This window comes from Sphingobium sp. MK2 (genome assembly GCF_040170545.1).
Classification (GTDB): Bacteria; Pseudomonadota; Alphaproteobacteria; order Sphingomonadales; family Sphingomonadaceae; genus Sphingobium.
The window spans coordinates 1-51,013 of sequence record NZ_JAZDXA010000039.1 but is presented as its reverse complement, the minus strand read 5'-3'; the positions used below and the strand labels follow the sequence as shown (position 1 = coordinate 51,013).

At 63.8% G+C, this 51,013-nt stretch carries 55 protein-coding genes and 2 tRNA genes; 33 read left to right on the top strand and 24 right to left on the bottom strand.

Features of this window, described 5'->3' with window-relative positions:
- Window positions 1-531: Arm DNA-binding domain-containing protein (locus V2I08_RS16065; protein WP_349635982.1), on the bottom strand; the 531-nt coding region annotated here is incomplete at its 3' end.
- 190 nt (window positions 532-721) lie between these two features.
- A tRNA-Ser gene (locus V2I08_RS16060) sits at window positions 722-812 on the bottom strand.
- 93 nt (window positions 813-905) lie between these two features.
- Here V2I08_RS16060 and V2I08_RS16055 point away from each other — a divergent pair.
- The 6 genes from V2I08_RS16055 to V2I08_RS16030 all read left to right on the top strand — a co-directional run bounded on the left by V2I08_RS16055 (window position 906) and on the right by V2I08_RS16030 (window position 6,760).
- Entirely contained in the window at window positions 906-1,796 is an 891-nt protein-coding gene (locus tag V2I08_RS16055) for a peptidylprolyl isomerase (protein WP_349635981.1), read from the top strand.
- Between the two features lie 84 nt (window positions 1,797-1,880).
- Entirely contained in the window at window positions 1,881-2,996 is a 1,116-nt protein-coding gene (gene ald / locus V2I08_RS16050; RefSeq protein WP_349635980.1) for an alanine dehydrogenase, read from the top strand.
- 228 nt (window positions 2,997-3,224) lie between these two features.
- Window positions 3,225-4,055: a sulfite exporter TauE/SafE family protein gene (locus tag V2I08_RS16045; RefSeq protein WP_349635979.1), complete on the top strand. Its 831-nt coding sequence runs from the start codon at window positions 3,225-3,227 to the stop codon at window positions 4,053-4,055.
- A gap of 83 nt (window positions 4,056-4,138) precedes the next feature.
- The gene (locus V2I08_RS16040; protein WP_349635978.1) at window positions 4,139-4,861 is read left to right on the top strand and encodes a response regulator transcription factor; all 723 of its coding nucleotides are present in this window, start codon (window positions 4,139-4,141) and stop codon (window positions 4,859-4,861) included.
- Window positions 4,854-6,200, top strand: coding sequence for a HAMP domain-containing sensor histidine kinase (locus V2I08_RS16035; protein WP_349635977.1), 1,347 nt, complete (start codon window positions 4,854-4,856; stop codon window positions 6,198-6,200). Before V2I08_RS16040 ends, V2I08_RS16035 begins: the two co-directional genes overlap by 8 nt.
- Window positions 6,200-6,760, top strand: a complete 561-nt coding sequence (locus tag V2I08_RS16030) for a hypothetical protein (protein ID WP_349635976.1) — start codon at window positions 6,200-6,202, stop codon at window positions 6,758-6,760. Before V2I08_RS16035 ends, V2I08_RS16030 begins: the two co-directional genes overlap by 1 nt.
- A gap of 6 nt (window positions 6,761-6,766) precedes the next feature.
- On the opposite strand, the gene V2I08_RS16025 is transcribed toward V2I08_RS16030, so the two are convergent.
- Window positions 6,767-7,981 carry a cardiolipin synthase B gene (locus V2I08_RS16025; protein WP_349635988.1) on the bottom strand — a complete coding sequence of 405 codons (1,215 nt, stop codon included), beginning with the start codon at window positions 7,979-7,981 and terminating at the stop codon, window positions 6,767-6,769.
- Between the two features lie 125 nt (window positions 7,982-8,106).
- On the opposite strand from V2I08_RS16025, the gene rpoZ reads away from it, so the two are divergent.
- Together rpoZ and V2I08_RS16015 are read left to right on the top strand one after the other, a co-directional pair.
- A complete protein-coding gene (gene rpoZ / locus V2I08_RS16020) occupies window positions 8,107-8,451 on the top strand; it encodes a DNA-directed RNA polymerase subunit omega (RefSeq protein WP_037476174.1) in 345 nt (114 codons plus the stop codon).
- A gap of 129 nt (window positions 8,452-8,580) precedes the next feature.
- A complete protein-coding gene (locus tag V2I08_RS16015) occupies window positions 8,581-8,880 on the top strand; it encodes a putative quinol monooxygenase (RefSeq protein WP_349635975.1) in 300 nt (99 codons plus the stop codon).
- A gap of 6 nt (window positions 8,881-8,886) precedes the next feature.
- Here V2I08_RS16015 and V2I08_RS16010 read toward each other — a convergent pair whose 3' ends face one another.
- Window positions 8,887-9,066 carry a hypothetical protein gene (locus V2I08_RS16010; RefSeq protein ID WP_310223270.1) on the bottom strand — a complete coding sequence of 60 codons (180 nt, stop codon included), beginning with the start codon at window positions 9,064-9,066 and terminating at the stop codon, window positions 8,887-8,889.
- Window positions 9,063-9,749, bottom strand: a complete 687-nt coding sequence (gene ung / locus V2I08_RS16005) for a uracil-DNA glycosylase (protein ID WP_349635974.1) — start codon at window positions 9,747-9,749, stop codon at window positions 9,063-9,065. Before ung ends, V2I08_RS16010 begins: the two co-directional genes overlap by 4 nt.
- Window positions 9,750-9,843: 94 nt before the next feature.
- Here ung and V2I08_RS16000 point away from each other — a divergent pair, with 94 nt between their 5' ends.
- The 3 genes from V2I08_RS16000 to V2I08_RS15990 are packed head-to-tail and all read left to right on the top strand — an operon-like array spanning window position 9,844 to window position 12,386.
- Complete coding sequence (locus V2I08_RS16000) at window positions 9,844-10,851, top strand: serine hydrolase (RefSeq protein WP_349635973.1); 1,008 nt, start codon at window positions 9,844-9,846, stop codon at window positions 10,849-10,851.
- Window positions 10,852-10,910: 59 nt separating this feature from the next.
- Window positions 10,911-11,276, top strand: a complete 366-nt coding sequence (locus V2I08_RS15995) for a DUF962 domain-containing protein (RefSeq protein ID WP_349635972.1) — start codon at window positions 10,911-10,913, stop codon at window positions 11,274-11,276.
- Window positions 11,277-11,318: 42 nt separating this feature from the next.
- A complete protein-coding gene (locus tag V2I08_RS15990) occupies window positions 11,319-12,386 on the top strand; it encodes a GNAT family N-acetyltransferase (RefSeq protein WP_349635971.1) in 1,068 nt (355 codons plus the stop codon).
- On the opposite strand, the gene V2I08_RS15985 is transcribed toward V2I08_RS15990, so the two are convergent.
- Together V2I08_RS15985 and V2I08_RS15980 are read right to left on the bottom strand one after the other, a co-directional pair.
- Window positions 12,364-13,233, bottom strand: a complete 870-nt coding sequence (locus V2I08_RS15985) for a cupin-like domain-containing protein (protein WP_349635970.1) — start codon at window positions 13,231-13,233, stop codon at window positions 12,364-12,366. The two genes, V2I08_RS15990 and V2I08_RS15985, sit on opposite strands and share 23 nt — an antisense overlap.
- On the bottom strand, window positions 13,230-14,360 hold the full coding sequence (locus V2I08_RS15980; RefSeq protein ID WP_349635969.1) for a GNAT family N-acetyltransferase: 1,131 nt from the start codon (window positions 14,358-14,360) through the stop codon (window positions 13,230-13,232). The genes V2I08_RS15985 and V2I08_RS15980 overlap by 4 nt, the downstream gene beginning before the upstream one ends.
- Window positions 14,361-14,488: 128 nt before the next feature.
- Here V2I08_RS15980 and V2I08_RS15975 point away from each other — a divergent pair, with 128 nt between their 5' ends.
- From V2I08_RS15975 to V2I08_RS15955, 5 genes are all read left to right on the top strand, one after another.
- Entirely contained in the window at window positions 14,489-15,490 is a 1,002-nt protein-coding gene (locus V2I08_RS15975) for an NAD-dependent epimerase/dehydratase family protein (RefSeq protein WP_349635968.1), read from the top strand.
- Window positions 15,487-15,642 carry a hypothetical protein gene (locus tag V2I08_RS15970; protein WP_349635967.1) on the top strand — a complete coding sequence of 52 codons (156 nt, stop codon included), beginning with the start codon at window positions 15,487-15,489 and terminating at the stop codon, window positions 15,640-15,642. The genes V2I08_RS15975 and V2I08_RS15970 overlap by 4 nt, the downstream gene beginning before the upstream one ends.
- A 201-nt stretch (window positions 15,643-15,843) precedes the next feature.
- Window positions 15,844-16,803, top strand: a complete 960-nt coding sequence (locus V2I08_RS15965) for a KpsF/GutQ family sugar-phosphate isomerase (RefSeq protein WP_349635987.1) — start codon at window positions 15,844-15,846, stop codon at window positions 16,801-16,803.
- Window positions 16,800-17,609, top strand: coding sequence for a 3-deoxy-manno-octulosonate cytidylyltransferase (locus V2I08_RS15960; protein ID WP_349635986.1), 810 nt, complete (start codon window positions 16,800-16,802; stop codon window positions 17,607-17,609). The genes V2I08_RS15965 and V2I08_RS15960 overlap by 4 nt, the downstream gene beginning before the upstream one ends.
- On the top strand, window positions 17,609-18,193 hold the full coding sequence (locus V2I08_RS15955; RefSeq protein ID WP_349635966.1) for a histidine phosphatase family protein: 585 nt from the start codon (window positions 17,609-17,611) through the stop codon (window positions 18,191-18,193). Before V2I08_RS15960 ends, V2I08_RS15955 begins: the two co-directional genes overlap by 1 nt.
- Here the strand turns inward: V2I08_RS15955 and V2I08_RS15950 are convergent.
- Together V2I08_RS15950 and V2I08_RS15945 are read right to left on the bottom strand one after the other, a co-directional pair.
- Window positions 18,190-19,227: an LD-carboxypeptidase gene (locus V2I08_RS15950; RefSeq protein ID WP_349635985.1), complete on the bottom strand. Its 1,038-nt coding sequence runs from the start codon at window positions 19,225-19,227 to the stop codon at window positions 18,190-18,192. The two genes, V2I08_RS15955 and V2I08_RS15950, sit on opposite strands and share 4 nt — an antisense overlap.
- Before the next feature lie 2 nt (window positions 19,228-19,229).
- Window positions 19,230-19,673: a cupin domain-containing protein gene (locus V2I08_RS15945; RefSeq protein ID WP_349635965.1), complete on the bottom strand. Its 444-nt coding sequence runs from the start codon at window positions 19,671-19,673 to the stop codon at window positions 19,230-19,232.
- A 53-nt stretch (window positions 19,674-19,726) separates the two neighbouring features.
- Between V2I08_RS15945 and dapE the strand changes: the two genes are divergently transcribed.
- Window positions 19,727-20,869, top strand: coding sequence for a succinyl-diaminopimelate desuccinylase (gene dapE, locus V2I08_RS15940; RefSeq protein ID WP_349635964.1), 1,143 nt, complete (start codon window positions 19,727-19,729; stop codon window positions 20,867-20,869).
- Here the strand turns inward: dapE and V2I08_RS15935 are convergent, their stop codons facing one another.
- The 4 genes from V2I08_RS15935 to V2I08_RS15920 form a co-directional block, all read right to left on the bottom strand.
- Window positions 20,870-22,597 carry an EAL domain-containing protein gene (locus V2I08_RS15935; RefSeq protein ID WP_349635984.1) on the bottom strand — a complete coding sequence of 576 codons (1,728 nt, stop codon included), beginning with the start codon at window positions 22,595-22,597 and terminating at the stop codon, window positions 20,870-20,872. It lies immediately after the preceding gene.
- 102 nt (window positions 22,598-22,699) lie between these two features.
- Window positions 22,700-23,239, bottom strand: a complete 540-nt coding sequence (locus tag V2I08_RS15930) for a Smr/MutS family protein (RefSeq protein ID WP_349635963.1) — start codon at window positions 23,237-23,239, stop codon at window positions 22,700-22,702.
- Window positions 23,240-23,250: 11 nt separating this feature from the next.
- On the bottom strand, window positions 23,251-24,504 hold the full coding sequence (locus V2I08_RS15925) for an MltA domain-containing protein (protein WP_349635962.1): 1,254 nt from the start codon (window positions 24,502-24,504) through the stop codon (window positions 23,251-23,253).
- Window positions 24,505-24,511: 7 nt separating this feature from the next.
- Window positions 24,512-25,165 (bottom strand): Tim44/TimA family putative adaptor protein, encoded by a 654-nt coding sequence (locus tag V2I08_RS15920; RefSeq protein ID WP_349635961.1) that lies wholly within the window; start codon window positions 25,163-25,165, stop codon window positions 24,512-24,514.
- 182 nt (window positions 25,166-25,347) lie between these two features.
- On the opposite strand from V2I08_RS15920, the gene secB reads away from it, so the two are divergent.
- The 4 genes from secB (at window position 25,348) to V2I08_RS15900 (ending at window position 29,312) form a co-directional block, all read left to right on the top strand.
- Window positions 25,348-25,854 (top strand): protein-export chaperone SecB, encoded by a 507-nt coding sequence (secB, locus tag V2I08_RS15915; protein ID WP_349635960.1) that lies wholly within the window; start codon window positions 25,348-25,350, stop codon window positions 25,852-25,854.
- A 34-nt stretch (window positions 25,855-25,888) separates the two neighbouring features.
- Window positions 25,889-27,472 (top strand): murein biosynthesis integral membrane protein MurJ, encoded by a 1,584-nt coding sequence (gene murJ / locus V2I08_RS15910; RefSeq protein WP_349635959.1) that lies wholly within the window; start codon window positions 25,889-25,891, stop codon window positions 27,470-27,472.
- Window positions 27,473-27,485: 13 nt separating this feature from the next.
- Window positions 27,486-28,490, top strand: coding sequence for a tryptophan--tRNA ligase (gene trpS / locus V2I08_RS15905; protein ID WP_349635958.1), 1,005 nt, complete (start codon window positions 27,486-27,488; stop codon window positions 28,488-28,490).
- A gap of 162 nt (window positions 28,491-28,652) precedes the next feature.
- A complete protein-coding gene (locus tag V2I08_RS15900; protein ID WP_349635957.1) occupies window positions 28,653-29,312 on the top strand; it encodes a DUF4136 domain-containing protein in 660 nt (219 codons plus the stop codon).
- An 87-nt stretch (window positions 29,313-29,399) separates the two neighbouring features.
- On the opposite strand, the gene V2I08_RS15895 is transcribed toward V2I08_RS15900, so the two are convergent.
- The 4 genes from V2I08_RS15895 to V2I08_RS15880 are packed head-to-tail and all read right to left on the bottom strand — an operon-like array spanning window position 29,400 to window position 31,914.
- Window positions 29,400-30,086: a pentapeptide repeat-containing protein gene (locus V2I08_RS15895; protein ID WP_349635956.1), complete on the bottom strand. Its 687-nt coding sequence runs from the start codon at window positions 30,084-30,086 to the stop codon at window positions 29,400-29,402.
- A complete protein-coding gene (locus V2I08_RS15890; protein ID WP_349635955.1) occupies window positions 30,083-30,634 on the bottom strand; it encodes an LptA/OstA family protein in 552 nt (183 codons plus the stop codon). Before V2I08_RS15890 ends, V2I08_RS15895 begins: the two co-directional genes overlap by 4 nt.
- Window positions 30,634-31,281: an LPS export ABC transporter periplasmic protein LptC gene (locus tag V2I08_RS15885; protein ID WP_349635954.1), complete on the bottom strand. Its 648-nt coding sequence runs from the start codon at window positions 31,279-31,281 to the stop codon at window positions 30,634-30,636. The genes V2I08_RS15890 and V2I08_RS15885 overlap by 1 nt, the downstream gene beginning before the upstream one ends.
- Window positions 31,282-31,296: 15 nt before the next feature.
- A complete protein-coding gene (locus V2I08_RS15880) occupies window positions 31,297-31,914 on the bottom strand; it encodes a ribonuclease D (RefSeq protein WP_037473566.1) in 618 nt (205 codons plus the stop codon).
- A 259-nt stretch (window positions 31,915-32,173) separates the two neighbouring features.
- Between V2I08_RS15880 and V2I08_RS15875 the strand changes: the two genes are divergently transcribed.
- The gene (locus V2I08_RS15875) at window positions 32,174-33,049 is read left to right on the top strand and encodes a cold-shock protein (RefSeq protein WP_349635953.1); all 876 of its coding nucleotides are present in this window, start codon (window positions 32,174-32,176) and stop codon (window positions 33,047-33,049) included.
- A 123-nt stretch (window positions 33,050-33,172) separates the two neighbouring features.
- Here V2I08_RS15875 and V2I08_RS15870 read toward each other — a convergent pair whose 3' ends face one another.
- Entirely contained in the window at window positions 33,173-33,979 is an 807-nt protein-coding gene (locus V2I08_RS15870) for an SDR family oxidoreductase (RefSeq protein ID WP_349635952.1), read from the bottom strand.
- The gene (locus V2I08_RS15865) at window positions 33,976-34,305 is read right to left on the bottom strand and encodes a nuclear transport factor 2 family protein (protein WP_349635951.1); all 330 of its coding nucleotides are present in this window, start codon (window positions 34,303-34,305) and stop codon (window positions 33,976-33,978) included. Before V2I08_RS15865 ends, V2I08_RS15870 begins: the two co-directional genes overlap by 4 nt.
- 91 nt (window positions 34,306-34,396) lie before the next feature.
- Between V2I08_RS15865 and V2I08_RS15860 the strand changes: the two genes are divergently transcribed.
- Window positions 34,397-35,320, top strand: coding sequence for a LysR family transcriptional regulator (locus V2I08_RS15860; RefSeq protein ID WP_349635950.1), 924 nt, complete (start codon window positions 34,397-34,399; stop codon window positions 35,318-35,320).
- 18 nt (window positions 35,321-35,338) lie between these two features.
- Here the strand turns inward: V2I08_RS15860 and V2I08_RS15855 are convergent, their stop codons facing one another.
- Window positions 35,339-36,748 carry a short-chain fatty acyl-CoA regulator family protein gene (locus V2I08_RS15855; protein ID WP_349635949.1) on the bottom strand — a complete coding sequence of 470 codons (1,410 nt, stop codon included), beginning with the start codon at window positions 36,746-36,748 and terminating at the stop codon, window positions 35,339-35,341.
- 138 nt (window positions 36,749-36,886) lie between these two features.
- Here V2I08_RS15855 and V2I08_RS15850 point away from each other — a divergent pair, with 138 nt between their 5' ends.
- Complete coding sequence (locus V2I08_RS15850) at window positions 36,887-37,060, top strand: hypothetical protein (protein WP_310223223.1); 174 nt, start codon at window positions 36,887-36,889, stop codon at window positions 37,058-37,060.
- Window positions 37,061-37,111: 51 nt separating this feature from the next.
- Here the strand turns inward: V2I08_RS15850 and V2I08_RS15845 are convergent, their stop codons facing one another.
- Window positions 37,112-39,283 (bottom strand): TonB-dependent receptor, encoded by a 2,172-nt coding sequence (locus tag V2I08_RS15845; RefSeq protein WP_349635948.1) that lies wholly within the window; start codon window positions 39,281-39,283, stop codon window positions 37,112-37,114.
- A 122-nt stretch (window positions 39,284-39,405) separates the two neighbouring features.
- The gene (locus V2I08_RS15840; protein ID WP_349635983.1) at window positions 39,406-40,338 is read right to left on the bottom strand and encodes a LysR family transcriptional regulator; all 933 of its coding nucleotides are present in this window, start codon (window positions 40,336-40,338) and stop codon (window positions 39,406-39,408) included.
- Window positions 40,339-40,529: 191 nt separating this feature from the next.
- Between V2I08_RS15840 and V2I08_RS15835 the strand changes: the two genes are divergently transcribed.
- Window positions 40,530-42,248 (top strand): cation:proton antiporter, encoded by a 1,719-nt coding sequence (locus V2I08_RS15835; protein ID WP_349635947.1) that lies wholly within the window; start codon window positions 40,530-40,532, stop codon window positions 42,246-42,248.
- A 48-nt stretch (window positions 42,249-42,296) separates the two neighbouring features.
- Here the strand turns inward: V2I08_RS15835 and V2I08_RS15830 are convergent, their stop codons facing one another.
- Window positions 42,297-42,983, bottom strand: coding sequence for a hypothetical protein (locus V2I08_RS15830; RefSeq protein ID WP_349635946.1), 687 nt, complete (start codon window positions 42,981-42,983; stop codon window positions 42,297-42,299).
- A 212-nt stretch (window positions 42,984-43,195) separates the two neighbouring features.
- On the opposite strand from V2I08_RS15830, the gene V2I08_RS15825 reads away from it, so the two are divergent.
- Together V2I08_RS15825 and V2I08_RS15820 are read left to right on the top strand one after the other, a co-directional pair.
- On the top strand, window positions 43,196-44,095 hold the full coding sequence (locus V2I08_RS15825; protein WP_349635945.1) for a universal stress protein: 900 nt from the start codon (window positions 43,196-43,198) through the stop codon (window positions 44,093-44,095).
- A 221-nt stretch (window positions 44,096-44,316) separates the two neighbouring features.
- Window positions 44,317-44,390, top strand: a tRNA-Gly gene (locus V2I08_RS15820).
- A gap of 17 nt (window positions 44,391-44,407) precedes the next feature.
- Here the strand turns inward: V2I08_RS15820 and V2I08_RS15815 are convergent.
- Window positions 44,408-45,397, bottom strand: coding sequence for a LacI family DNA-binding transcriptional regulator (locus V2I08_RS15815; RefSeq protein WP_349635944.1), 990 nt, complete (start codon window positions 45,395-45,397; stop codon window positions 44,408-44,410).
- 115 nt (window positions 45,398-45,512) lie between these two features.
- Here V2I08_RS15815 and V2I08_RS15810 point away from each other — a divergent pair, with 115 nt between their 5' ends.
- The 6 genes from V2I08_RS15810 to V2I08_RS15785 all read left to right on the top strand — a co-directional run bounded on the left by V2I08_RS15810 (window position 45,513) and on the right by V2I08_RS15785 (window position 50,745).
- Window positions 45,513-45,701 carry a DUF4169 family protein gene (locus tag V2I08_RS15810; RefSeq protein ID WP_349635943.1) on the top strand — a complete coding sequence of 63 codons (189 nt, stop codon included), beginning with the start codon at window positions 45,513-45,515 and terminating at the stop codon, window positions 45,699-45,701.
- Between the two features lie 100 nt (window positions 45,702-45,801).
- Window positions 45,802-47,019 (top strand): argininosuccinate synthase, encoded by a 1,218-nt coding sequence (locus V2I08_RS15805; protein WP_349635942.1) that lies wholly within the window; start codon window positions 45,802-45,804, stop codon window positions 47,017-47,019.
- A 79-nt stretch (window positions 47,020-47,098) separates the two neighbouring features.
- Window positions 47,099-47,767 carry a methyl-accepting chemotaxis protein gene (locus V2I08_RS15800; RefSeq protein ID WP_349635941.1) on the top strand — a complete coding sequence of 223 codons (669 nt, stop codon included), beginning with the start codon at window positions 47,099-47,101 and terminating at the stop codon, window positions 47,765-47,767.
- A 128-nt stretch (window positions 47,768-47,895) separates the two neighbouring features.
- On the top strand, window positions 47,896-48,540 hold the full coding sequence (locus tag V2I08_RS15795) for a calcium-binding protein (RefSeq protein ID WP_349635940.1): 645 nt from the start codon (window positions 47,896-47,898) through the stop codon (window positions 48,538-48,540).
- 145 nt (window positions 48,541-48,685) lie between these two features.
- On the top strand, window positions 48,686-49,405 hold the full coding sequence (locus tag V2I08_RS15790) for a response regulator (RefSeq protein ID WP_006956807.1): 720 nt from the start codon (window positions 48,686-48,688) through the stop codon (window positions 49,403-49,405).
- A complete protein-coding gene (locus V2I08_RS15785; protein WP_349635939.1) occupies window positions 49,402-50,745 on the top strand; it encodes an ATP-binding protein in 1,344 nt (447 codons plus the stop codon). The genes V2I08_RS15790 and V2I08_RS15785 overlap by 4 nt, the downstream gene beginning before the upstream one ends.
- The last annotated feature ends 268 nt before the right edge of the window (window positions 50,746-51,013 follow it).

Here is a 51,013-nt window from a genome sequence, read left to right as displayed (position 1 = left end):
CCCCATCGACTTCGAAACACAAGCTGGTGTAGCTTGAATGAGCCTATCTTGGTGTCCGCCAAACCGGCAGCAGGCCATCAGGACCGATGCAACGTCATCCATGGTGATTTGATCGACTGCCATAGGCAGTAGGGGCTTTGCATAGGTATCGATCGTCGACCGCCACTGCTTGCGGTGCTTTTCATTTTTGAAGCCGCCTTCGATGGTATCGATCAGCTCAGTCGCGACGTCTGCAAACGTCGTGATACGAACCGCCGTCGGTCGTGCCAGTTTGCGGGCCTCGGCTGGATCGCGACCGGACAGCTGGATCGTTCGAAGCTCTTCAGCAGTTTTGCGGGCTGCGGCAAGCGATACGTCTAGCGCAGATCCTAAACCGATTTCGCGCCGTTTGCCTTGTAACATGTAGATGAAGAGCCACGATTTCGTGCCGCTCTTTCGCACGCGCAGATAAAGGCCGCCGCCATCGGAGTAGACATTGGGTACGTCTAAGCTCGCAATCTTTTTGACGTTGAGCTTGTTCCGCAGGTGCATGCCAGCCTCCAGGTTCTACCTTAGGCACAGATACTGCAGGCTACAAGTCATAAAAATGGTCATAAATTCTGCAGCGATTGATCGCGATGAGCGGCGAACATGCACGATCACCAAATTCAGAATTATCTCAGCAAACGCTGGGCTTTTAGCGTTCGCCAAAGGGTGCTGGCGATCGTTGAAATATAGCAAATGGCGGAGCGGCAGGGATTCGAACCCTGGATACGCTTTTGGCGTATACTCACTTTCCAGGCGAGCGCCTTCGACCACTCGGCCACCGCTCCGCATTGCACTGGAAGTCGCGCTCCCTATCGCGGTGCGGGCGGCTAGGCAAGGGGATGCTTTACTTTCCTGCGCGGCCGCGCTCTGATTGTGGCATGATCCGTTTTTTCGCGCCCGCGCTGCTCGCTTCCCTCCTTGCCTCCACCGCCATCGCGGCTGATCCGCCGACGACGCCCGCCGCCGTCGTGGCGGCTGCGCCCGCTGATGCCTGGCGCGCCATTGCGGCCGAAGACCTGCTCGTCATGACGATCGAAGGCGGCAAGCGCGTCGTGATCCAGCTCGCCCCCGCCTTTGCGCCGCGCCATGTCGGCAATATTCGCACGCTGGCGCGGGCGCAGTGGTGGGACGGGACCAGCATCAACCGGGTGCAGGATAATTATGTCACCCAATGGGGCGACGCGACCGAGAAGAAGCCGATGCCGCCCGGCATCGTGCCCACCAGCGCGGCCGATTATGTCCGCTCGCTCGCCAATGTCCGGCTGGCGATCACGCCCTTGCCCCATCCTGATGCCTATGCGCCCGCGACCGGCTATGTCGATGGCTGGCAGATGGCGATGAACGGGGACGCCGCCTGGCTGCCCCATTGCTATGCTTCCGTCGGCGTCGGCCGCAACCTGTCGCCCGATGCAGGCACCGGCGCGGAACTCTACACCGTCATCGGCCACGCCCCGCGCCAGCTCGATCGCAACATCGCCGTCGTCGGCCGGGTGATCGATGGTATGGCGCATCTGTCCAGCCTGCCGCGCGGCAGCGGCGAGCTTGGCTTCTACACCGCGACCGAACATAAAGTCCCGATCCTTTCGGTCCGCCTCGCCAGCGACCTGGCACCCGCGGACCAGCCCCGGTTCGAGGCGATGGACGTCGCTTCGCCCAGCTTCGCCGCTTATCTGCGCCTGCGCGCCAACCGGAAGGATGATTTCTACGATCTGCCCGCGGGCGGCGTCGATATCTGCAACGCGCCGGTGCCGGTCCGCCCGGCACCCTGAAGGGAACATTCGCGGCCGCCGCCGCGCTATGTCATCCTGTAGGCAAGCGGCCCCGTCACGCGCCGCACCATCGGGAGACATAGGATGATCGTCGGCACCGTCAGGGAAATCAAGAATCACGAATATCGCGTCGGACTGACGCCCGAAAGCGTCCACGAACTCACCGCCCATGGCCATGACGTGCTGGTCGAAAGCGGGGCAGGGGAGGGGATCGGCGCGCATGACGCCCTTTATGAAAAGGCAGGCGCGCAAATCGTCGCCACAGCCGCCGATATCTTCGCCCGCGCAGAAATGATCGTGAAGGTCAAGGAGCCGCAGGCCGCCGAGCGTGCGATGCTGCGCCCCGACCAGATCCTCTACACCTATCTTCACCTCGCCCCCGATCCTGATCAGACACGCGACCTGATCGCCAGCGGCGCGATCGGCATCGCCTATGAAACCGTGACCGACGCGCATGGCGGCCTGCCGCTGCTCAAGCCGATGAGCCAGGTTGCGGGTCGCATGGCGATCCAGGCCGGCGCGACCGCGCTCGAAAAGGCGCATGGCGGGCGCGGCGTGCTGCTGGGCGGCGTGCCCGGCGTCCTGCCTGCCAAGGTCGCGGTGATCGGCGGTGGCGTCGTCGGCTTCAATGCGGCGCAGATGGCGGCGGGGCTGGGCGCGGATGTCACCATCCTCGACCGCAGCCCCGAAGTGCTGGAAAAGCTTGGTATGTATTTCGAGGCGCGGGCCAAGACGCGCTTTTCGAACCGCGCCAACCTCGCCGACTGCGTGGCCGACGCGGACCTGGTGATCGGCGCGGTGCTGATCCCCGGCGCGGCCGCGCCCAAGCTGGTCAGCGCCGATATGCTCAAGACGATGAAAAAAGGCGCAGTGCTGGTCGATGTCGCGATCGACCAGGGCGGTTGTTTCGAAACCAGCCACGCCACCACCCATGCCGACCCCACCTATATCGTCGATGGCATCGTCCATTATTGCGTCGCCAACATGCCCGGCGCGGTCGCCCGCACCAGCACCTATGCGCTCAATAACGTGACCTTGCCCCATGCGCTGCGGATTGCGGACCTCGGCTGGAAGGGCGCGCTGCGCGCCGATCCGCATCTGCGCGCCGGCCTCAACGTCGCGCAGGGCAAGCTCACCTATCGCGCCGTCGCCGACGCGCTCGACCTGCCTTATACTCCGGCCGAAGATCTGCTCGACTGACCAAGCCCGCGCCGCCTTTGTGTCCGACTTGTGTCGGACAAGGTGCGGATTTGTCGACCTTGTTCGTCTAGCCAGCCAAGGGACCTGTCCTGTCAGCCCCTTGCTCTGGTTCCGCCGAAGAGAGGCATGGTTTTACGACATGGTCGATCTAGTTTCATTCGCCGCCTTGTTTGTCCGGGGCACCGACAGCCTGGCCACCGGCCCGACGCCAGCCACAGGAGCGCGCTGATGAACGGCGATCTCATGACCTGGTTGGTGCCGCTTCTTTCCATGTTGGCCGCTGGCCTGTTCGCGGGTTTCGCGGCGGGTATTTTCGGCATTGGCGGCGGCTTCGTCGTCGTGCCTGCGCTGTTCGTCGTCCTGCCGCTGCTTGGCGGCACCCCCGAAGCGATCGCCCATGTCGCCATCGGCACGTCGGCTGCGACCATCATCGTCACCTCGATCCGCTCGCTGCTTTCCCATGCCAAGCGCGGCGCGGTGGAGTTTGAGATCCTAAAGGCCTGGGCACCCTGGATCATCCTTGGCGATGGCGTTGGCGTCCTGCTGGCAGGCCATGTCGATGGCCGAATCCTGACGATGATTTTCGCTGGTGGCGTCTTTCTCATGTCGCTCAATTTCCTGCTGCCCAAAGTCGGCGACAAGGTGATCAGCCAGGATATGCCATCGGGAATCGCCCGTGTCGGCATCGCCGGCGGGTTGGGCACTTTTTCCGCGCTGCTCGGTATTGGCGGCGGCACGATCGCGATCATGGTCATGACCCTGTGTGGTCGTTCCATCCACCGCGCCATCGCCACCGCATCGGGCGTCGGCACGCTGATCGCCATCCCCAGCGCAATCGGCTTCGCGCTCATCGGCCTCAAGGAAAGTGGCCTGCCCTGGGGATCGCTCGGCTATGTCAACGTGCCTGCCACGCTCGCCATCGCCTCCATGTCGGTACTGACCGCGCCGCTCGGCGTGGCCGTCGCCCATGCGTTGCCAGCCAAGCCGCTCAAGAAAATCTTCGGCGTCTATCTGATCGTCATCGCCTTCGTCATGTTCCGCAACGCGATCCATATCTGACCAGCGCGCCTCCCCTGTCGCCATCTCCATAACAGCCTTTGTAACTGGCGGCCTTTGCCGGTATTTGCGAGGCGGGGGACGATATGGCGCAACAGGAATCGATCAATGTGCTGGTGGTGGAGGATGACGCCGCCGCGCGCGCCAACATCGCCGCTATCCTCACCCAGGCAGGCATGGTCGTGGATCAGGCGGAGGATGGCCGCATCGGCCTGCATCGCGCGGGCAGCGGCGGCCATGACGTCATCATCCTCGACCGGATGCTGCCACACCTGACCGGCATCGACATCGTCACCCGCCTGCGCGTCGCCGGAATCGGTGCGCCGGTGCTGATGCTCTCGGCGCTCGGCCGCAGCGAACATCGGGTTGAGGGACTGGAAAGCGGTGTCGACGATTATCTCGCCAAGCCGTTCGAACCGGACGAACTGGTCGCCCGCGTCCGCGCGCTGTGGCGTCGGGCCAGTCGCTCCATCCATGATCCGGTGCTGCTGTTCGGCGACCTCGAATGTCATGTGAAGGCGCGCACCGCCTTTCGCCAAGGCCGCCACCTCGCGCTCTCGCCCAAGGAATTCGAGCTGTTCCGCTATCTGATGGATCATGCGGGTGAAGTCGTGACGCGCGAAATGCTGCTGCGCCATGTGTGGAAACTGAGCTTCGATCCGCAGACCAATGTGGTGGACGTCAATGTCGGCCGTCTGCGCCGCAAGCTGGAGGAGGGGTTTGACGGCCCGGTCCTCGAAACCGTCTGGGGCACCGGCTATCGCCTGATCGCCCCAGGTTCGTCGGGTGGCGGGTCGCCGGGTGGCTAGACCCGATCTGTTCCGCTCGGTCTTCGGCCGGGTTATGCTCTCGTCCCTGTTCGTCAGTTTGCTATCGACGCTGGCGTTGTTCCTGGTGGTGCGCAGCATTGTCGCGGCCGACGGGCGAGCCATGCTGGCACGTGAGGTCGATACTGATCTGGCGGGCCTTGCCGACATTCATGTCAGCAGTGGCGTGGCGGAACTGCGTGCCCGCATCACAGATCGTATGGCGGTGGAGCGGGAAGATGGCGAGCGCGGCTGGTATCTGCTGATCGATGGGACCGGACGTCGCCTGGCGGGCAATCTTGATCGCTGGCCGACCATAGCGCCCGAAGTCTCGGAGGCCCGCTTCGTCATCCTGCCGAATGGGGAAACGATGTTCGCGCGCGCAACCCGGTTGGGGGGCGACACGCGGCTGGTCGTGGGGCGCAGTAATTATCGTGGGCAGGCGCTGCTGGCCCGGCTCGCCATGGCCTTTGCCGGGGCCGGCGCGCTCATTGCGCTGCTCAGCCTTGCCGCCGGGCATTTCGCCGCGCGTCGTCTCCGCCGTCGGGTGGAGGCGGTCAACGCGGCTTTCGCTGCGGTGCGGACGGGGCGCATCACCGCGCGCGCGCCGGGGGCGGGCGATAATGATGAACTGGCCGAACTGGCTGCCAACACCAATGCGATGCTCGATCAGGTCGAACGGCTGATCGAGGCGCAGCGCGCCGTGTCGGACCAGACCGCGCATGAAATCCGCACCCCGCTGATGCATCTCGACACCCGCATCCTCAAAGCCATGCAGGGGACGCAGGACGAAGCCTTGCTGCGCACGCTTGACCAGTCGCGTGGCGAGATTCGCGGCGTCGTGCGGCTGCTCGATTCGCTGCTCGACATTGCGGGCACGCAGGCGATGCGCGGCGACCTGCGCGGCCTTGTCGACACCAATCTCAGCGACATTGCCGACAATCTGGCCGATCTCTACGGCGCGAGCGCGGAGGATTTGGGCATCGGCTTCCACGCCCGCATAGCGCCCGCCGTCACCTTGCGCGCCGACCCGATGCAGATGACGCGCCTGCTCTCCAACCTGCTCGACAATGCGTTCAAATATGTGCCGAGCGGCGGCACCGTGTCGCTTACCCTGTCGGCGGGACCGCATATCGTCGTGCAGGATGACGGACCCGGCATCCCTCCCGCCGACCGCGATCGCGTGTTCGAACGCTACGTCCGGCTCGACGGCGCACAGGGCGGGGGGCATGGCCTCGGCTTGTCGCTTGCCAGAGCGATCGCACAGCGGCATGAGCTTTCCCTTCATGTGGAGGACGCCGCGCCCGGCGCGCGTTTCGTCGTCCATCCGGAGGATGATTGATGATCAGGCTGTTGCCCGTATTGCTGCTCGGCGCTGCGCCTGCCGCGCCTGCGGCGGACATGCGGCCGGCCGATCCGGTGTTGCGGACGTTGCTGGAGGGGGAGGCGGCCCATGCCAGCGGCAACCACGCCGCCCTGCTCGACACCGTCCAGGCCTTGAAGGCGCTTGGTGCGACGCCGGCAGAAGGGCAGGAGGATCTCGCCGCCCGCTGGACTCATGAGGCGCAGGCGCATGGCACGGCCCCGTCCACGCTCGCTTTTCGCGGCCGCGCACTCGGCCCGGCCTATCGCCACGGGTCGCTGGTGCCAGGGGGCAGCATGACGATGCGGCAGCTTTTCCTGGGCGGTCAACGCGCGCAGATATCGGTTGCGCCCGCAAACGGCAGCGCGGCGGACCTGTCGGTGCGGGTGCATGGCGCGGATGGCGAAACGCTCTGCGCCAAGCCGGTCGGCGAGGCGCAGGTGGATTGTGCCTGGCTACCGATTTTCACGGATCGCTATGACATCATCATCGAAAATGGCGGCAAGGCAGCCGTCGGCTTCTACCTCATCATGCGCTGAAGGCGATCAGTCCGCGTCGGGATTACGGAAATTGAGCCGCCGCGTGACCGTATAGTCCAGCACTCCCACCAACAGATAGCTGATCCATTGTTTGATCAGCGTCAGCGGCGTGCGGCTGGCGAGATGCGCCTCCAATGTGATTGTACGGCTTCGTGCCGCTTGACAGTCGATCATCCCGCGCACTGCCGCTGCGAAGCCCGCATCCTCGATCCGCAGCATCACCTCCAGATTGACGAACAGGCTGCGCATGTCGAAATTGGCCGACCCCACGAACACGGCATCGTCGATGACGAACAGCTTCATATGCAATTTATGCGGCTCATATTCGGCGATCTCCACCCCGCGTTTGAGCAGCGGCCCGTATAAGAGCCTGGCCGCCGCGATCGTCGCACCATTGTCCGACTTGGCAGGCAGGATCAGGCGCGCGCCGTCCCGCTGTGCTGCCCGTGCGATGCGCTTGAGCATGCCCCGGCCCGGCGAAAAATAGGCCGCGACCATATCCACCCGCCGCGCCTGTTCCATGTCATGCTTGACCACCTTCGCCCAAGGGCTCAGCCGCCGTGTGGGGCCACCGACCAGCCAGCGAAAGGGGTCGGCCTGTTGCGGATGCAGGCTCGGATTCCAACCCCGGACCATGCGTCGCAAGGTGCGGAAGCGTTGCTTGCGCGTCGAGACCCAGCGCCACAATTGCCCGTACCAGCGGGTCATCACCTCGACCTGATCGCCCTCGATCACCAGCCCCAGATCACACCAGCAATCGTCCGCCGGAATGCCGAAATAGCCATCCTCGATATTGAAGCCGCCGATCATCAGCCGCAGGTCGTCGGCGATCGCCATCTTCTGATGGTTGCGGATCAGGTAGCGGGTGGAGCGCCGCGTCCCAAATCGCTCGAAATGCGCGCCCGCTTCAATAAGCGGGGTAAAGAAGCTGTCGGGCGTCTTGCTCGACCCGAAACCATCGACCATCAAGGTCACGGCGACACCGCGCCGCCGCGCCGCGACCAGCGCGTCGCGCACCAGCATGCCGCTGCCATCATCGGCAAAAATATAATAATAGAGTTTGAGGCTATGGCGCGCGCCTTCGATCAGGCCGATCAGTGCCGCGCGCAACGCCGTCCCTTGCGTGATGAGCCGCAGCCGGTTGCCCGCCAGCATGATGCTGATATCGTCCGCTTCGCTGTCCGTATCAGCCGGTGCCGGGGCCTGATCGTTGATCGCCATCCACGCCTCATGCCCCTTTGCCTCATGATTTGCCAAGGCCTTATGCCCTTTTCATTGACTCAGCCGGGCCATGCTGCTAGGCGGCGAATTCGAAATTTCCCTTCGCTGTATTCAGGAGGCCCTGTTTGGCCCGCGTCACCGTCGAAGATTGCGTCGACAAAGTTACCAACCGTTTTGACCTCGTCCTTCTCGCCGCTCAGCGCGCGCGGGAAATTTCCGGCGGGGCCGAACTGACGGTCGATCGCGACCGCGACAAGAACCCCGTCGTCGCTCTGCGCGAAATCGCGGAAGAGACGGTCTTGCCTGACGAACTGCATCACTCGCTCGTCGCGTCGCTGCAGAAGGTGCAGATCGACGATGACGACACGCCCGATGAAATCGGCTCGATCGCCCAGTCGGCGGAGGCTCTGCGCCTCACCGCCGCCGCGCCGCCGCGCAACCAGAATATCGGCGGCGACTACGACGGCTGATCGCCTTATCCGTTTGGAGAGGGAAAGAGGCTCGGCCTGCGCAAGCAGGACCGGGCCTCAACCCTTTTTGGGCCGTTTATTGTCGATTGATTGCTTTTCGATCGTTTCTGGCATCGTTAAGCTGCGCCGATGCTGCTGATCGTCGGAACCATTCGCCTGCCCGCCCAAAATCTTGGCATCGCGCGCCCTGCCATGAAACAGATGGTGGAGGCCAGTCGGGCAGAAAACGGCTGTGTCGAATATAGCTATGCCGAGGATGTCCTCGATCCGGGCCTCATTCATATCAAGGAATTATGGACCGATCAGGACGCGCTCGATCGCCATTTTGCGATGGACCATATTGCACGATGGCGGGCGGCCTGGCCGGAACTGGGGATCGGTGATCGCGACCTGCGCGTCTATGACGTTAATGAACCGCGCCGGACTTAAGGCATGTTACCCCACCGGCCGCGCGATCCGTTTGCCCTTGGTCCGGCTGGTGAGGTGGAATAGCCCGCATCGGTCGCAGCGATAGGGGCGTAGCACGATCGCCGCTCCGGCAACCACCGCCCGCGCTTCCTCTTCCGACCCATAGCGTCGCTTCCGCGCGCAGACGCTAAGCCGGGTATGTTTCATAAGGGCGGCAGCGCCCAGTCGATGCCCCCACGTCCCTGCGCTTCCAGAAACGCATTGGCCTGCGAAAAAGGCCGCGACCCCAAAAAGCCATTATGCGCCGACAGCGGGGAAGGGTGGGCGGATTTGAGAATCAGGTGGCGGCTCTGGTCGACGAAGCCCGCCTTGCGCTGGGCATAGGCCCCCCATAGCAGGAACACGACCGGCTCTTCCTTCTGCGCCACCAGCCGCACGATCGCATCGGTGAACAGCTCCCAACCCTTGCCCTGATGCGACGCCGCCCGCCCCATCTCGACCGTCAGCACGCTGTTGAGCAGCAGCACCCCCTGTCGCGCCCAATGTTCCAGAAATCCGTGTCCGGCCCGCGGAACCCTCAAGTCGCTCTCCATCTCCTTGTAGATATTGACGAGCGAGGGCGGCGTCCGCACGCCGGGCTGCACCGAAAAGCACAGACCATGCGCCTGCCCCTCGCCATGATAGGGGTCTTGCCCCAATATCACGACCTTGACCTGATCCAGCGGGGTCAAGTCGAGCGCACGGAAATACTCGCTGCCCTTGGGGAAGATGCGTTTGCCCGCCGCCTTCTCCGCCTCCAGAAAGGCCTTCAGCTCCCGCATATGCGGGGCGGCGAACTGGTCGGCCAACGCCTCGCGCCAGCTTTCATGCAATTTGACGGTTCCGCTCATGCCGCCTGATGGCCCGGCGCGCAAAGCCCTGTCAATCGCGCGCGACAGGGTAAATGCGCTTGCGCGGCCCCGTCACATCCGCAAAACAGGCGCCATGCCTTTCCATCGTCCGATCGCCCTTGCCGCCGCCTTCGGCCTGTTCCTGGCCCCGCTGCCCAGCGCCGACGCCTTCGGTCCTGTCAAATCGAGCGTGCAGCAAACCGCCGAGACTCGCCTGATCGCCCAGTTCCAGCGGTTTGCGACCCTCACCGACGGCACGGTCGGCATCACCGTGCGCAATCTTGCCAGCGGAGAAACGCTCTCGCTCAACGGCGACACGCTGTTCCCGATGGCCAGCGCCTATAAGGTCGCGGTCGCGGGCAAGATCTTCGCCATGATCGACGCCGGACAACTGGCGCTGACCGACATCGTGCCGCGTGACGTCGCCACCATGGGACCGGGCGCGCCGCTGCCGGTGGGGCAATTGCTCGACCTGATGCTGACGCAGAGCGATAATAATGCCACCGACATGCTGGTCGCCCGCGCCGGTGGCCCAACGGCGGTCAATGGCTGGGTCGCGGGGTTGGGGATCAAGGGACTGCGGGTCGACAGCAACACCGCCGACCTGCTCTATCGCGCGATGGACCTCGCGCCGCGGCCGGGCAATTTCAACCGCAATGTCGCCGCCGCGCTGGCCGCCGATCCGGCGTTGCGCACCCGCGATATACGTGACCTGCCGAATATCGCCTTCGCCCGCGATCCGCGCGACAGCGCGACGCCCACCGCCATGACCGACCTGGTCGCCGCGATCCGCACCGGCAAGGCGCTTTCGCCGGCCAGCACTCATGCCTTCATCACCATCATGGAACGCTGCCGCACCGGCAAGGCGCGCCTGCCCGGCATGTTGCCGCCCGGCACGACGATCGCGCACAAGACCGGCACGATCAACGGCACCGGCAACGATACGGGCGTTATCACCCTGCCCGATGGCCGGATGTTCGCCATCACCGTCTTCGTCATGCAGGACCATCGCGGTCGGGTAATGCGCGACCGGATCATGGCGGAGGCCGCCCGCGCCGCCTATGATTATTTCCTGTTCGCACCCGATCGCGCCACGGCCTGACGCATAGGCCTTAACAGCGATCCCGGATGGCTTTAGGCTCTTCTCTTGAGAGGATTGCCGTGACCCGTCTGACCCGTTTCCGTAATTTCTGGCCCCATTATCTGCGCGAACATGCGCGCCCCGGTACGCGCGCGCTCCATTATGCGGGGACCAGCCTTGTCGTGCTGCTGGCGGCGGCTGCGCCCTTTGCTGGCCGGTGGTGGATGGCGGCGGCGCTGCCGGTCGTCGGCTATGGCTTCGCCTGGGCGGGCCATGGCCTCATAGAGCGCAACCGGCCCGCCACCTTCCGCTATCCGCTCTGGTCGCTGCGCGCCGATTTCGTGATGTGGCAGCGGTTCCTGACCGGCCATATCGGCCGCGATCTCGCCCGCGCCGGGGTGCGCCCCGATGGCACGGTCGACCCCGAACGGCGGACGGTGGCATAGCCGCCGCTTGACCGGGCCGGACGCTCTGCCACAAGGAGCGCGATGGCTCTCACCGCATCCTTTTCGCTGCCCGATCGCGCGGCGCTGGCAACCCGTTGGCAGGCGCTCGAAGCGCGTGCCGACGCTTCCTTCTTCCTCGGCTGGACCTGGGCCGGCGCCTGGCTCGACAGCTATGCCATCCGCCCCGAATTGCTGGCCATCATGGACGATGACGGCAATGACGTCGCCCTCGCGCTGGTCGGCCACGCAATGCAACCGCGCTTGCTGGGCAGCGTCGCTACGCTCAGCCTCAACCAGTCGGGCGATCCTGCGGCCGACCGCCCCTATGTCGAATATAACGGCCTGCTGGCAGAGAAAGGCCGGGAGGCGGAAGCCGCCGCTGCCGCCGTCGAAGCGCTCACCCGCCGCCGCGACTGGCGCGCGTTGCGCCTCAGCGGCATCGCGCCCGACTCGCCGCTGCTGAACCTGCGCGCCCGCCGCAAGACCCGCGCGGACGTGTCACCCGTTTATCAGATCGATCTCGCCGCCGTGCGCGCGGCGAATGGCGATTATCTCTCGCTGCTCAGCGCCAACACCCGCAGCCAGATCCGCCGCGCGATGAAGGATCATGGCGGTCCCTTGCCCGATGTCGCGATAGCGGGCCTCAACGACATCACCCCCTGGCTGGACGATATGGCGGCGCTCAACAGCGGTCGCCATGCCGATAATGCGTGGGACGATGCGGATTTCCGCGCCTTCGTCGCCACCATCGCCGCGCGCGGCTTGCCGGGCGGGTCGGTCGAGCTGCTGCGCTTCACCGATTCCGGCGGGGTGGTTGGCCTGCTTGTCAATTTCGTCCATCGCGGCGTCGCGATGAACTATCAATCCGCCTTCGCCGAACCGAGTACCGCCAAGGACAAGCCCGGCCTGCTCTGCCATGCCGCCGCCGTGGCGCATTATGCCGCGCGCGACCTGTCGCTCTACTCGCTGCTCGCGGGCAAGGATCGCTACAAGCAGAGCCTCTCCACTTGCGAGGAGAGTCTGGAATGGTGGGTGATCGAACGGTTCAGCCCGCGCCTTGAAGCTGAAGCGCTATTGCGCCGCCTGCTTAAACGCCCAGCTTCCGCATGACGCGATAGACCAGCCGCCGCAGCCCCTGCCGTTCCGGCCGGGCGCTGACCGTACCGATGGGCAGGCCGCGCTTGCGCAGCAGCGCGTTGAAACTGTGCAACTCGCCCTCCGCCACGCTGCGTTCGGACCGCCATGTCACCGACAGGCTGATCGACACGGCCGGGCCGTTCTCGACGAAATGAGGCGCTTTCACCGGCACATGGATCGCTTCGCCCGGCGCCAGCGGAAAGGCGGTGCCGCGTGCCTTGAACCCGTCCTGCCACACCAGATTGCGATGCCCGCCGCCGTGGAAATCCTCGCTCTTTTGCGCAGGCACCAGCGCTTCGTCGCGCGCGGGAAAGACGGTCATCACCTTGGTCCCCATGATCTGGAGCAGGATATTATGCTCCGGGTCCATGTGGAACGGGGTAACGCTGCCCGGCGAGGTCAGGAAGATGAAGGCCTCGCGATGCAGCATCGGCCCGGTCGCGGCACGGACGATCGGCTCCAGATCGGCGAGCGCCGCATCCAGCAGCGCGCCATAGGCCGGATCGCGCTCGACATTCTTCAGCACCGCCCAACTGCCATTGGTCTCGATCGTGCGGATCGTCTCGCCCAGCGTTAGCCCGTTGGACGGCGTATCCTCCGGCCGCACGCCGAGCGGCAGCTTGCCCAGATTATACTCCACCGACGATGCAGGCATACGCTCGGCCAGCGTCGCCAAGGCATCGAGCGTCAGCAGGTCATGTCCGACCAAATCATGACACAGCCGGGCTGGCTGGTCGGGATAGGCGGCGGCAAAGGTCGCGCGCGCAGTGTCGGGGAAGGTCGCGACCCTGGCGGCCGCGATCGGGCTATGGGCGGTCATCCCTGTCCTTTCAAAAGTCTGGCGGCGCTTTCGACGCCATTGGCGATGGCAAAGGCTGCCTTGCGTTGCAACTGCACCGCGCCTCGACCACGGAGCGCGATACGATATTGGACGATGGTGCGCCGTTCGGCCCACAGGCTGTCGATCATCGGATGGTCGGGCGCGGCGCAACTGTCCATCCAGCCGATCGCCGGATCATCCTGCACCGCATGCAAATTGGCGATCTCGATCAGGACGCCCGGCGAAAAACGGCCAAATTCCTCATCGATCGCGATCTTGAAGGAAAAGGCACCCGCGCCATGGCGGAAATTGACCAGCATCGCGATCGCCCGCCCGTCCAGGTCGAGCCGCAGCATATGCAACCGCCCCGCATCGAACCCGGCGGCGCAGGCGGCGCGGAAAAAGGCCGTATCGGCGGGCTTGCAGCCCATCGCCGTGCCTTCGCGGCCCTTCCAGCCCGACGCTTCGAGCGCCAGAAATTCCCCGCACCAGTGCGCCACGTCGCCCCGATCGACCAGCAACCGGCTTTCCACCACGCCAAGTTCCGCCAGCCGCTTTTGCAGCCGCCGCAATTCCTTGCGCTTCTTGGCGCGGACCTGGCTCTCCCAATAGGCTTCGGCGGTCAGGTCCGAACGCAGCATCGCCCGGTCATAGCGGTGAATCTCCCGCCGCCCGCGCCTTTGCTCGACGCAGACCGCTTCGATGGCGGCGGCATTGGCCCCGGCCGCGTCGATCGCTTCGAGATGCAGGAAGCCGCGCGCCCAGGGGGCGTCGTCCAACTGCGCCAGAAAGCTGCGCCAGGCCGCCGCCTCATGCCCCTGCCGGATCATCGGCGCGCCGAAAAAACAATGATCATGGACCCAGTTACTGATGCAGCCGAGCGGCAATCGCCCATGGCGCGACCTTACTGTAACAGGCAGCAGGCCGATCAGCCCGTCCCCCTCGCGCGCCTCGATCAGGCGAACGCTGCCATCCACTGCCAGATGATCGATCGCCGCGGCCAGCATGTCGGGCGCATAAAAGGCATTGGCTTCCGCTGCATGCCGCGCCAGTTCCTCCCAGCGCGCACGCTGCGTCGTCGCCGCCGCTTGGGGTTGAGGGGGCAGGGGGTGGGATGCCATGTCCATGTTTCCGCCTTTAGATCGGAAAGATTAGGGAAAGGCTAAATCCTGCCCGCTAGGGCGATACCTGACGGGGCTTTACATATAAGGGCGGATCGTCAGACACGGATAGCCGATAGGCGTGGAGAAATGGCATGACGATTCTGGTCACCGGCGCGGCAGGTTTCATCGGCATGCATGTCGCCGACCGCCTGATGGCGCAGGGTCATGCCGTGGTCGGCATCGACAATCTCAACGATTATTACCCGGTGTCGCTCAAACGCGCGCGACTCGACAGCCTGTCCGCCGCCCATGGCAAGCTGTTCACCTTCCACGAACTGGATTTCGCGGACATGGATGCGCTCAACGCGACGCTTGCGGATCAGGTGATCGAATCGATCGTCCATCTGGGTGCGCAGGCGGGGGTGCGCTATTCGCTGATCAACCCCCACGCCTATGTCCGCTCCAACCTGGCGGGCCATGTCAACATGCTCGAACTGGCACGCGAACGGCGGGTGCGGCATCTGGTCTATGCCTCCTCCTCGTCGGTTTATGGCGGCAATGACACGCTGCCCTTCCGCGTCGAGGACCGGGCCGATCACCCCGTTTCCCTCTATGCCGCGACCAAGCGCGCCGACGAACTGATGAGCGAGACCTACGCCCATCTCTTCCGTATCCCCATGACGGGCCTGCGCTTTTTCACCGTCTATGGACCTTGGGGCCGCCCTGACATGGCGATGTGGATCTTCACGTCCAAGATTCTCGCGGGCCAGCCGATCCCGGTGTTCAACCATGGCCGAATGCAGCGCGACTTCACCTATATTGACGATATCGTGACCGGCATTTTGGGCTGCCTCGATCATCCCCCGGCGGACGATGGCGCGCTCAAGGCAGGCGGCAGCCGCGCGCCGCACCGGCTCTACAATATCGGCAACAACCGCCCCGAAGAACTAATGCACCTCATCGCCGTGCTGGAGGACGCGATCGGGATCAAGGCCCAGATCGACTTCCAGCCGATCCAGCCGGGTGATGTCCATGCGACTTTCGCCGACATCAGCGCGATCGCCCGCGACATAGGTTTTGCACCCTCGGTCGGCATCGAGTCGGGCGTCCCCCGATTCGTGCAATGGTATCGGGATTATCATGGCGTCTCATGACGTTGCGTGACGGCACACGTTCGAACCGCAAAATGGCTGCGCGACTGGTCGCTCAAAGCCATCGTTTCAACGGATTTAATGCGACGCAAACGCAGTCTTTTTATCGTATTGATCTTTTCGCAACTGCAAAAATGATTGCCATAAGTCCCTGAAACGGCGTACACAGTCGCACCCAGCAGGAAGAAAATTCCTGTCGGGAGGTCGCGGAACAAGGGAGGACAGCACGCCGAAATCGGCGGTTCGTCCACCGTCTCCGCCAGTGAGATAAGCTCGCGGCGGAGCGCGGAAAAAAGGGCAAGCGCGTGTCAACATCAGCATCCAAGATCGTGCCGTTCGGCTCAGGTGGCCGCATAATAGAGACGGCGTGTAGAAGCCTCTCCATCGCCGCGACTGGCCTTAACGAGCTGGAATCCCGTTTTGGCCAGCGGGAATTTGCCGCTACCTTCCTCCGTCTCGTCGGCGTCCTGATGCAGGTCCGCGGTCGTGTCATCGTCACCGGCATCGGCAAGAGCGGCATCGTCGCGCGCAAGATGACGGCGACGCTCACCTCCACCGGCACGCCTGCCATCTTCCTGCATCCCGCCGATGCCGGGCATGGCGACCTTGGCATGGTGACACCCGACGACGTCGTACTGATGCTGTCCCATTCGGGCGAATCGACCGAACTCGGCCCGATCATCCAATATTGCAAACGCTTCGCCATCCCCTTGCTGGCGATGACCGCGCAGGCGCAAAGCACCGTCGCGCAGGCCGCCGACATCTGCATCCTGATGCCCGAAGTGCAGGAAGCCTGCCCCAACGCGCTGGCCCCCACCACATCGACCACGGTGCAGATGGCGTTCGGTGATGCCCTGGCGATTTCGCTGATGGAAATGCGCGGATTCTCGGCGGACGATTTCCACAAATTCCATCCCAACGGCCGTCTCGGCGCGCAACTGCTCAAGGTGCGCGAACTGATGGCGAAGGGCGACGATGTGCCGCAGGTGCGCGAGGATGCCTCGCTGCTCGACGCGACCATCGAAATGACCCGTGCGCGCCTCGGCGGTACGGCGATCACGGATCATGAGGGGCGACTGATCGGTGCCTTCACCGATGGCGATCTGCGCCGCGCCGTCACCGCCAAGCAGAATCTGACCGAGCCGGTCGGTCGTTTCATGACCGTAACGCCACAGGCGATCACCCCGGATGATCTGGCCCATGAAGCGCTGCATGTCATGCATGAGCGTAACATCATGCTGTTGTTCGTGTGCGATCGGGGCCGCCTGGTCGGTGCCGTCCATATGCACGATCTGCTGCACGCCGGGGTCGCCTGAACCACCTTGTCGTCATTCCCGCGCGGGCGGGGTCTTCCCGCCTGCCGCGCAAGCCCCTGCGACTCATTGCTGGGCGCACGCTGCTGCACCGTACTATCGCCATGGCGCGGGCAGCGATTGGCGATCGGGCCGGAGTCGCGCTGACGGTCGCCACCGATGACGCGGAAATCGCCGATCATGCCCGCGCTGGGGGCTGCGATGCGGTGATGACCGACAGCGCCATCGCCACCGGGTCGGGCCGCGCGCTTGCCGCCGCCCTGGCCCAGCCTACAGCGCCCCGCTTCGTCATCAACCTTCAAGGCGATTCGCCCTTCCAGCCCCAGGGCGCGCTGGGTTCGGTCATCGCCGCGCTGGAGGCCGGCGCACAGGTCGCCACCCCGGTCATCGCGCTCGACTGGCCCGCGCTCGACGCCCTGCGCGATCACAAGACCCGCTCACCGTTCAGCGGCACCACTTGCGCCCGCGCGCCCGACGGCCATGCCTATTGGTTTTCCAAAGCCATCATTCCCGCCATCCGCAACGAAGACAGTTTGCGCGCGCGCCTGCCGCGCTCCCCGGTCTGGCGCCATGTCGGCCTCTATGGCTATGCCCTGGACGCGCTGCGCCGGTTCGAGGCCTGCCCGCCCACGGCCCTCGAAAATCTCGAAGGGCTGGAGCAGCTCCGCTTGCTGGAACTCGGCATCCCGATCATGACCGTTCCCGTCGACCCGCCCTCTTTCGACAGTTCGGGCATCGACACCGAAGCCGATATCAGCCGCGTCGAGGCACTGATCGCCCAACATGGCGACCCCACGCCCGCGCTCTGATGCGCCACCTCTTCATCATCCGCCACGGCAATACCTTTGCCAGTAGCGCGCAGGCCTGCCGCATCGGCTCACGCACCGACATCCCATTGGTCGAAAGCGGCCACGCCCAGGCCGAGCGCCTCGGCACCTGGTTCGCGCAGCAGGCGCTCCCTATCCACCGCCTGTTCAGCAGCCCGCTCCTCCGCGCGCGCCAGACCGCCGCTGCGATCGCCGCCGCCACTGGCCACGCGCAAGATGGCACGCACGACTGGCTGGGCGAGATCGACCACGGTCCTGACGAAGGCCGCCCCGAAGCCGACGTCCTCGCCCGCATCGGCGCGCAGGCGCTGGCGGACTGGGAAGAACAGGGCATCGTGCCTGATGGCTGGATCGTCGATGCCCAAACCCGCATCGCTGCCTGGCGCGCCTTCTTCGCGCAAGCCGGAGAGGGGACGGACCTACTCGTCACCTCCAACGGCGCGGCCCGCTTCGCGCTGCTGGCGCTGGGCCTGCCGCCGCGCAGGCTACGCACCGGGGCGTTCGGCGAACTGGCCATTGCCCCCGACGGCAATGTCACGCTGGTCCGCTGGGACGAGCGGCCTTAGGCAACCGCTGCCTCCAGCAACCGGATCGTCCCCGCGTCCGCATCCATTTCCGCCCGTACGCCCACCGGCAGGCTGAACTGGTTGGCGACATGGCCGAACTGCGCCCCTTGAAAGGCGGGTATGCCGAGGGAACCAAGATGCTGCTGCAACACTTCCGACAGGGTAAATCCGCCATAGGATGGCCCGCTCGCCCCGCAATCGGTACATTGTCCGAACACCACCCCCGCCAGCCGCCCCAGCACGCCGCCGAGCGCCAACTGGGTCAACATCCGGTCGATGCGATAGGGTGCCTCGCCAATATCCTCGATGAACAAAATCGCGCCGGTAAAATCGGGCAGCCAGCCTGTTCCCATCAAGGCCGCCAGCACGGTCAGGTTGCCGCCCAGCAAGCGCCCGCTCGTCTTGCCGGGATGGAATGTGCGGATGCGCCCGGCGCGCGGCACCAGCCGGTCTTCATTGCCGACCGGATTGGCAAAGGTCGGCATCGCTCCGTCGAACGCGACCGCGCGAAATCCGTCCCAGGAAAAGCGCCCCCAACTGCTCGACGCATTGGGACCGTGGATGGTGGTAAAGCCCGCCCGCGCGGCAAAGGCCATGTGCAGCGCGGTGATGTCGGAAAAGCCGATCAGCAGCTTGGGATTGGCGCGGATCGTCGCGAAATCGAGCAAAGGCAGGATGCGCGCGCACCCCCATCCGCCGCGCACCGCGAACACCGCGCGCACCTGCGGATCGGCGAACATCGCGTTGACGTCGGCGGCGCGCTCCTTGTCCGTCCCGGCCAGATAGCCATGGCGCGAGGCCAGATGCGGCGCAGGCCGGGGCACCAGCCCCATCGCCACGATCGTCTCCTTGACCAGATCAAGGTCGAACATATCGTCGGTAAACCCCGCCGGTTCGATCAGCCCGACCACGTCGCCGTGCCGCAGACGCGGCGGTTTCACCAATGTCGCAGGCAAAGGCGCAACCGGCGGTGCCTTGGCCGCCATCAGCATCGCGCCCATGCCTGTCATTAGCGCGCGCCGGTCCATCCGCATCGTCAAAAGCCGCTCCCGTCCTTGTGGCGATACTGGCCGCCGGACCATCGCATGTCGATATCGGCATAATGGCAATCGCCGGTCGGAGGTCGCCCGAAAGCCAGGAAAGTGCAATCGGCGTCGCTTTCATTGACCAGATGATGGCCATTCGGCTCACCCTTGGGAAAGGCCGCCATATCGCCTGCGCGCAGCAGCGTGCGCCCATCCTCCTCGACCAGCACGGCTTCCCCCGCCAACATCACGACGAACTCGTCCTCATCCTCATGCCAATGCCGGTGGGATGACGCCGCACCGGGTTTCAGCACGACATGGCTGACGCCGAAATCGGAGAGATCGCTTGCCGGGCCAAGCCGCCTGACCCACCGCCCGGCAACGATGTCGGCATAGGGCGCGGGATAGCCGGTGGCATTGGTCTGCGCGATGGCATCCAGGTCGATCCGGGGCACGGCCTTGTCTCCTCCTGCTGGCCAAGCGGCCCGGCTTTCGCTAACGCCTGGGCATGACCAGCACCAGAGCCAATCATGATGTCGTGGCGCTTGCCGAGCAACTGCTTGCCTGCCCCTCCGTAACACCTGCAACCGGCGCCGTCTTTACCGCGCTGCAGGCTATGCTGGAACCGCTGGGCTTTACCGTCGACCGCTTCGTCACCGGCGACGCGCCTGACGGCCCGGTCGAAAATCTCCTCGCTTGGCGCACTACGGGCGGCGGCAGGCATTTCGCCTTTGCCGGCCATCTCGACGTCGTGCCGCCGGGGCCGGGCTGGACCAGCGACCCGTTCGTTCCCGAACAGCGCGGCGATTTGCTCTACGGCCGCGGCGCGGTGGACATGAAGGGCTCGATCGCCGCCTTCGTCGCGGCGCTCCACGATTTGCCCGACGACCTGCCCGGCACGATCAGCCTGATCATCACCGGCGATGAGGAAGGCCCGGCGGTCCATGGCACATTGGCGCTGATGGAGCGGATGGCCGCGCGCGAACTGCGCCCCGACCTCTGCCTCGTCGGCGAACCAACCAGCTCGGCGCAACTGGGCGATGTGGTCAAGATCGGGCGGCGCGGTTCGGTCAATATGTGGATCAGCGTGGCGGGTGCCCAAGGCCATGTCGCCTATCCCCATCTCGCCGACAATCCAATCCCCAAGCTGGTACGCATTCTGTCTGCCATAGAGGCCGAGACGTTGGACGAGGGCACTGACTGGTTTCAGCCCAGCAATATCGAAATCACCGACCTCGACGTCGGCAATCCGGCGCATAATGTCATTCCCGGCCTTGCGACCGCGCGCATCTCGATCCGGTTCAACGACCGGCATAGCGGCGCATCGCTGATCGAACGGATCACCGCCATCGCCGCCACCGAGGGCGGCACGGTCGAGGCGAAAATCAGCGGCGAACCCTTCCTGACCCCGCCCGGTGCGTTCAGCGATCTGGTCAGCAGCGCGATTCGTGATGTCACCGGCCTTGCCACGGACCTGTCGACGACAGGAGGTACATCCGACGCCCGCTTCCTCTCGCGCCTCTGCCCGGTGGTGGAATTCGGCCTCAACAATGCGACGATGCACAAGCTGGACGAAGCGGTCGCGGTGCAGGATCTGCGCGATTTGCAACGCATCTATGCGCTGATCGTGGAACGGGCGCTGCGGCGCTGATCAGCCCCGGCGTGGATCGGGCTGGCGCAGGAACAGGACGCGGCCCTTGGTTTCCGGCCCGGCGCTGCCGATTGTCCCGCCAAAACGGTCGAGATAGGCCTGTTCGCCAGTTGGCCTTGCCAGATGATAGCCCTGAAACTGGGTGCAGCCGATGACGCGCAGCATGTCCATCTGCGCCTCGCTCTCAATGCCTTCGACCACCACTTCCAGGCCAAGGCCCTGGATAAGGCCAACCACGGCTGAACAGATAGTCCGCGCCTCGGCTGATGTCGTAATGTCGCGCACCAGGCTGCGGTCGATCTTCACCCGGTCGACCGGCAGTTCCTTCAACCGCGACAGGTTGGAATAGCCGGTGCCGAAATCATCCATCGCCACACGCACCCCGTCACGTCGCAGCGCGGTGAGCTGTTCCAATATGCGTGGTTCCATCTCCATCGCGAGCGATTCGCTGATTTCCAGCTCCAGCATCGTCGGCGGCGTCTGGTGCGTAGCGATGGCGTGACGCAGGCGCAGGAAGAAATCCGCCTGGCTCAGTTCGCGAGTGGAGATATTGATGGCGATGCGCTGCGAGATGCCCATCCCGGCCCAGCGCGCCGCCGTCTCGCACACCCTGTCCATCACCCAGTCGCCCAGCGCGACGATCACACCGCTTTCCTCCGCCACTGGCACGAAAGCCCCCGGCATGACGAGGTTGCGTTCGGGATGCGCCCAGCGCACCAGCGCTTCGGCCGCCACTGCGTTACCACTGGCGACATCAATCTGTGCCTGAAACTCCAGGATGAACTCGTCGCGCTGCAGCGCCAGCATTAAAGCGCGCTCCAGATCGGCACGGTCGGCTGCCTCCAGCGCCAGTTCGGCCGTATACATTTCGGCCCGTCCGCGTCCTTCATGCTTGGCATGGTACATGGCGATATCCGCCGCGCGCAGCAAAGCGGTCAGCGTTTCGCCATGATCGGGGTAGCAGGCAATGCCGATCGACGCGCCCAGATCGACATGCTGGCTACCCAGTTCGAAACGTTCGCCCAGGGCGAACTGGATGGCGCGGGCAATGCGCGCGGCGGCACTATGGCCGGGTAGGTTGGGGAAGAACATGGTGAACTCGTCGCCCGCCAGCCGCCCGATCACCGCATCGCCCGATCCGGCAGCGACCTGCGCCATCACCACTTCACGCAGCCGCCCGGCAACGCGCGCCAGCAACTGGTCGCCCGCTGCATGGCCCAGTGTATCGTTGACGCTCTTGAATCCGTCCAGGTCGATAAAGAAAAGGGCTGCCTTGTCCCCCTCGACGCGCTCGGCGAGATGGCGTTCGACCTGACGGCAAAAGCTGGTGCGGTTGGCGAGGCCCGTAATCTGGTCGAACAGGGCGAGCGTCTGCACATGGTCCATATTGGTGCGGACCTGGCTGAACAGGCTGGCCATCGCGACTGACAGGTCAGGCATTTCGCGGCCGATTTCACCGGGTACGGGCGATTGCAAGTCGCCATGCGCGGCCGACACGAGCCGCTCGGTCGCCATGTCGATGGCGGTTGCGGTGGTCGCGACCGTCTGGCGCGCCGAAGCCCAGCTCATCGTCCCGCATAATATGGCAATGATCAGCGCGCGGCTGATCTGCCCGATATCGTCGGGCTGGCCCGGCGTATAACCCAGGACGAGCGACAGGATGAAGACCAGCGCGCCTGCGGAGCAGGCGAACGCAGCAGCGCGGCTTTTTAACGTCACCCCCCGCATCATCTGTCCCTGTCCCGGCGCACGCTCCATGATGAAGCCTTAGGGGGCAAGGATATGAAGGACGGTGGTTAAGAAAGGGTCAGCGTCTTTGCGATGACAACGCTATTTTTTGCGCCGCAATATCAAATAGAGCGCGCCGTCGCCGCCATGGCGCGGATGGGCGACGCGGACGCTGGCGATCCGGTCGGCATGGGCGCTGGTTTCCAGCCAATGGCCGATCTCGGCCCGGATCGCCCCGCGACGCGCCGCGCTGTCGGACAATGCGCCCTTGGGGGGCTTGCCCGTCACCACCAAGATGACCCGCACCCCCTGCGCCAGCGCCACGCCCAGCGCCTGGTGCAACCGGGCGTGGGCCGCCGACAGGCTATGGCCATGCAGGTCGATGCTCATCTCCGGGCTGACCGCACCATTGCGGATGCGCTTTTCCCAACCCGTGTCCAGTACGGCGGCAGGCGTGCGGACAGGCGCAGGCGGTGGAATGTGGCGGGCAGGGGGCGGCGCAACGCCCTTTTTCGCTGGTGGGTCGATGGTTACCACGGGCAGCGCAACGGGAGCGCGATTTTGCGGACGCAGCGGCCGCACCGTCCGGGCCAGCGCGCTCCACAACGCCTGCTCATCGGTCGATAGATGCCGCCGCGCCATCGCCACCCCGGTCAGGGTCGGGTGAGGCGGGCGACCGACCCGATCGGCAGCAGAATGAGCGCACTGCCCCGCGCCGACATGCCGCCCGCGATACCGCGCGCCCGTGCGCCCGCACCCCAGAAACTGTCGAAGCGATTGGCGCCCTTGATCGCGCCGCCCGTATCCTGCGCGATCCACATGCCATTGGGTTCAGCCCGGTCGAGCGAAAGCAGCACCGGCGCGCCCAGCGGCACATATTTGGGATCGGCAGCGACCGTCCCTTCCGCCGTCACTGGCACGCCGAGCGCCCCGATCGGCCCCGCGCCGGTCAATTCACGGAAAAAGACGAAGCTCTTATTTTCGTTCATGATCGCCGCCCCCTCGACCGGGTTGGCACGCAGATATTGCATGATATCCTGCATCGACCCGGCCTTGATCAGCCCGCGATCCTTCATCAGCTTGCCGATGCCGGTATAATCGCGGCCATTCTGCCCATCATAGCCGATGCGCATGACGCCGCCGTCGGGCAGGTTCAACCGCCCGCTGCCCTGCACCTGCAGGAAGAAGAATTCGACCGGATCGGCTGCATAGGCCAATTCCAGCCCGCGCCCGGCCAGTGCGCCGCTCACGATCTGCTTGCGCTCGTCATAGGGCACGAACTTGGTGCCCGCCACCTTGCCCCGGATCGTGCGGCCTTTGAGGGTCTCGCTGAACTGGCCCAGATCCACGTCGATGAGGTCGGTAGGACGGCGATAGATGGGAACATCATAACCGGGCTGGCGCGTGCGCGATCCCGCAATTTCCGGCTCATAATAGCCCGTGACGAAGGCTGCGCCATCGCCCACCTGCACCGCTTCGAAATAGCGAGAAAAAAACTCGCTGGCGCTGGTCTCCGGCCAGCTCGACGCCGCCGCACAGGCATTGTTCCAGTCCGATCCCCTGGTCAGCCCGCTGGTATCGGTGCGCCGCATCAAGGTGGGGCAGGAAATGCGAAACGCCTGCAACGCCAGCCGCGATCGTTCTCCCGAAGGGATCAGGCTGCCAACCTCCGGCCCGCGCGTCACGCCCAAAGCGGCGGCGGTGCCCGGCACCAACGCCGGATCAGTCGGCATGTCGACGGGAAGAGTGGGACGTGGCGTGGCCGGGGTAGGGCGGGTGGCCACTTCGCCCGGCGGCACTGGCCGCGATGGCGCGGGGCCAGTCGCGGACGGCGGGATCATGCTGCCCGAACAGGCCGACAGCAGCAGGGCAGCGGCCAGCGCGCCCGCCCTAGAACGCAGCATCATGCCCCGATCACGCTTCGTCGGTTTCGCTGAGCTTCCAGTTGGGATCGGCGCTGCGGATATCGCGGGTGAAGGTCCAGATATCGTTGGTCCCGACCGCATCAGTCATAGACCCGGCGACCACATTGCCATCCTGATCGCGCGTGACGGCGGCGATATCGGCTTCGAACCGCAGCGCAACCTGGGCGACGCCGCCATTGACGGACGCTTCCACGATCTGCGCCTTCTCGATCCGCACCAGACGGTTGTCGAGCACATGGCCCTCCGCCTCCCGCGCGGTAATCGCCGATTCAAAGGACGCGCGCACATCCTCATCGCACAGCCAGGCCAGTTCGTCCCGGTCACCACGCCAAAAGGCTTCCAGCACCATGCGATAGGCGCTCTTGGCTCCATCGACGAACTGCGGCACGTCGAAGCTGCGATCGGCGGCGATCAAAGCGCGCACGCCATTTTCCGCACCCGGCGCAATCAGCCCCTCGGCCAAACGCACCGAATCGCCAGAGCCATCTGCCATCGGCCGGGGCTGCAGCACCGTCACCTTGGCGCGATCTTCGGCAGGGCGGAGCGCAGGCTCCTGCTCGTGCCCGGTACGTTTGCCGAGCACGGAATAAAGCCGGAGCGCCAGAAAACCGGCTATCATGGCGAGGATGACGATCACATACACGGAAATCTATACCCTTTGTGCGGGGAGAATGTTCCCACCAACATAGGCATGTTTGTGCCCAACTTCAAATAGCCCCTTCGTGCCGGTGCCATTGCCCTGTTCCCCGCCCCCTGCTAAGCGCGCGGGTCACATCGCGGGGGGTTGCGACCCACCGGACATTCTTGACCATATAAGGACGGACCATGGCCGACGAAGCCGACACCAACCCCTATATCAACACGCAAGGCAACGGTGCCGACACGGCGCCCCAGATCGCGCTGATCAGCCAATATGTGAAGGATTTGTCCTTCGAAAATCCCAACGCCCCGGCCGTCTACCAGTGGCCCGATCAGCCGCAGATCGACGTCCAGTTCAACATCGGCGCGGATCGCGTCGGCGAAGAAGTGATGGAAATCTCGCTCAAGATCGACGTCAAGGCCGTCGGACCGCAGGGCACCGCCTTCGCCGTCGACCTGCTCTATGCCGCGATCTTTGGCATGCGCAACGTTCCCGAAGAGCAGATCCAGCCCTTCATGCTGGCCGAAGCCCCGCGCCTCATCTTCCCCTTCGCCCGCCGCGTGCTGGCCGACGCGATCCGCGACGGCGGCTTCCCGCCGCTCATTCTCGACCCGATCGATTTCGGCGCGCTCTACCTGCAACAGGCCCAGGCACTGGAACAGACCGCAGGCGAACCGGCCGGTCACGCCTGACAAGCTCAGGGCGAACGGGCACGGGGGCAATGCCATGAAACTCATCCGCGCCCTGGGATCGGTCGGCGGGCTGACGCTCGTCAGTCGCATCCTGGCGCTGGTGCGCGATTCCCTTGCGGCCCGCTATGTCGGCGCGGGGTTCGCGTCGGACGCCTTCAACGGTGTCGCCTTCCGCCTCCCCAACATGTTCCGCGCCCTCTTTGCCGAGGGTGCCTTTTCCGCCGCCTTCATCCCGCTCTTCAACAAGAAAGCGGCGGGGGAGGGCGGGCTGCCTGCGGGCTATGACTTCGCCCAGCGCGCGCTCGCCGTGCTGCTGCCGGTCCTCATCCTCTTCACCCTCGCGCTGATCGCCGCCGCCTGGCCGATCACCTGGGCGCTGTCGGGCGGCTTTTCGCGGCAGAATCCGACCCCGGACCAGTTCGCCTTCGCGGTCACGCTCTCGCGCATCACTATCCCTTATCTGGCGCTCATTTCCATCGCCTCGCTGCTGGGGGGCATCCTCAATTCGCTCGACAAATTCTGGGTCAACGCCGCCGCGCCGATCCTGCTCAACGTCGCGATGATCAGCGGGCTGTGGTTCTTCCATGGTGCCGACGAATATGAAACCGCGCGGGTGCAGGCGATCTCCGTCACCGTGGGCGGCGCACTGCAACTGCTCTGGCTGATCTGGGCCTGCCGCCGCGCGGGCGTCTCGTTAAAGCTCCAGCGGCCTCGCCTCGACAAGGATGTCCGCGAACTCCTCCGCCTCATCGTGCCCGCAGCGGCCGGGGCAGGGGCGCAGCAGGTCAATCTGCTCGTCTCCACCGCCCTGTCGGGCTGGCTGCTCGCCTCCGGCTCGATCACCTATATCTATTACGCCGACCGGCTGAACCAGCTACCGCTGGGCCTGATCGGCATCGGCCTTGGCACCATCCTGCTCCCCACCATCTCGCGGATGCTGTCAAAGGGCGAGGATGAAGCGGCGATGGAGACGCAGAATCGGGGCATCGAACTCGCTTTGTTCCTGACGCTGCCTGCCACCATCGCCTTCCTGACCGTCGCCGAACCGATTGTGCGCGGGCTGTTCCAATATGGCCGCTTCACGGCCGAAGACGCGATGCGCTGCGGCTGGGCGCTGTCGGCCTTCTCGGTCGGCCTGCCTGCCTATGTCCTCGTCAAGGTGCTGACGCCCGGCTATTATGCGCGCGGCGATACGCGGACGCCGGTGCGCTATGCGATGCTCTCGATCCTGATCAACATCATCGGCAATGCCGCGCTCATCCCGACGCTCGGTCATATCGGGCCGCCACTTGCAACCGCGCTCGCCTCCACCGTCAATGTGGCGATGCTCTATCGCACCCTCGTCAAGCGCGGCCATTTTGCCGCCGATGCCGGGCTGCGCCGTCGCTTGCCGCGCCTCGCGCTGGCTGCGCTCATCATGGGCGGCGCGCTGATTGCAGGGGCCAGCCTGTTCGATCCCTGGCTTAGCGGGGCCATGGTCCAGCGCTATATCGCGCTCGCCATACTTGTCGGCGCGGGCGTCACGCTCTACGGGCTGGCCTGCTTCGTCACCGGCGCTTATCGGCTGTCGGATATCAAGGCGCTGATGCGTCGGCGGGGCACGACCACAACGCAATAGAACGGATCATCCCATGCGCGTCCTTTCCGGCATCCAGCCCACCGGCAATCTGCACCTTGGCAATTATCTCGGCGCGATCCGCAACTGGGTGAAGATGCAGGACGAGATGGACGCAGATTCGCAATGCTTCTTCTTTCTCGCCGACATGCACTCCATCACCGTGCATGAAGTGCGCGAACAGCGTATCCGCAATGTGCGCGACATGGCCGCAGCACTCGTCGCCGCCGGGATCGACCCGGACCGCAGCGTCCTCTTCAACCAGGCCCGCGTCCCCGCCCATGCCGAACTTTGCTGGTTGCTGAACGGCACGGCGCGCATCGGCTGGTTGAACCGCATGACCCAGTTCAAAGACAAGGCAGGCAAGGACCGCGAAGGCGCGTCGGTCGGCCTGTTCGTCTATCCGGTGCTGCAGGCCGCCGACATCCTCGCCTATAACGCCACCCATGTCCCCGTGGGCGAGGACCAGAAACAACATCTGGAACTGGCCCGCGACATCGCCGCCAAATTCAACAGCGATTTCGGCGTTGACCTCTTCACCCTGCCGGACCCGATCATCCCCAAGGAATCGGCGCGCATCATGTCGCTGCGCGATGGCAGCGCGAAAATGTCCAAGTCCGACCCTTCGGACATGAGCCGCATCAACCTGACCGATGATGATGATGCGATCATGGCCAAGGTGAAGAAGGCCAAGAGCGACCAGGAAATGCTGCCTGAAAGCGCGGCCGGTTTGGCGGGCCGACCAGAGGCGAGCAACCTCGTCGGCATCCTCGCCACGCTGACCGGCCGCACGCCCGATGCCGTCTGCGCCGAATTTGCTGGGCAAGGCTTCGGCGCGTTCAAGCCGGCGCTGGGCGAAGTGCTGGTCGAAACGCTGCGTCCGATTCGCCAGCGCTTCCTCGAACTGCGCACCGACGATGCCGCGCTCGACGCGATTCTCGACAAGGGTGCGGCCAAGGCGGCGGCGGCGGCTGATCCGACCCTGCGTGCTGCCTATGATGCGATGGGGTTGATGCGCTGACCAAATCTACGGGTTGTGACTGGCCGTGACGTCCTTAAGGTAACAGGACATGGTTTGCGCCCGTTCGGTTTTCTCGTGCGTTCAAATGATGTTCAGTTGTGGCTTGCTAGAACAGGCTCCAATGATGCACAAAGATTCATGCCTGATACAGGACGCAGATAAATGACCCGTTTCAAAAAGTTCGGTCTGTTCGCAGCGCCTGCCCTAGCGCTGGTTGCGCTGTCGGGCTGTGCCACATCGTTCAAGGCCGATGTTGCCCGTTTCCAGCAGCTCCCGGCCCCGGCGGGCCAGAGCTACACCATCGTCGCTGACAATCCGCAGCTCGCGGGCGGTCTCGAATTTGCCCATTATGCCGACATGGTCGGACAGCGGCTGGCGCAGACCGGCTATGTCCCGGCCAGCGATCCCGCGCGCGCCGATCTCATCGTCCGCGTCGCCTATGATGTCGACAATGGCCGTGAAAAGGTCCGCTCTACCGGCTTTGGCGGTCCATGGGGCGGCGGTTTTGGCGGCCCATGGGGCGGTGGCTTTGGCGGTCGCTGGGGTCGTCCTTGGGGCTATGGCTTCTATGATCCGTGGCTCTTTGGCGGCGGTGGATTTAACGACGTGTCGAGCTACACCGTCTATACCAGCGGCCTCAGCATGAAGATCGACCGCGCGGCCGACAATCTTCGCCTGTTCGAAGGCAAGGCGAGCGCTCAGTCGCTGTCGAACAAGCTGACCTATCTGGTCCCCAACCTGATCGACGCGATGTTCACCAATTTCCCTGGCCAGAATGGCGAAGATGTGAAGATTACTCTGCCGCCCGAAAAAAAGGGCTGACGCAGCAACCTATCGGGTCGGCTCCCAGCCACAGACCCTGATCCTGCCCGGTGCCTCGCAAGAGCGCCGGGCTTGTTTTTGTGCGGCCTACAGAACTTTCAGCCCCAGTTCGCCGAGCAACTGGCTCGCCTGCGCGCGCGATATCGTCGCGCCGCGAAAACGGCTGGCATCGTTCAGCCGCAATCCCCCCAGATCCGCCCCGCGCAAATCCGCGCCATCGAATCGAGCGTCGGCTAAGTGCGCCTCGCGCAGGCTGCATTCTTCGAATCGGGCATCGCGAAAATCGCATTTGCGCAGGTCCGCCGCGCTGAAATCGATGCGTTGCAGCACTTGCTTGCGAAAGGAAAAGCCGGGCAATTTGGCGTTGATCAGCAGCGTCTCGTCAAAACGCAGGTCGAACGCCTTGATCTCCGACAGGTCGGCTCCGGTCAGCTTGCACCGTTCGAATACAGCCGCACCCAACCGCGCCCCGCGCCACTGGCTGTTGTTGAGGTCGCAGGCGACAAAGCGCGCTTCATTGAGGTCCGCGCCCACGAAATTCGCAAACGCCCCGCGACAGGATCGCCACACCGTGCCCTCCAGCCGCGCCCCGGTCCAATCCACGCGCCGCAACTGGCACGTCTCGAACGTCCAGCCGGGCAGGGCGAGACCACTCAGGTCTGCCCCCTCCAGATCGCAATCGATAAGGTGCCGGGGCACCGCCCCCGCCAGCAACGCCTCGACCTCCGCCCGGCCCAGCACCCGGTCGCGCACAACCCGCTCGGCGGGCGTCAATTCTTCCGCTGTGGCACGGTGAAGGTGCCCGACACGCGCCCGCTCGGACTGGTGCTTGATCCCGCCGCGCCGCCCGAAGACCGCCCGTCCACGGTCGATCGCCCGCTATTGAGGTCCATCACCAGCCGCCCGCCGGTCAGCCGATTGCCGCCCTGCGTCAGCGCGACATTGCCCAGCATCGTGATCAGCTTGCTGTTGAGGTCGTAGATGGCGACATTGCCGCGCGCGGTCTGGTCGCCCTTGGTCACCACGACATTGCCCGATGCGTCGATCCGGTCGATCTCCACGCCGCTCGTGCCACTGCCCGGCTGGTTGCGATAGGCGACGGTCATCCGCGCGGCGTTCAGCGACATGCCCGCCTGGGTCACCTCGACATTGCCCGACACCACCACACGGTCGGCGCGGTCCTGCACCTCGATCCGGTCAGCGTTGAAATTGACCGGCGCATTGCTGTCGTGATTCTGGAACACCTGCGCACCGGCACCCGCGATCATCATCCCGGCGGCACCCACACAGCCGATCGTCAGCAGAAGGAAGGAGCGTGTCATCAGTTGCGCCCTTTGAGACCATTTTGTTCGATACGCAAGCGCGCCCGGCCATTCAATGTCACCGTGCGCGCTTCGAGATCGGCTCGTAACTGGTCGGCCCCAAACGTGCCGATCGGGATGCGCCCGTCGACCCGGCCCGCGCTTTGCATCCGCCGCGTCTTGAGATCGATGCCGACATCGCGCGTGGTCAGCCTGTATCCGCCCGCCGCCTCGAACTGCACCGGCCCCACGATCGCCACTCGCTCGCTATCCATGTCATAGCGGCCTTTTTGCGCGTTCAGCACGGCAGGGCCGTCGGACAGCAGGATGCGCGCCGACATATTGTTCAAGTCCACAATCGGCTCGCGCGAGCTTTTCTGCACCGCCGACCCCGCGCGCAGCGAAAAGGGCTGCCCCTTGCTGTCCTCGCCACGATAGAGCGCCTCGGTCACCCGCATCCGCTCCTTCGCCACCTCGACCTTATTCTTGTCGAGGACGAAGCTCACCTTGTCCCCGCCGGTGAAGGGCGCAGTCGCCAGCAGCGCGCTCAGCACGCCCACAGCCACGGGCAGCCAGTTTTTGAGCAGCTTGACCATGCGGTCATGGCTGCCCCCCGGCCGCGCCCATTGGCGGCGTACATCACGTTGTTGATCGGCCTGGACGGACACGGCGCTGCTACTTCCTCACATGTGCGCGAAAATGTCGATCTCCGGCCATCCGGCCAGGTCGAGCGCGGCGCGGTGCGGCAGGAAGTCGAAACAGGCCTGCGCCAATTCCATCCGCCCTTCGCGCACCAGCCTCTTGTCCAGCTCCGCGCGCAACGCATGCAGGTAGCGCACGTCGGACGCCGCATAATCCTTCTGCGCATCGCTCAGCACGGGGTTGCCCCAGTCGCTCGACTGCTGCTGCTTGCTGATGTCCTGGCCCAGCAATTCGCGCACCAGTTCCTTCAGCCCATGGCGGTCGGTATAGGTGCGGATCAGCCGCGACGCGATCTTGGTGCAATAGACGGGGGCTGCCACCACGCCCAGATAATGCTGGATCGCGGCGATATCGAACCGCCCGAAATGATAGAGTTTGAGCCGCTCCGGGTCGGCCAGCACCGCGCGCAGGTTCGGCGCGGCATAGTCGCTGCCCGGCTTGAACCGCACCAGATGCTCGTCGCCCTGGCCATCGCTTATCTGGACGACGCACAGACGGTCGCGCGGGGTGATCAGCCCCATGGTTTCGGTATCGACGGCGATCGGGCCGGGGGCAAGCACGCCAGCGGGCAGATCTTCTTCATGGAAATGGACGGTCATAGGCCTCCCTCTATGGGTAAAGCGGGCATATCGCAATCGGCGCTTTGCATGGTCGGGCAGAAGGGCCATAGTGCCGCCAAGTCACAGCGCCCAAAGCAAAAGGAACGGAACGGGACCGCCGGTGTGAAAATCATTCGCGCTCCCTTGAAAATTTGATATAGTGATTCCCAAACCCGCCTTTGCGGTGGATTTTGCATGTCATTCGCCCGACATGTGTGTCCGAATGGTCTTGGGGCGAAGCGAAAGTGACTAACAGGGCATGAGTTTTGACAGAGGTCGCCGCGGCGGGCGCGGCAAGGACAAGCGCGACGGTTTCGGCGACGACAATTTCTACGATCAGGGTGCCGGTGGCGGCGGCGGTGGTCGCGGTGGTTTTGGCGGCGGCTTCGGCGGCGGTGGTGACCGCTTCGGCGGCGGTGGCGGTTTCGGTGGTGATCGTGGTGGTTTCGGTGGTGGCGCTGGCGCTGGCGGCGGTGATCGCGGCGGCTTCGGCGGTGGCGCACCGCGCAGCGGCGGCTTCGGCGGCGGCGGCGGTGGTTTCGGCGGCGGTGGCGGTCGTGGCGGCATGCCTGCGCAGGTCGTTGGCGAAGGCAAGGGCGTCGTCAAATTCTTCAACGGGCAAAAGGGCTTCGGCTTCATCGTCCGTGACGATGGCGGCGAAGACGTGTTCGTCCATATCAGCGCCGTGGAACAGGCTGGCCTGACCGGCCTGGCCGAAGGGCAGCAGCTTGGCTTCACCCTGGTCGATCGTGGTGGCAAAGTGTCGGCGACCGATCTGGTCATCGAAGGCGAACCGCTCCCGGTCGTCGATCGCGGCCCGCCGCGCGAACCGCGCGAACCCCGCGCCGGTGGTTTTGGCGCAGCGCCCGGCGGCTTCGGCGGTGCGGAACGCGGTGGTCCCCAGCGCCAACTGACCGGCGAGCGCTCCAGCGGCACGGTCAAATTCTTCAACGCGATGAAGGGCTTCGGCTTCATTCAGCGCGATGATGGCCAGCCCGACGCCTTCGTCCACATCAGCGCCGTCGAACGCGCCGGCATGGCCGCCCTCAACGAAGGCGACCGTCTCGACTTTGAGCTGGAAGTAGACCGCCGCGGCAAATACGCCGCCGTCAATCTCCAGACGAAGGCCGACTAAACGGCCTCCTGACTGTCCCTGTTACACGGGGAGAGGATAGAAAAAGGGTCGCCCCAAAGGGCGGCCCTTTTTTGTTGGAGTGGTAAACACTGCGCTGACCGATTCAATCCATGACCGGGCGTCCTAAACGGTAGGCACCGTGCCCCCGTCGATCACATATTCGGTGCCCGTAATCGTACCCGCCCGGTCGGACGCCAGGAAGGCGATCAGGCTTGCCACCTCCTCCGGCTTGGTGGGCCGACCGATCGGTATCCCGCCCAGAGAATCCATGATCATTGTCTTGCCCGTTTCGACGTCGCCGTCATGTTCCGATGCCAGCCGCTTGGCCAGATCGATGGAAGCTTCGGTCTCGATCCAGCCGGGAGACACCCGCACGACACGAACGCCATGCGGCGACACCTGCTTGGACAGGCTCTTGCTATAGGTCGACAGCGCAGCCTTCGCTGCCGCATAGGTCGTCGTAGCCTCCGGCAACGGCAATTGTCGTTGGATGGATGTTACGTGGATCACGACGCCGTTACCGCGCGCCAGCATTGCAGGAACGAGTTCGCGATCAAGCCGGACGGCCGGCATGAGGTTGAGATCAAGCTCCTGTTGCCAGATATCATCGCTTAGCGCTTCAAATCCACCAGAGGGTGCCGATGACCCTCCCAGCATATGCACGATGATATCCACGCCGCCCATTCGCTCCCGCACCGCCGCCGCCAAGGCTGTACAACCCTCGTCGCTCGTGAGGTCGGCGGCGATAAACAGCGGCTCCGGGAGGCTGTCCGGGCGGGTACGGGCAGCGGTCAGCACCTGTGCGCCGAGTTGGCGGAAAAGTGAGACGGTCGCCGCGCCCGCGCCACGGGTGCCCGACGTGATCAGCGCCCTTTTACCACTCAGGTTGAGAAAGGGATCGAGCGCAGCGCCCTGGGGTTCGACGCTCATAACTTAATCTCCAACCGGGCGATCTTCTCGCCATCAAGGATGAAAAAATAGCGCAAATCGAGCGGACTGCCCGGAAAATCCCCCACCAGATGGCTGGTGACGATAATCTGCTCACCCTCGACCGCTATGGAAAAGGGTTCGACGCTATAGGTATATTTTTGGGAAGATTCCGCCTTCCATTGCTTGATCGCATCTCGTCCCTGGTAACTATTTCCCTCATCCTTGACTGTCGCAGCGTTTGTGAAGCAGGCGGAAATGGCCCCAACATCTTGGCCTTTGTCCGCGGCAAAATAGTCGGCGATCGGGCGGGGCAGCGTCATATCCATGGTACATCTCCTTCATGGCACCAATATAAGGATGGACGATCTCGCTGATAATCGGGATAAAGTAAGACGTGCTATTACGGAAAGCGGGACAATGAGTCGGGATGGTCTGATTGATCTGGACGCCGTCATTGCCATTGCGCGACGAGGATCCTTTCGCGCTGCGGCGCTGGAACTTGGCCTGTCCACTACGGCATTGAGCAACGCCATCGGCAAACTGGAACGGCAACTGGGCATCCGCCTGTTCAACCGCACGACCCGCAGCGTGTCGCTGACAGACGCCGGCCGCCATTTCGTGGATCAGGTCGGTCCGGCGCTCCGGCACATTCATGATGCAATGGATGCGGCCCGGTCGCAGCAGGCGACGCCCTCCGGCACGCTGCGTATCAATGCCTTTTCAACGGCGGCGCGTACCATCGTCATGCCGCTTCTTATCGAATTCCTCCGGCGCTATCCCCAGGTGCATGTCGATCTCGTCACGGAGGGGCGACTGGTCGATATTGTTGCCGATGGTTTTGATCTCGGCGTGCGCAATGCAGACCTTGTTCCCACCGATATGATCGCGCTTCCTGTGGGGCCGGCTCGCAGCTACGCCGTGGTCGCTTCGCCGGCTTATCTCAAAACCCATGGTCGGCCGCATCGGCCGCCCGACCTGCTCGGACATGCCTGTATTCGTATTCGATTGCCCAATGGCGCGCTGTTCCGTTGGCAATTTGAAAAGGATGGGCAGCCGGTCCAGATCGATGTTAAGGGGCCAATCACTCTGGATGAGGCCAGTCTTTCACGGATAGCTGTCCTGGGCGATGTCGGCATTGGTTATTTCATGGAATCCGATGTGCACGCGGACATTGCCGCAGGGCGACTCATTCGTGTGCTGGAGGATTGGACGCCGCCGCTCGCGCCCCTGTGCCTCTATTATCCCAACCGCCGAAACCCTTCAGCGGCTTTCGCCGCCTTCATCGCCCTCGCGCGCGAGTTGATGGGGTCAAAGGCGGCATCCGTGGCGATCGGTTCCTAACTGTCTCCTGTCGCGCCCTCAAACCCGCCGAAACGGAAACGGCGCGACCGTGCGTTCATAGCTGTGCAAATCCAGCGCCCGCGTCACCGGCGGCAACGCCCGGTCCGCGCAGGCGCGCCGTTCGCACAGCGGGCAGGTCGGCCCCACTTCCGTCGCGCCGTCCTTGTCCGGGTCGATGCCGTCGGCATGGACGATCCGCCCCCCATGTTTCGCCTCGCACCCGATCGCGATCACCGATCGGCCGCGCGCCCCCGGTGCGCCCGCTATCCCCATCGCCAGCGTGACGAAGCGCCGCCCGTCCAGCGTCTCGATCAACTGGCACGCCACCGTTTCGCTCGCCGCCGCGTCATAAGCGTCCCAGCGCGGACACGCCCCGCCATAGCGGGCAAAGGGCCAGGCCTCGCCATCGAACCGCTTGGACACCAGCCCTGCCCGGTCCATCTTGACCATGAAGAAGGGGATGCCCCGCGCGCCCGTGCGCCCCAGGCTGGTCAGCCGATGCGCGAGCTGTTCGGTCGACACCCCAAATCGATCACGCAGCAGGGCCAGGTCGTGGCGGCTCTGCTCGCACGCCTGACGAAAACGGTCATAGGGCATGATGAGGGCAGCGGCGGCATAGTTGGTCAGCGCCATGGTGGCGATGCGGCGGCTATCCTCATCGGGCGGCGCGGCGCGCGCCACCTGCGCCGCGATCGCTTCGGCCAGTTCCTGCGCGCACAGATGATAGGCGATGGCAAACAGCCGCCCCGACGCGGGCAGTCGCTCGTTCAGCATCAGCCGCCGCCGGTGCATGTCATAATGGCGCAGCGTCCCCGCCAGCACATCGGCGCGCACCACCTGCACCGCCATGCCATGTCGCTCCTTCAACCGCGCGCGCAATTCCGCCTGCAACAGCGCCGGATCGTCGCTCATCGCCGCGGCCAGGCTTTCCGCGCCCGCATCGATCTCCGCGAAATGATTGCCCGCCCGCGCGATCATCTCGCGCAACCAGTCGACCGGCGCGACCAGCGGGGCAGGCCCGCGCGCCCCCGCGACCGCCTCGCCCGGCAAGCGCCGCAAATCGGTCAGCGCACGATAGAATCGGGCCAGCGCTTCGGACACACCCGGATAATTTTCCGCGACCTCCAGCACCTCGTCGCGCGCGATTCCAATGTCCCGGACCAGCGCATCGGACAAAATTTCGCTCAGTTCACCAGGGCCACCCTCGGCCGGGGACGCGGTGAAGTCCCGAATATCGATGTCATAGGTATTGGCCAGCCGCAGCAGCATCTGCGCCGTTAACGGTCGCTGGTTGCGCTCCAAATGGTTGAGATAGCTGGGAGAAACCCCCAATTCCTCGGCCATGCGCGTCTGGTTGAGGCCCAGTTCCCGGCGCAACACGCGCAACTTGGGGCCAAGATAGAGTTTGCGATCGGTCAGTTCTGCCATATGGTCATACTGTCATAGAATGACAATTATACCAAATCTAATCATGACACGCGGCCACTAACCGTCCTTATAATGGCCGACCCTTGTCCGTATCGCTGTACGCAAGCCGATGAACGGCGCATCTGAAAGGACAAGGACATGACCACCGACACCACCGGCCATCCCCAGCCCGCCCGTTCACGCGCGGTCTTCTCGCAGGAGGATTTCGGCCTGATCCGCACTGCCATCGCCCATTATCTGCGCGAGGTTCAGGACCAGCCCGAATCGGTCAAATATGCCAATCTCTATCACCGGCTTGGTCGCGTCGCGTAACGTCCGGCCAATCAGGGGCGCGGGATCACCCGCCCGCGCCCCTGTTCGGGATTACAGTGAAAAGCGTGCCGTAACCCGAATGTCGCGCCCGGCGAGCGGCGCGAAATCCTTGAGCACGCTGGCATGCCGCCGCGCCTCGACATCGAAGATATTATTGGCCGACAGCATCAATGTGGTGCGATCATTGCCAGCAATCGGCTTGAACGACAGCGACGCATTGACCAGCGTATAGGCGTCGGTCGAGGTCTCATAATCGGCGATCCGCTCCTGCGCAAAGGCATGTTCGATCTCGGCCCGCGCCGACAGCCGCTCGCCACGCGCTTCCAGTCCGCCCAATAGCCGCAGCGGCGGAATGCGCGGGGCCGGGCCATTGCCCTTGATGTGCGCGCGCACATAATCGGCGACACCATCGACATTGATCGCATAGCTACCGACCTGCGCCAGCTTGACCGACGCTTCCGCCTCGAACCCATAATAGCGGGCATCGGCCTGGGCATAGGCGAAGCAGGGGAATTCCAGTTCCGCCCCGCCATTGGCCGCCTGGCACACGCTGTCATCGACGATCGCGTCATAGATATAACCGTCGAACCAATTGTGGAACGCGGACAGGCTGATGCTGTAGCCTTCGCCCGCGCCGCGCAACGTGCCTTCCACACCCCAACTGCGTTCCTTGCCGAAATCGGGATTGCCCAGTTCAAAAGCCTGCGTCCCGGCATGATTGCCCCGCGCGAACAATTCCTCCGCCGACGGCGCGCGCTCGCTGCGCGACAGGTTCAGGCCCGCACGCCAGCCCGGCATGATCGCCTGGCTGATGCCCAGCGAGCCGGACAGGGCATTGAAGCTGCGCTGACGCCCATCGACGAACAGATCGTCGTCGGGATCGGCCTTGAGGTCGGTATGTTCATAGCGCGCCCCTGCTTCCAGCCGCGTATCGCCCAGATCGAGCGACTGCAACGTGAAGACGCCCAATTGGTTGGTCTGGTTCTTGGGCAGGAATTTTTCTTCGCCATCGGCCTGGAAACGGCGGGTGAAGAATTGCGCGCCGAACGCCCCGTCCCAGCCGCCGCGCTTGGCCTGGATGAATTCCAGGCGGCTTTCCATCGACTGGTTCTTGAACGTCGTGCCGACTTCGCCCGTCGGCTCGATTTCCTGGTGCCGATAATCGGCCCAGCCCGCGCGCAGGCGGATGCTGTCGAGGAACCCGCCGCCGGTCGCCACTTCACCGCGCATATCGGCGCGGGTCTGGCGCATGGACAGGGTCACATCCTCATGGCTGTGTCCCTCTTCGTCATGATCGTGGTCATGATCCTCGTCATCATGGTCATCATGATGCTCCGACACGTCGATCCGCGATGGTACGCCATAGCGGTTTCGGGTGTGCGACACCGACACGCCCAGATTGCCGCCTTCGCCAACATAGGCAAAGCCACCGGCCACTTCCCATGTCTTGGCGGCCGTGTTGGGCAGCTTGCCCTTCAACATGCCGTCTTCGCGGATTTCGGCATCGTCCGATTCTGCCGCCAGCGCGCGCAACGGCTTGGAGAGGATATAGCCGCCGGTGCGCAGGTCGTCGCTCTTGCTCCAGCTACCATCGACATGAACCACGAAATTTTCGGACAGCGGGGCTTCGATCTCGCCGCTCACGGTCCGCTCATTGGCGGCGCTGCCATAGGTGGCCAGCCCTTCGACATGCACGGGTTCGTCGGGGACTCGGCGTGGAATGCGACTGTCGATCACATTGACCACGCCGCCGATCGCCGATGATCCGTAGAGCAGGGCAGCAGGACCGCGCAATATCTCGATCCGGTCGGCGGTCAACGGATTGATCGCCACCGCATGATCGACCGAGGTATTGGATACGTCGAAACTGCCGATCCCATCGGTCAGGATGCGCACCCGCTCCCCCTGAAACCCGCGCAGGATCGGGCGGGACGCATTGGGACCGAAGGACGTCGCCGACACGCCCGGCTGCCGCGCCAGCGTCTCGCCGATGGTCGTCCGCATCTGCTGGGTCAGCTTGTCGCCGGTCAGAACCGTGGTGCCCGACAATATGTCGCCCTGCCGCCGGGGGATCAGGGCCGTGACGATGATGTCGGCGCGATTGTCATGATAGGCCTGGTCAGCGGCTTGCGGGGCCATATCTACGCCCTGAGCAAGGGCTGCGGGGGTGATGCACAGGGCAGACAGGGCGCAACCGGCGCGCAGGGGGAGGAGACGAGACATTGACGATGGTCATCCTTGGTAACGAAGGGGATGAGACTTCGTAACCAAGATGATATAGCATATCAACATGGCGGCGTATTTTTCTACCGCAATGCACCATCAATTTGGCAGAAGCTGTGTCTTTAGAGGAACAGGAAGTCCGCCAGCGCCTCAACGGCCGGAATATCGGCTGCATCGGGCCGAATGGCCTGTCGAACCTCGATGGCGGGCAGTGGCATGTCGAGCGCGAGCCTCTTTATGCCTTCCATACGGCCCAAATCCCGCGCGAGCGGGCCAAAGGCCGCGAACAGCCCGACGCCGTCGCGCAAGGACGCCATGATGGACGCCATATTGTCGCTTTCCAGCGCTATGGGCCCGGTTTGGGCTTTTGCTCTGGCGAGCGCGGCTTCGATCACGCCCCGCATGGCATTGTCGCGTTCCATCGCCAGCATTGGCGTTGCCGCCAGATCGGCGCGTGATACGCTGGGCGACCGCGCAAGCGGATGCTCCGTCCCCGCATAGATATTGACTGGCTCCGACCAACCATAGCGCGATGGAAAATCCTCTGGCGCGCCGAGCGCGTAGAAATAGGCGATATCCGCGCGTCCGCGCCTGAGCGCTGTATCGGCGTCCTCCGCTGATTGGACATGCAGGTCCAGCGCGATCGCGATATCTTCGTTGGCGGCTTCAAAAGTGGCCAGCGCATCCTGCAAATGGCCGAACACGGGTGCAGGCGCAGCCAGTAAAATGGTGCGGCGCGGCGGTTCGGGGGTGGCCGGGGCAGGTGGAGGCGAGATGGCGGGGGGCAAGGGAACAAGTGCCGGGCGATCCCAATCGTCGCTGGCATCCTGCGATAATAGGGTCATTGCCTCGGCGGTCTTACGCCCTGCCGGGGTCAACCGGGCCGCGCCCTCCAGATCCTCGAACAACCGATAGCCCAGCCGCATTTCCAGCGACGCCAGATCACGCGCGACCTGTTCGGCGGACAGGCCCATATCACTGGCACAGCGCGACAAATTACCTGCCGCCACCATCTGCGCGAAAAGGTCCAGTTGGCGCAGGGATGGTGTGTCCATCCCCGCCTGATAGAGGAAATGCCTATCGGGTGTAAGCGCGATCTTGGCGACGCCCGCTCGATGATGTCCCTGCATATTTTTGCGCTGGGCATAGCGCCCCGTGTCGAATCCCAATTTAGTCGCGATCACCGGCTTTACTTGCCGTGGCTGCGCCGATGCGAGAGAAGTATGCCATAGGCAAGGGAGAGTGAATGTTCACGGAATGGATCACGGGCTCGGTTTTTAACGAAATCGCCGCTCTGCTGGTGTTGGCGGCGGGGGTTGGGCTTGTCGGTGCGCTGTTTCGTCAGCCACTTATCGTCAGCTTCATCGCTGTTGGAATAGCGGCAGGTCCGTCAGGGTTCGACATTGCCCGTTCCACCGAAGCCATCCATCTGCTCGCCGAACTGGGCGTCGCCGTCCTTCTGTTCCTTGTCGGCATCAAGCTGGACGTAAAGCTCATCCGCACGCTTGGTCCGGTGTCCCTTGCGACGGGTCTGGGGCAGGTGGCGTTCACATCGATTTTCGGGTTTTTGATCTGCCTCGCCATGGGGCTGGACGCGCGCACCAGCATTTATATCGCCGTTGCGCTGACATTTTCCAGCACCATCATCATCGTCAAACTCCTGTCGGACAAGCGCGAGATCGACGCGCTGCATGGCCGGATCGCTCTCGGCTTCCTGATCGTGCAGGATCTGGTGGTGGTGTTGGCGATGATCGTCCTTTCGGCTGTCGGCGTCGGGGGGCGGGACGAGGCATCGACGAGCGATATCGCGGCGATCTTCGGCGCGGGCCTCGCATTGCTTGCCCTGGTGCTGATCTTCATTCGCTATGTCGCGGACCCCCTGACCGAGCGTCTGGCGCGGGTGCCCGAACTGTTGATCGCTTTTTCCATTGCTCTCGCGGCGATCTTTGCGGCAATGGGCGATGCCTTTGGCTTCGGTAAGGAATTGGGCGGTCTGCTGGCCGGTGTCGCTTTGGCCTCTACGCCCTTTCGCGATGCCATAGCGGCACGCCTGTCCCCGCTTCGGGATTTCCTGCTCCTCTTTTTCTTCATCTCGCTTGGAACGAGCCTGGATATCGCCAATCTGGGGAAAAGCAGCGTCGAAGCGATCATCCTCTCGCTGTTCGTTCTCATCGGAAATCCGTTGATCGTGGTCGCTATCATGGGTGCCCTCGGCTATCGCCGCCGCACGGGGTTCCTGGCTGGGCTGACGGTCGCGCAGATCAGCGAATTCTCGCTCATATTTATGGCGATGGGCGTGACGCTGGGCCATGTTTCCACAGAGGCGCTGGGCCTTGTGACATTGGTCGGCCTGATCACGATCGCCGCATCCACCTATATGATCACCTATTCCCATCAGCTTTTCAGGCTGTTCGATCCCTATCTTCGCATTTTCGAACGCAGGACGAAAAACGCGCAGGAGGCAGGCGAGGGCACCAAGGACATGGCCTCCGGTCATGACATCATCCTGTTCGGGATCGGCCGCTATGGTGGAACCATTGGCCGGCGGTTGATTGCGGAGGGAAAGTCTGTCCTTGGTGTCGACTTTAGCCCCGAAGCCGTTCTTCGCTGGCAAAAGGAAGGGCTACCGGCGGTCTATGGCGATGCGTCCGATGCTGAATTTCTTTTGAGCCTGCCGCTCAGGCAAGCGAAATGGGCGGTGCTGACCGTTCCCCATACGGATGTCGGCATCAATCGCCATGATACTGGCCCGGTCTTTATCCAGGCCCTTCGCGAAGCGGGCTTCACGGGCCAGACGGCGATGTCGACCGGGCTGGTCGGTGATCGCGCGCAACTGGCATCGGCCGGGGTCGATCTGGTGCTGGAACCCTATGTCGATGCCGCCGACCGCGCGGCGGAGATGCTCATGGCAAAGACGTTGCCCGGCCGCAGTTCGTTGGAGCAGGAGGGTCAGCAGCAATTGTAGAATGCGTATGGCGTAAACGACGATGGGCTCCCGAAAAGGGGAAGGGTGCTATTTTCCCCGGTAAAATAATTGCGGGTTCCTCTGGATGAAGCGACGAACCCAATTGTCGATCCGGCCCTTGCGTTGTTCCTTCATAGTTCGCCATCCGATGAAGCTCATCACCGCAGCGCCGATCGCATCGACGATCAGATCCCACATCGTATCGGTCAGGCCGGAAGGATCGCCAAGCATCGGTTTTTGCATGTTGAACCCGAATAGCTGGTCCATCGCAAATTCGAAAATTTCCCACAACGTCCCGATGCCAAGCCCGAAAAAGAAGGCGAAGAGGGCGATGAACGATGGACGCATCCGCAGATCGACCAGTTCATTCTCGTTGAGGATGTAAACGATCAGAAAGCCGAGCAGGCCCAGCAGCAGGCCTGCCGTGCCATGCAGTGCCAGATCCCACCACCATAGCCATTCATAATAGTCCCTGACCTCGCCCAGGAAGAGCGTGGCGAAGATGAACAGGATCGCCAGGAGTTGAAGTTCCGACGGAATGACGACCGGAAGGCGTTTGCGCGCAACAACCGGAACAAGGGTTGCCGCCATCACGCTGACCACCAGAAAGACGTGCATCCATCGGGCATCTCTGACAAGGAACAGGAGTTCCAGGGCCATGACGAGTTGCATTGCGATCAGCACGCCGAGATGGGCACGCTTCACCAGGCCGGGGCTTTCAGGCTGTTCGGACATGATCTAATGTTCCGGTATGTTACCATCTAAGCTTTTGCCAACTCAGACCAAAATCGGGCGTGGCAGCCAGATCCGGCGGCGATAGGGAGTGTTACCGATAGGGTGGTCCTTGTCTATCTGCTAAAGCGGACAAGGAAGCGAAGGCCTATTCATAGCCTCTAATCAGGAGGGGAGGACGCTATTAACCTCCCGAAAAAGCCAGGAGCGCAGCATTGAACGATATCGAAACCCTGCACCCGCCAAGAAAGATCATGCTGGCCACTGACCTTAGTTGCCGGTGCGACCGGGCGCTTGATCGCGCTGTCGAACTTGCACAGCGCTGGAATGCGACCTTGGTGATTGCCCATGTCGTTGAACCCAATGGCATGGATGATGATATCTCTGCGCCCGCCCTGCCATCCTGGCGACGCGGCATCGACCCTCTGGAAAGAGCCAGGCAGCAGATCCGCCGGGAACTGGGTGTCGATAGTGCGAATATAGAAATCCGCGTCGATGAAGGACAGCCCGCGCCACAATTGTTGGACATCGCCCAGCGGGAAGGGTGCGATCTGATCATCACAGGCATGGCGCGGGATGAACCGTTTGGCCGCATGCTGCTGGGAACCACGGTCAACCAGCTTGTTCGACGTTCTTCCGTTCCGTTGCTCGTGGTCAAGCGGCGGGCCGTCCGTCCCTATCGGCAGATTGTGGTCGCGACCGATTTCTCGGAAAGTTCTCGCCATGCGCTGATGACCGCCGTGGGCTGTTTTCCCGACGCAGCCTTCACGCTTTTCCACGGCTATGATGTTCCGTTCGCCAGCTTTCTCGACAAACGCGGATTGCGCGATCAGGTGAGTGCGCTGGAGAAAGAGTGCGGAGAAGAATTTCTCTCCGCCACCCCGCTGGACGAAAAGCTGCGTCGCCACATTCCTACGCTGATCGAACATGGCATCCCCGAACGGCTTTTGTCGAACTATGTTCGTGACCGGGGGGCGGACCTGACTGTCATTGGCAGCCATGGCAGAACCGCCCTTTTCGACGTGCTGATCGGCAGCATGACCCAGCGCCTTCTGGAAGCGGTGGCAGGCGATATCCTGGTCGTGATTGACCCTCAGGCCCGAAAATGGGCCTGAGACGCTAGCGCAGGCCAACTGGCAAGGTTGCGTTGGGCAAGCGATGTGGAGGAATCGGGAGATTGCGGACATCAATACTGGGTACCGGACAAAGTTGCGCATATCCGACGGGTATATGTTGACCAGAGCCATCCAGTTATGGCAATCGCCCCGCGTATCAGGTGAGCGGCGTGAACCATGCTGTAAAATCTTGGTGTACGCTGGCGTTAAGCCAAGGTGATGCGGGTATAGCTCAATGGTAGAGCACTAGCCTTCCAAGCTTGTGATGCGGGTTCGATCCCCGCTACCCGCTCCAACAGAAAACCCCTGAAATCAGCCCGGCTTCGGCCCCGAACTCGCCCGTTCCATCAGGGTGAACAGAAATTCCGGCGCGTCGGCCGGGCCGTTGACGAGCGCGTCGATGACCGCGCGGCCCATATCCTCCAGCGGCTGGCGCACCGTCGTCAGCGGTGGCCAGGATGTCAGGCTGGCAGGCGTATCGTCAAAGCCGACCACCGAGAGATCCTCCGGCACCCGCAAACCGATCTGATGCGCCAGCGTCAGAACGCCCAACGCCATATCGTCATTGGTCGCGAAGATCGCGCTTGGCGGTTCGGGCAGGGCCAGCAAAGCCTCGCCCGCTGCGATGCCGGACGTGAAGGTGAAGCCGCCGCCGACGAACAGGCTCTCGTCGACCGGCACGGCCGCAGCGGCCAGCCCGTCGCGAAATCCCTCGACCCGGCGCAATGCCGATCGGTGCTTGGCGGGCGGCGTGATGATCCCGATCCGGCGATGGCCATGGGCGATCAAATGGTCCGCGACCATGCGCCCGGCCGCGCGTTCGGGGGTGTGGATATTGAAGCCCGCTCCGACCACCGACCCGGCGATCCGCGCGCAGGGCAGGCGCAACTCGGCGAGGCGGGCAAGCATCGCTGCATCATCGGACAGGGGCGGCACCAGCAGCACGCCATCGGGGCGCAGGGCCGCCACCAGTCGGTCAAGCACGTCGAACCGCTCCTCGCCGCCCGGCGAAATGGGTTCCACGACCAGATGATAACCCAATTCGCGGCAACGCGCGGCTGCCCCCGACTGGATGCCGCTGATGTAACCGGGCGCAGGATTGCTGTACAGATAGGCAATCATGAACGACCGCCCGCCTGCCAGCCGCCGCGCCGACTGGTTGGGCCGATAACCCAGTTCGCGCACCGCCGCCTGCACCCGCTCGCGCAATTCGGCGCTGACATTGGGGGCCTGATTGACGACGCGCGATACCGTCTTGATCGACACTTTGGCGAGGGCAGCGACGTCGTGAATGCTGGTCATGAATAGTCTGGCTCGAAACAACGGAAACGTTCGTCATGCGGCGCAAAGGCGGCGCTTGGCAAGTCGCGATCATGCGCCCTATGCTTCACCACGACAAGGAATGGACGGGCAGGACATGGGTGACGTGATCAATTTGCGCCAGGCGCGCAAGGCAAAGGCCCGCACGGACAAGGCGCAGCAGGCCGACGCCAACCGCGCGAAGTTCGGCCGCACCAAGGCGCAGCATCAGGCGGAGGATACCGAGCGCACGCGGCAGGAGGCGGCGGTCGACGCGGCCTATCGGGAAGACCGCACCCTCGAATAAGGCCGGGCCGCCGGCCCCTGTTCCGGTTGCGCTTTTGCCCCTTGCCTGATACCGGCGCGCGCATCATCCGCGCCATTCCCGAACAGAAGAGTCGCCCACTATGTCTGACAAGATCAACCGCATCGTCCTTGCCTTTTCCGGTGGCCTCGACACCAGCGTGATCCTGAAATGGCTGCAACAGACCTATAATTGCGAAGTGGTGACCTTCACCGCCGACCTGGGGCAGGGCGAGGAACTGGAGCCAGCCCGCGCCAAGGCGCGGCTGATGGGCGTCAAGGAAGAGCATATCTTCATCGACGACCTGCGCGAAGAATTTGTGGCGGACTATGTCTTCCCGATGATGCGCTCCAACGCGCTCTATGAAGGCCTCTATCTGCTCGGCACGTCGATCGCCCGGCCGCTGATCGCCAAGCGCCAGATCGAGATCGCCAAGATGGTTGGCGCGGACGCGGTGTCGCATGGTGCGACCGGCAAGGGCAATGACCAGGTCCGCTTTGAACTCGGCTATTATGCCCTGTCGCCCGACATCAAGGTGATCGCGCCGTGGCGCGAATGGGATTTGACCAGCCGTACCAAGCTGATCGAGTTCGCCGAAAAGAACCAGATCCCGATCGCCAAGGACAAGCGCGGCGAAAGCCCCTTTTCGACCGACGCGAACATGCTGCACACCTCCTCCGAGGGCAAAGTGCTGGAAGATCCGTGGGATGAAGTCCCCGACTATGTCTATTCGCGCACGGTGAATCCTGAGGACGCGCCCGACGCGCCCGAATATATCACGATTGATTTCGAGCGTGGCGATGGCGTCGCGATCAATGGCGTCGCCATGAGCCCCGCCACCTTGCTCGAAACGCTGAACGATTATGGCCGCAAGCACGGCATCGGCCGCCTCGACCTCGTCGAAAACCGCTTCGTCGGCATGAAATCGCGCGGCATGTATGAAACGCCGGGCGGCACCATCTATCACCTCGCCCATCGCGGCATCGAGCAGGTGACGCTGGATCGCGGCGCGGCGCATCTGAAGGACGAACTCGCCCCGCGCTACGCCGAACTCATCTATAACGGCTTCTGGTTCTCGCCGGAGCGCGAGATGCTGCAGGCCGCGATCGACCATAGCCAGGAAAAGGTCACCGGCACGGTCCGCCTCAAACTCTATAAGGGCGGCGTCTATATCGTCGGGCGCAAGTCGCCTTACTCGCTCTACAGCGAAAAGGTCGTGACCTTCGAGGATGACGCCGGTGCCTATGATCAGCGCGATGCGGCGGGCTTCATCAAATTGAACGCCCTTCGCCTGCGTCTGCTGGGACGGCGCGACCGCTAATCTGGTTGGCATCGGCTTGCGGCTTCAACTCGTCGCATGTTTTGCCAACTGTTAACCAATAATGCCCCATGCCTTCTGAATGGAGGTATGGGGCGTGCATGGCATAACATTGGAAACTTCGTCCGTCTGTCGCGCCATCGAGCGATCAACGGCGATCGTGAGCTTCGACATGGCCTGCCGTGTCATCGGGGCCAACGATAATTTCCTGACCCTCTTCAACTATGATTTTGCCGACATCCAGTTGCGGCCGCACAGCCTGTTCTGTGAGCCGGGCTTTGCCGGCACGGCCGAATATGCAGCCTTCTGGGATCGGCTGCGGGCCGGCCATTTCGACACTGGCGTTTATCGCCGACAGGACCGGGATGGTCGCCTCATCTGGATCAGGGGCAGCTATAATCCGATGTTCGATGAACATGGCGTCCAGACCGGCATCATAAAATTCGCCACTGACATCAGCGCCGAGCAGGAGGCTATAGCCGCGCGCGAGGATGCCGAACAGCGACTGGGACGTCAGGAGAGGGATCGCCGTGCCAGTATCGAACGGGTGCTGAGCGAAGTGAGCGGTATTGTCGATGCGATCGACGGCATAGCCCGCCAGACCAATTTGCTGGCGCTCAATGCCTCGATCGAGGCGGCGCGGGCGGGTGAGGCGGGCCGGGGCTTTTCCGTCGTCGCCGCTGAGGTCAAGAAGCTGGCGCTCGACACCCAAAGCGCGACCAGAGATGCGCGTGCCGTGATTTCCGGCTGATCGCGGCTGTTACACGTTGCGACAAAGTCATGCGTGCCATGACATAGTTGCGGGACAAATTGGGCCGATAAGCATCTTCAAGGACGGCGACACGTCGTTCGGTATAGATGCTTTGGAAGGAACAGGACATGATCCGCAAGTTTTTTGGAACCGTCGCTCTCGGCTCGCTGGTTGTCGGCGGCCTTGCCGCTTCGCACGTCGCTTTCGCCCAGCCGGGCGATGATCCCGGCCGCGGTGGCCGTGGCGGTGGCATGATGATGATGGCCGATGCCAACAAGGACGGCACGATCACCAAGGCGGAACTGACCGCCGCGCTCGAAGCCCGCTTCGCCAAGATGGATATCGACAAGGACGGCAAGCTGACCCAGGCGGACCGCGATGCGATGCGCGCCCAGCGCCTCGACGCCCGCTTTACCAAGCTGGACACCGACAAGAATGGCCAGATCAGCAAGGCGGAAATGGCCGCCGCGCAGGACGGCCGGTCGGGAAAGCGCGCCGAGGCAGGCAAGCCCGGTGGACCGGAAGGTCGCAACTGGGGTGCTCGCCATCATGGCGGCCCCGGCAAGGGCGGCATGATGATGGGCGGCCGCGCCGACGCGAACAAGGATGGCACCGTGACCAAGGCTGAATTCATGGCCGGACCGATGGCGATGTTCGACAAGGCTGACACCAACAAGGACGGCAAGGTCACCGCCGATGAAATGAAGGCCGCGCGTGACGCCATGCGTGGTGCCTGGAAGGATCGTAAGGCACCGCCGCCGCCCGCGGGCTGATGTGACACCTCCCTGTTCACGGTCAGGCCCGGCATCCCCTGCCACCCCTGAACCGGACCGTGAACCCTCTAGGAAGGACGAAGGCTGGCTCCCCCGCCATGCCTTCGCCCTTCCAACTTTTTCCCGCCCATGACAGACAGGCGCAATGAGCGAAAAACCCCATCTCTTGCTCGTCGATGACGAGCGTTCGATCCGCGAGCCGCTAGCGCAATATCTGTCGCGCAACGGTTTTCGCGTCACCGCCGTCGACAGCGCGGCGGAGGCACGCATTCGCCTCAACGCCAATGCGATCGATATGGTGATCCTCGACATCATGATGCCGGGCGAGGATGGGCTGTCGCTCTGCCGCCACATTCGCGAGACCAGCGAAATCCCCGTCATCCTGCTCACGGCCCGCACCGAAGAAACCGACCGTATCGTGGGCCTCGAAATGGGCGCGGACGATTATGTCCTCAAACCCTTCTCTCCGCGCGAACTGGTCGCCCGGATCAAGGTGATCTTCCGCCGCGTCGCCACCGGCGGCCAGCGGGTGACCGCGCCGGACGGGGCCAATTACAGTTTCGCCGGATGGCTGCTCAAGACGCAGGAACGCACGCTGGTAGACAGCGAGGGTGTGTCGCTGCCGCTCTCCACGGCGGAATATAATCTGATGCTGGCCTTTGCCACCCGCCCCAATTCGGTGCTGAGCCGCGACCAACTGCTCGACATCACCCAGGGGCGCGAGGCCAACGCCTTCGACCGGGCGATCGACAATCAGATCAGCCGCCTGCGCAAGAAGATCGAGCCTGACCCCAAAAATCCAACGCTGATCAAGACCGTATGGGGCGGGGGCTACACGCTCTCCGCCGACGTGCGCAAACTGTGAAGCACCTTCGCCTCTGGCCGCAAAGCCTGGTCGGACAGATCATCGCGCTCGTCGCGCTGGCGCTGTTCGTGGCGCAGGCGATCAATTTCGGCCTGCTCTATCGTGAGCGCATCCGGCTGCAATTGACCGCGCAGACCGCGCCCGCCGTCTATCGCGTGGTCGATGCGCTCGACAACCGCCCCGACCGGCCCGGCCCGGCGCGGATGCGAGCGCGCTTCGTGCAGGGCGCGCCGCAACTGACAGGCGAAGCCCGCCCGGACATCGAAAAGCGGGCGGCGGCGATGTTCGAGGATATCGGCCTGCGCATCCTGACCGTGCGCGTGGTGCAGGACGACGCGGTGATGCCGATGCGCCGCTGGGAGCGGATTCGCGTGCGCGCCGATGGCGAACGGCCGCATGACCACCGTGTCGAGCGGCTGACGCTGGCGGCCGAATATGAACCGGGCAAATGGGTCGTCACGCAAGCCCGCAGCGGCGATCGCCCGGCCCGCTTTGGTGGCTGGCTGATCGGCCAGACCCTCATTCTCTATGTCATCGTCCTCCTGCCGCTGCTCTGGATCGGCAGTCGGCTCGCGCGCCCCCTGAAGCAACTGACCGGATCGGCGCAGCAATTCGCGCGCACCGGCGCGGCCGATGCCGTGGACGAGCGCGGTCCCGGCGACGTGCGCGACCTCACCATGGCATTCAACGCCATGCGGTCGCGGATCATCGCCATGCTGGACGAAAAAGACCGGATGCTGGGCGCCATCGGCCATGATCTGCGCACGCCGCTCGCCTCGCTGCGTGTCCGCGCTGAATCGGTCGAGGATGATGCCGAACGCGCACGCATGTCCGAAACCATCGACGAGATGAACCGGATGTTGGAGGATATCCTCTCGCTCGCGCGCGCGGGACGCAGCACGGAAGCAGTGCAGAAAGTCGATCTCGCCGCGCTGGCCGATGCCGTGGTCGAGGATTTCATCGAACTGGAATCGCCCGTCGACATGACCGAAAGCGACCGCGCCGTCGCCTTCGTGCGACCGCAACAGATACGCCGCGCCCTGCGCAACCTCATCGAAAACGCCATCGTCTATGGCGAACGCGCCCATGTGTCGGTGGTGCGCGAAGCAGGTTCTATCCGCCTGGTCGTCGCCGATGACGGCCCCGGCATCGCCGAGGACCGGATGGAAGAAATGCTTGAACCCTTCACCCGCCTAGAAGGCTCCCGCAATCGCGAAACCGGCGGGGCCGGACTAGGCCTCGCGCTGGTGCGCGCGATCATGGCCGAACATCAGGGCGAATTGCGCCTCACCAACCGCGCAGAAGGCGGGCTGGAGGCGAGTTTGGTGCTGCCTGCATGACCCTTTGCCACGCCCCCTTCTCCCCGATGGGGAGAAGTTGGATGAGGGCGCGCGACGCTGACGTGGCGTGCTTCATTGAGGCCGCGACATTCTCACCCCGCTACGACCAAGCCAAGATGCCAAACACATCCGAGGCGGTCAGGGAGCAGACAAAGCGCTAGGGTGGGCATTTGCTCCAAAATCCTCCCCTTATAGGGGAGGGGGACCGGCGAAGCCGGTGGAGGGGTGTCACCCTATCGATAGGGTGGTCGGAAGAGAGTGGTGGAGG

What these genes read in the sequence shown, in the direction of transcription:
- V2I08_RS16000 (WP_349635973.1), top strand. Translation starts at nt 9,844, where the DNA reads ATGCCTTTCCATCGTCCGATCGCCCTTGCCGCCGCCTTCGGCCTGTTC.
- V2I08_RS16015 (WP_349635975.1), top strand. Translation starts at nt 8,581, where the DNA reads ATGCTGCTGATCGTCGGAACCATTCGCCTGCCCGCCCAAAATCTTGGC.
- V2I08_RS15925 (WP_349635962.1), bottom strand. Translation starts at nt 24,504, where the DNA reads ATGATGCTGCGTTCTAGGGCGGGCGCGCTGGCCGCTGCCCTGCTGCTG.
- V2I08_RS15890 (WP_349635955.1), bottom strand. Translation starts at nt 30,634, where the DNA reads ATGACACGCTCCTTCCTTCTGCTGACGATCGGCTGTGTGGGTGCCGCC.
- V2I08_RS15935 (WP_349635984.1), bottom strand. Translation starts at nt 22,597, where the DNA reads ATGCGGGGGGTGACGTTAAAAAGCCGCGCTGCTGCGTTCGCCTGCTCC.
- V2I08_RS15800 (WP_349635941.1), top strand. Translation starts at nt 47,099, where the DNA reads ATGGAGGTATGGGGCGTGCATGGCATAACATTGGAAACTTCGTCCGTC.
- V2I08_RS15980 (WP_349635969.1), bottom strand. Translation starts at nt 14,360, where the DNA reads ATGGACATGGCATCCCACCCCCTGCCCCCTCAACCCCAAGCGGCGGCG.
- V2I08_RS15900 (WP_349635957.1), top strand. Translation starts at nt 28,653, where the DNA reads ATGACCCGTTTCAAAAAGTTCGGTCTGTTCGCAGCGCCTGCCCTAGCG.
- V2I08_RS15830 (WP_349635946.1), bottom strand. Translation starts at nt 42,983, where the DNA reads ATGTCCGAACAGCCTGAAAGCCCCGGCCTGGTGAAGCGTGCCCATCTC.
- V2I08_RS15790 (WP_006956807.1), top strand. Translation starts at nt 48,686, where the DNA reads ATGAGCGAAAAACCCCATCTCTTGCTCGTCGATGACGAGCGTTCGATC.
- V2I08_RS16025 (WP_349635988.1), bottom strand. Translation starts at nt 7,981, where the DNA reads ATGGCGATCAACGATCAGGCCCCGGCACCGGCTGATACGGACAGCGAA.
- secB (WP_349635960.1), top strand. Translation starts at nt 25,348, where the DNA reads ATGGCCGACGAAGCCGACACCAACCCCTATATCAACACGCAAGGCAAC.
- V2I08_RS15930 (WP_349635963.1), bottom strand. Translation starts at nt 23,239, where the DNA reads ATGGCGCGGCGGCATCTATCGACCGATGAGCAGGCGTTGTGGAGCGCG.
- V2I08_RS16055 (WP_349635981.1), top strand. Translation starts at nt 906, where the DNA reads ATGATCCGTTTTTTCGCGCCCGCGCTGCTCGCTTCCCTCCTTGCCTCC.
- V2I08_RS15795 (WP_349635940.1), top strand. Translation starts at nt 47,896, where the DNA reads ATGATCCGCAAGTTTTTTGGAACCGTCGCTCTCGGCTCGCTGGTTGTC.
- V2I08_RS16030 (WP_349635976.1), top strand. Translation starts at nt 6,200, where the DNA reads ATGATCAGGCTGTTGCCCGTATTGCTGCTCGGCGCTGCGCCTGCCGCG.
- V2I08_RS15810 (WP_349635943.1), top strand. Translation starts at nt 45,513, where the DNA reads ATGGGTGACGTGATCAATTTGCGCCAGGCGCGCAAGGCAAAGGCCCGC.
- V2I08_RS15975 (WP_349635968.1), top strand. Translation starts at nt 14,489, where the DNA reads ATGACGATTCTGGTCACCGGCGCGGCAGGTTTCATCGGCATGCATGTC.
- murJ (WP_349635959.1), top strand. Translation starts at nt 25,889, where the DNA reads ATGAAACTCATCCGCGCCCTGGGATCGGTCGGCGGGCTGACGCTCGTC.
- V2I08_RS16010 (WP_310223270.1), bottom strand. Translation starts at nt 9,066, where the DNA reads ATGAAACATACCCGGCTTAGCGTCTGCGCGCGGAAGCGACGCTATGGG.
- V2I08_RS15845 (WP_349635948.1), bottom strand. Translation starts at nt 39,283, where the DNA reads ATGTCTCGTCTCCTCCCCCTGCGCGCCGGTTGCGCCCTGTCTGCCCTG.
- ald (WP_349635980.1), top strand. Translation starts at nt 1,881, where the DNA reads ATGATCGTCGGCACCGTCAGGGAAATCAAGAATCACGAATATCGCGTC.
- V2I08_RS15880 (WP_037473566.1), bottom strand. Translation starts at nt 31,914, where the DNA reads ATGACCGTCCATTTCCATGAAGAAGATCTGCCCGCTGGCGTGCTTGCC.
- V2I08_RS15805 (WP_349635942.1), top strand. Translation starts at nt 45,802, where the DNA reads ATGTCTGACAAGATCAACCGCATCGTCCTTGCCTTTTCCGGTGGCCTC.
- V2I08_RS15985 (WP_349635970.1), bottom strand. Translation starts at nt 13,233, where the DNA reads ATGACCGCCCATAGCCCGATCGCGGCCGCCAGGGTCGCGACCTTCCCC.
- V2I08_RS15955 (WP_349635966.1), top strand. Translation starts at nt 17,609, where the DNA reads ATGCGCCACCTCTTCATCATCCGCCACGGCAATACCTTTGCCAGTAGC.
- ung (WP_349635974.1), bottom strand. Translation starts at nt 9,749, where the DNA reads ATGAGCGGAACCGTCAAATTGCATGAAAGCTGGCGCGAGGCGTTGGCC.
- V2I08_RS15970 (WP_349635967.1), top strand. Translation starts at nt 15,487, where the DNA reads ATGACGTTGCGTGACGGCACACGTTCGAACCGCAAAATGGCTGCGCGA.
- V2I08_RS15990 (WP_349635971.1), top strand. Translation starts at nt 11,319, where the DNA reads ATGGCTCTCACCGCATCCTTTTCGCTGCCCGATCGCGCGGCGCTGGCA.
- V2I08_RS15870 (WP_349635952.1), bottom strand. Translation starts at nt 33,979, where the DNA reads ATGAGCGTCGAACCCCAGGGCGCTGCGCTCGATCCCTTTCTCAACCTG.
- V2I08_RS16040 (WP_349635978.1), top strand. Translation starts at nt 4,139, where the DNA reads ATGGCGCAACAGGAATCGATCAATGTGCTGGTGGTGGAGGATGACGCC.
- V2I08_RS16045 (WP_349635979.1), top strand. Translation starts at nt 3,225, where the DNA reads ATGAACGGCGATCTCATGACCTGGTTGGTGCCGCTTCTTTCCATGTTG.
- V2I08_RS15840 (WP_349635983.1), bottom strand. Translation starts at nt 40,338, where the DNA reads ATGGACACACCATCCCTGCGCCAACTGGACCTTTTCGCGCAGATGGTG.
- V2I08_RS15815 (WP_349635944.1), bottom strand. Translation starts at nt 45,397, where the DNA reads ATGACCAGCATTCACGACGTCGCTGCCCTCGCCAAAGTGTCGATCAAG.
- V2I08_RS15865 (WP_349635951.1), bottom strand. Translation starts at nt 34,305, where the DNA reads ATGGATATGACGCTGCCCCGCCCGATCGCCGACTATTTTGCCGCGGAC.
- V2I08_RS15875 (WP_349635953.1), top strand. Translation starts at nt 32,174, where the DNA reads ATGAGTTTTGACAGAGGTCGCCGCGGCGGGCGCGGCAAGGACAAGCGC.
- V2I08_RS15950 (WP_349635985.1), bottom strand. Translation starts at nt 19,227, where the DNA reads ATGCGGATGGACCGGCGCGCGCTAATGACAGGCATGGGCGCGATGCTG.
- V2I08_RS15855 (WP_349635949.1), bottom strand. Translation starts at nt 36,748, where the DNA reads ATGGCAGAACTGACCGATCGCAAACTCTATCTTGGCCCCAAGTTGCGC.
- trpS (WP_349635958.1), top strand. Translation starts at nt 27,486, where the DNA reads ATGCGCGTCCTTTCCGGCATCCAGCCCACCGGCAATCTGCACCTTGGC.
- V2I08_RS15860 (WP_349635950.1), top strand. Translation starts at nt 34,397, where the DNA reads ATGAGTCGGGATGGTCTGATTGATCTGGACGCCGTCATTGCCATTGCG.
- V2I08_RS15835 (WP_349635947.1), top strand. Translation starts at nt 40,530, where the DNA reads ATGTTCACGGAATGGATCACGGGCTCGGTTTTTAACGAAATCGCCGCT.
- V2I08_RS15850 (WP_310223223.1), top strand. Translation starts at nt 36,887, where the DNA reads ATGACCACCGACACCACCGGCCATCCCCAGCCCGCCCGTTCACGCGCG.
- dapE (WP_349635964.1), top strand. Translation starts at nt 19,727, where the DNA reads ATGACCAGCACCAGAGCCAATCATGATGTCGTGGCGCTTGCCGAGCAA.